Annotated in this window: 57 protein-coding genes, 1 other RNA gene and 1 pseudogene (2 of these 59 only partly in view); 32 read left to right on the top strand and 27 right to left on the bottom strand. The window is 55.8% G+C overall.

The window, feature by feature from the left end:
- On the bottom strand, positions 1-1,029 hold the 5' portion of the coding sequence (gene glpK, locus AAC621_RS05045) for a glycerol kinase GlpK (protein WP_340252793.1). Its footprint begins 468 nt before the window's first position; 1,029 of the gene's 1,497 nt are visible here — the first part of the coding sequence; the start codon lies at positions 1,027-1,029; its stop codon lies off the left edge, out of view.
- Positions 1,030-1,032: 3 nt separating this feature from the next.
- Complete coding sequence (locus tag AAC621_RS05040; RefSeq protein ID WP_340252791.1) at positions 1,033-1,812, bottom strand: DeoR/GlpR family DNA-binding transcription regulator; 780 nt, start codon at positions 1,810-1,812, stop codon at positions 1,033-1,035.
- A 184-nt stretch (positions 1,813-1,996) separates the two neighbouring features.
- Here AAC621_RS05040 and glpD point away from each other — a divergent pair, with 184 nt between their 5' ends.
- Positions 1,997-3,580, top strand: a complete 1,584-nt coding sequence (gene glpD, locus AAC621_RS05035; protein ID WP_445322489.1) for a glycerol-3-phosphate dehydrogenase — start codon at positions 1,997-1,999, stop codon at positions 3,578-3,580.
- Between the two features lies 1 nt (position 3,581).
- Here the strand turns inward: glpD and AAC621_RS05030 are convergent, their stop codons facing one another.
- Both AAC621_RS05030 and AAC621_RS05025 read right to left on the bottom strand, forming a co-directional pair.
- Positions 3,582-4,649, bottom strand: a complete 1,068-nt coding sequence (locus AAC621_RS05030; RefSeq protein ID WP_340256340.1) for an FAD-binding domain-containing protein — start codon at positions 4,647-4,649, stop codon at positions 3,582-3,584.
- 81 nt (positions 4,650-4,730) lie between these two features.
- Positions 4,731-5,102, bottom strand: a pseudogene (locus AAC621_RS05025) (deoxyribodipyrimidine photo-lyase); the annotation flags it as partial.
- 105 nt (positions 5,103-5,207) lie between these two features.
- On the opposite strand from AAC621_RS05025, the gene AAC621_RS05020 reads away from it, so the two are divergent.
- Complete coding sequence (locus tag AAC621_RS05020; RefSeq protein ID WP_340252789.1) at positions 5,208-6,140, top strand: DMT family transporter; 933 nt, start codon at positions 5,208-5,210, stop codon at positions 6,138-6,140.
- Here AAC621_RS05020 and arsJ read toward each other — a convergent pair.
- The 4 genes from arsJ to trhO form a co-directional block, all read right to left on the bottom strand.
- A complete protein-coding gene (gene arsJ / locus AAC621_RS05015; protein ID WP_340252787.1) occupies positions 6,120-7,373 on the bottom strand; it encodes an organoarsenical effux MFS transporter ArsJ in 1,254 nt (417 codons plus the stop codon). The two genes, AAC621_RS05020 and arsJ, sit on opposite strands and share 21 nt — an antisense overlap.
- Positions 7,370-8,368 (bottom strand): ArsJ-associated glyceraldehyde-3-phosphate dehydrogenase, encoded by a 999-nt coding sequence (locus tag AAC621_RS05010; RefSeq protein WP_340252785.1) that lies wholly within the window; start codon positions 8,366-8,368, stop codon positions 7,370-7,372. The genes arsJ and AAC621_RS05010 overlap by 4 nt, the downstream gene beginning before the upstream one ends.
- A 3-nt stretch (positions 8,369-8,371) precedes the next feature.
- Complete coding sequence (locus AAC621_RS05005; RefSeq protein WP_340252783.1) at positions 8,372-9,196, bottom strand: arsenate reductase/protein-tyrosine-phosphatase family protein; 825 nt, start codon at positions 9,194-9,196, stop codon at positions 8,372-8,374.
- A gap of 78 nt (positions 9,197-9,274) precedes the next feature.
- The gene (gene trhO, locus AAC621_RS05000) at positions 9,275-10,177 is read right to left on the bottom strand and encodes an oxygen-dependent tRNA uridine(34) hydroxylase TrhO (RefSeq protein ID WP_340252781.1); all 903 of its coding nucleotides are present in this window, start codon (positions 10,175-10,177) and stop codon (positions 9,275-9,277) included.
- A 79-nt stretch (positions 10,178-10,256) separates the two neighbouring features.
- On the opposite strand from trhO, the gene pncA reads away from it, so the two are divergent.
- Positions 10,257-10,865, top strand: a complete 609-nt coding sequence (gene pncA, locus AAC621_RS04995; RefSeq protein ID WP_340252779.1) for a bifunctional nicotinamidase/pyrazinamidase — start codon at positions 10,257-10,259, stop codon at positions 10,863-10,865.
- Here pncA and AAC621_RS04990 read toward each other — a convergent pair.
- On the bottom strand, positions 10,854-11,948 hold the full coding sequence (locus AAC621_RS04990; protein WP_340252777.1) for a THUMP domain-containing class I SAM-dependent RNA methyltransferase: 1,095 nt from the start codon (positions 11,946-11,948) through the stop codon (positions 10,854-10,856). The two genes, pncA and AAC621_RS04990, sit on opposite strands and share 12 nt — an antisense overlap.
- A gap of 67 nt (positions 11,949-12,015) precedes the next feature.
- Between AAC621_RS04990 and pncB the strand changes: the two genes are divergently transcribed.
- Entirely contained in the window at positions 12,016-13,308 is a 1,293-nt protein-coding gene (pncB, locus tag AAC621_RS04985; protein WP_340252775.1) for a nicotinate phosphoribosyltransferase, read from the top strand.
- On the opposite strand, the gene AAC621_RS04980 is transcribed toward pncB, so the two are convergent.
- Together AAC621_RS04980 and arfB are read right to left on the bottom strand one after the other, a co-directional pair.
- Positions 13,305-14,273 (bottom strand): MrcB family domain-containing protein, encoded by a 969-nt coding sequence (locus tag AAC621_RS04980; RefSeq protein ID WP_340252773.1) that lies wholly within the window; start codon positions 14,271-14,273, stop codon positions 13,305-13,307. The genes pncB and AAC621_RS04980 overlap by 4 nt on opposite strands.
- 80 nt (positions 14,274-14,353) lie before the next feature.
- Positions 14,354-14,770: an alternative ribosome rescue aminoacyl-tRNA hydrolase ArfB gene (arfB, locus tag AAC621_RS04975; RefSeq protein ID WP_340252771.1), complete on the bottom strand. Its 417-nt coding sequence runs from the start codon at positions 14,768-14,770 to the stop codon at positions 14,354-14,356.
- Positions 14,771-14,986: 216 nt separating this feature from the next.
- Between arfB and AAC621_RS04970 the strand changes: the two genes are divergently transcribed.
- The 7 genes from AAC621_RS04970 to AAC621_RS04940 all read left to right on the top strand — a co-directional run bounded on the left by AAC621_RS04970 (position 14,987) and on the right by AAC621_RS04940 (position 20,435).
- Positions 14,987-15,151 (top strand): hypothetical protein, encoded by a 165-nt coding sequence (locus tag AAC621_RS04970; RefSeq protein WP_340252769.1) that lies wholly within the window; start codon positions 14,987-14,989, stop codon positions 15,149-15,151.
- Entirely contained in the window at positions 15,148-16,092 is a 945-nt protein-coding gene (locus tag AAC621_RS04965) for a calcium/sodium antiporter (protein WP_340252767.1), read from the top strand. Before AAC621_RS04970 ends, AAC621_RS04965 begins: the two co-directional genes overlap by 4 nt.
- A 14-nt stretch (positions 16,093-16,106) precedes the next feature.
- On the top strand, positions 16,107-16,886 hold the full coding sequence (locus AAC621_RS04960; RefSeq protein WP_340252765.1) for an SDR family oxidoreductase: 780 nt from the start codon (positions 16,107-16,109) through the stop codon (positions 16,884-16,886).
- Between the two features lie 331 nt (positions 16,887-17,217).
- Positions 17,218-19,083 (top strand): excinuclease ABC subunit UvrC, encoded by a 1,866-nt coding sequence (uvrC, locus tag AAC621_RS04955; protein WP_445322512.1) that lies wholly within the window; start codon positions 17,218-17,220, stop codon positions 19,081-19,083.
- An 18-nt stretch (positions 19,084-19,101) separates the two neighbouring features.
- A complete protein-coding gene (gene pgsA / locus AAC621_RS04950; protein ID WP_340252761.1) occupies positions 19,102-19,716 on the top strand; it encodes a CDP-diacylglycerol--glycerol-3-phosphate 3-phosphatidyltransferase in 615 nt (204 codons plus the stop codon).
- Positions 19,717-19,720: 4 nt separating this feature from the next.
- Entirely contained in the window at positions 19,721-19,969 is a 249-nt protein-coding gene (gene moaD, locus AAC621_RS04945) for a molybdopterin converting factor subunit 1 (RefSeq protein ID WP_317656585.1), read from the top strand.
- A gap of 4 nt (positions 19,970-19,973) precedes the next feature.
- Positions 19,974-20,435, top strand: a complete 462-nt coding sequence (locus AAC621_RS04940; protein ID WP_340244895.1) for a molybdenum cofactor biosynthesis protein MoaE — start codon at positions 19,974-19,976, stop codon at positions 20,433-20,435.
- A gap of 1 nt (position 20,436) precedes the next feature.
- Here AAC621_RS04940 and AAC621_RS04935 read toward each other — a convergent pair whose 3' ends face one another.
- The 3 genes from AAC621_RS04935 to ubiA form a co-directional block, all read right to left on the bottom strand.
- A complete protein-coding gene (locus AAC621_RS04935; protein WP_340252759.1) occupies positions 20,437-20,754 on the bottom strand; it encodes a hypothetical protein in 318 nt (105 codons plus the stop codon).
- Positions 20,751-22,631 carry an OmpA family protein gene (locus AAC621_RS04930; RefSeq protein WP_340252757.1) on the bottom strand — a complete coding sequence of 627 codons (1,881 nt, stop codon included), beginning with the start codon at positions 22,629-22,631 and terminating at the stop codon, positions 20,751-20,753. The genes AAC621_RS04935 and AAC621_RS04930 overlap by 4 nt, the downstream gene beginning before the upstream one ends.
- A gap of 64 nt (positions 22,632-22,695) precedes the next feature.
- Positions 22,696-23,649, bottom strand: coding sequence for a 4-hydroxybenzoate octaprenyltransferase (ubiA, locus tag AAC621_RS04925; RefSeq protein ID WP_340252755.1), 954 nt, complete (start codon positions 23,647-23,649; stop codon positions 22,696-22,698).
- Between the two features lie 11 nt (positions 23,650-23,660).
- On the opposite strand from ubiA, the gene AAC621_RS04920 reads away from it, so the two are divergent.
- Genes AAC621_RS04920 through AAC621_RS04910 form a run of 3 tightly spaced genes read left to right on the top strand, consistent with a single transcriptional unit; the run spans position 23,661 to position 26,318 of the window.
- Positions 23,661-24,401 carry a 16S rRNA (uracil(1498)-N(3))-methyltransferase gene (locus tag AAC621_RS04920; protein ID WP_340252753.1) on the top strand — a complete coding sequence of 247 codons (741 nt, stop codon included), beginning with the start codon at positions 23,661-23,663 and terminating at the stop codon, positions 24,399-24,401.
- A complete protein-coding gene (locus AAC621_RS04915) occupies positions 24,388-24,927 on the top strand; it encodes a hypothetical protein (protein ID WP_340252751.1) in 540 nt (179 codons plus the stop codon). Before AAC621_RS04920 ends, AAC621_RS04915 begins: the two co-directional genes overlap by 14 nt.
- 20 nt (positions 24,928-24,947) lie before the next feature.
- Positions 24,948-26,318: a glutamate--cysteine ligase gene (locus AAC621_RS04910; protein ID WP_340252749.1), complete on the top strand. Its 1,371-nt coding sequence runs from the start codon at positions 24,948-24,950 to the stop codon at positions 26,316-26,318.
- Here the strand turns inward: AAC621_RS04910 and plsY are convergent, their stop codons facing one another.
- Genes plsY through AAC621_RS04895 form a run of 3 tightly spaced genes read right to left on the bottom strand, consistent with a single transcriptional unit; the run spans position 26,319 to position 29,154 of the window.
- Entirely contained in the window at positions 26,319-26,924 is a 606-nt protein-coding gene (plsY, locus tag AAC621_RS04905; protein ID WP_317656709.1) for a glycerol-3-phosphate 1-O-acyltransferase PlsY, read from the bottom strand.
- Entirely contained in the window at positions 26,918-28,201 is a 1,284-nt protein-coding gene (gene pyrC, locus AAC621_RS04900) for a dihydroorotase (RefSeq protein ID WP_340252747.1), read from the bottom strand. Before pyrC ends, plsY begins: the two co-directional genes overlap by 7 nt.
- Positions 28,198-29,154, bottom strand: coding sequence for an aspartate carbamoyltransferase catalytic subunit (locus tag AAC621_RS04895; RefSeq protein ID WP_340252745.1), 957 nt, complete (start codon positions 29,152-29,154; stop codon positions 28,198-28,200). Before AAC621_RS04895 ends, pyrC begins: the two co-directional genes overlap by 4 nt.
- A gap of 133 nt (positions 29,155-29,287) precedes the next feature.
- Here AAC621_RS04895 and AAC621_RS04890 point away from each other — a divergent pair, with 133 nt between their 5' ends.
- From AAC621_RS04890 to AAC621_RS04875, 4 genes are all read left to right on the top strand, one after another.
- Positions 29,288-30,112: a uracil-DNA glycosylase gene (locus tag AAC621_RS04890; protein WP_340252743.1), complete on the top strand. Its 825-nt coding sequence runs from the start codon at positions 29,288-29,290 to the stop codon at positions 30,110-30,112.
- Positions 30,109-30,651: a molybdenum cofactor biosynthesis protein B gene (moaB, locus tag AAC621_RS04885; RefSeq protein WP_340252741.1), complete on the top strand. Its 543-nt coding sequence runs from the start codon at positions 30,109-30,111 to the stop codon at positions 30,649-30,651. Before AAC621_RS04890 ends, moaB begins: the two co-directional genes overlap by 4 nt.
- Before the next feature lie 106 nt (positions 30,652-30,757).
- Positions 30,758-32,098: an efflux RND transporter periplasmic adaptor subunit gene (locus AAC621_RS04880; protein ID WP_340252739.1), complete on the top strand. Its 1,341-nt coding sequence runs from the start codon at positions 30,758-30,760 to the stop codon at positions 32,096-32,098.
- A gap of 2 nt (positions 32,099-32,100) precedes the next feature.
- Positions 32,101-35,472, top strand: coding sequence for an efflux RND transporter permease subunit (locus AAC621_RS04875; RefSeq protein WP_340252737.1), 3,372 nt, complete (start codon positions 32,101-32,103; stop codon positions 35,470-35,472).
- Here AAC621_RS04875 and AAC621_RS04870 read toward each other — a convergent pair.
- Positions 35,469-36,323, bottom strand: a complete 855-nt coding sequence (locus AAC621_RS04870; protein ID WP_340252735.1) for a protein-disulfide reductase DsbD domain-containing protein — start codon at positions 36,321-36,323, stop codon at positions 35,469-35,471. The two genes, AAC621_RS04875 and AAC621_RS04870, sit on opposite strands and share 4 nt — an antisense overlap.
- 116 nt (positions 36,324-36,439) lie before the next feature.
- Here AAC621_RS04870 and AAC621_RS04865 point away from each other — a divergent pair, with 116 nt between their 5' ends.
- Positions 36,440-37,042, top strand: a complete 603-nt coding sequence (locus tag AAC621_RS04865) for a YqgE/AlgH family protein (protein WP_340252733.1) — start codon at positions 36,440-36,442, stop codon at positions 37,040-37,042.
- Here AAC621_RS04865 and AAC621_RS04860 read toward each other — a convergent pair.
- Positions 37,039-38,019: an L-threonylcarbamoyladenylate synthase gene (locus tag AAC621_RS04860; protein ID WP_340252731.1), complete on the bottom strand. Its 981-nt coding sequence runs from the start codon at positions 38,017-38,019 to the stop codon at positions 37,039-37,041. The two genes, AAC621_RS04865 and AAC621_RS04860, sit on opposite strands and share 4 nt — an antisense overlap.
- A gap of 94 nt (positions 38,020-38,113) precedes the next feature.
- Between AAC621_RS04860 and AAC621_RS04855 the strand changes: the two genes are divergently transcribed.
- The 3 genes from AAC621_RS04855 (at position 38,114) to AAC621_RS04845 (ending at position 40,000) form a co-directional block, all read left to right on the top strand.
- A complete protein-coding gene (locus AAC621_RS04855; protein WP_340252729.1) occupies positions 38,114-39,139 on the top strand; it encodes an MBL fold metallo-hydrolase in 1,026 nt (341 codons plus the stop codon).
- A gap of 126 nt (positions 39,140-39,265) precedes the next feature.
- Positions 39,266-39,406 carry an aa3-type cytochrome c oxidase subunit IV gene (locus tag AAC621_RS04850; protein WP_340244868.1) on the top strand — a complete coding sequence of 47 codons (141 nt, stop codon included), beginning with the start codon at positions 39,266-39,268 and terminating at the stop codon, positions 39,404-39,406.
- Between the two features lie 18 nt (positions 39,407-39,424).
- Complete coding sequence (locus AAC621_RS04845; protein WP_340252727.1) at positions 39,425-40,000, top strand: hypothetical protein; 576 nt, start codon at positions 39,425-39,427, stop codon at positions 39,998-40,000.
- A 99-nt stretch (positions 40,001-40,099) separates the two neighbouring features.
- Here the strand turns inward: AAC621_RS04845 and rpsU are convergent, their stop codons facing one another.
- On the bottom strand, positions 40,100-40,306 hold the full coding sequence (gene rpsU / locus AAC621_RS04840) for a 30S ribosomal protein S21 (RefSeq protein WP_009806335.1): 207 nt from the start codon (positions 40,304-40,306) through the stop codon (positions 40,100-40,102).
- A 105-nt stretch (positions 40,307-40,411) separates the two neighbouring features.
- On the opposite strand from rpsU, the gene AAC621_RS04835 reads away from it, so the two are divergent.
- Positions 40,412-41,119 carry a COQ9 family protein gene (locus tag AAC621_RS04835; RefSeq protein ID WP_340252725.1) on the top strand — a complete coding sequence of 236 codons (708 nt, stop codon included), beginning with the start codon at positions 40,412-40,414 and terminating at the stop codon, positions 41,117-41,119.
- Between the two features lie 26 nt (positions 41,120-41,145).
- On the top strand, positions 41,146-42,132 hold the full coding sequence (locus AAC621_RS04830; RefSeq protein WP_340256337.1) for an NAD(P)H-quinone oxidoreductase: 987 nt from the start codon (positions 41,146-41,148) through the stop codon (positions 42,130-42,132).
- On the opposite strand, the gene AAC621_RS04825 is transcribed toward AAC621_RS04830, so the two are convergent.
- Complete coding sequence (locus AAC621_RS04825) at positions 42,129-42,836, bottom strand: HAD family hydrolase (RefSeq protein WP_340252723.1); 708 nt, start codon at positions 42,834-42,836, stop codon at positions 42,129-42,131. The genes AAC621_RS04830 and AAC621_RS04825 overlap by 4 nt on opposite strands.
- A gap of 158 nt (positions 42,837-42,994) precedes the next feature.
- Here AAC621_RS04825 and clpS point away from each other — a divergent pair, with 158 nt between their 5' ends.
- The 3 genes from clpS to AAC621_RS04810 are packed head-to-tail and all read left to right on the top strand — an operon-like array spanning position 42,995 to position 45,191.
- Positions 42,995-43,315 (top strand): ATP-dependent Clp protease adapter ClpS, encoded by a 321-nt coding sequence (gene clpS, locus AAC621_RS04820; protein WP_340256334.1) that lies wholly within the window; start codon positions 42,995-42,997, stop codon positions 43,313-43,315.
- A 21-nt stretch (positions 43,316-43,336) separates the two neighbouring features.
- Positions 43,337-44,359: a class I SAM-dependent methyltransferase gene (locus AAC621_RS04815; protein ID WP_340252721.1), complete on the top strand. Its 1,023-nt coding sequence runs from the start codon at positions 43,337-43,339 to the stop codon at positions 44,357-44,359.
- Between the two features lie 19 nt (positions 44,360-44,378).
- The gene (locus AAC621_RS04810; protein ID WP_340252719.1) at positions 44,379-45,191 is read left to right on the top strand and encodes an SDR family NAD(P)-dependent oxidoreductase; all 813 of its coding nucleotides are present in this window, start codon (positions 44,379-44,381) and stop codon (positions 45,189-45,191) included.
- Positions 45,192-45,249: 58 nt separating this feature from the next.
- Here the strand turns inward: AAC621_RS04810 and AAC621_RS04805 are convergent, their stop codons facing one another.
- Positions 45,250-46,005: a DUF1013 domain-containing protein gene (locus AAC621_RS04805; protein WP_340252717.1), complete on the bottom strand. Its 756-nt coding sequence runs from the start codon at positions 46,003-46,005 to the stop codon at positions 45,250-45,252.
- Between the two features lie 133 nt (positions 46,006-46,138).
- On the opposite strand from AAC621_RS04805, the gene AAC621_RS04800 reads away from it, so the two are divergent.
- From AAC621_RS04800 to AAC621_RS04790, 3 genes are all read left to right on the top strand, one after another.
- Complete coding sequence (locus tag AAC621_RS04800; protein WP_340252715.1) at positions 46,139-46,786, top strand: ribonuclease T2; 648 nt, start codon at positions 46,139-46,141, stop codon at positions 46,784-46,786.
- 69 nt (positions 46,787-46,855) lie between these two features.
- Positions 46,856-47,851 carry a type I glyceraldehyde-3-phosphate dehydrogenase gene (locus AAC621_RS04795; RefSeq protein ID WP_340252713.1) on the top strand — a complete coding sequence of 332 codons (996 nt, stop codon included), beginning with the start codon at positions 46,856-46,858 and terminating at the stop codon, positions 47,849-47,851.
- A gap of 20 nt (positions 47,852-47,871) precedes the next feature.
- Positions 47,872-49,320, top strand: a complete 1,449-nt coding sequence (locus AAC621_RS04790) for an NAD-dependent succinate-semialdehyde dehydrogenase (protein WP_340252711.1) — start codon at positions 47,872-47,874, stop codon at positions 49,318-49,320.
- Positions 49,321-49,442: 122 nt separating this feature from the next.
- Here AAC621_RS04790 and recR read toward each other — a convergent pair whose 3' ends face one another.
- The 3 genes from recR to AAC621_RS04775 are packed head-to-tail and all read right to left on the bottom strand — an operon-like array spanning position 49,443 to position 52,174.
- Entirely contained in the window at positions 49,443-50,054 is a 612-nt protein-coding gene (gene recR / locus AAC621_RS04785; RefSeq protein WP_340252709.1) for a recombination mediator RecR, read from the bottom strand.
- A 5-nt stretch (positions 50,055-50,059) separates the two neighbouring features.
- Entirely contained in the window at positions 50,060-50,404 is a 345-nt protein-coding gene (locus AAC621_RS04780) for a YbaB/EbfC family nucleoid-associated protein (RefSeq protein ID WP_317656544.1), read from the bottom strand.
- Between the two features lie 18 nt (positions 50,405-50,422).
- The gene (locus AAC621_RS04775; RefSeq protein WP_445322488.1) at positions 50,423-52,174 is read right to left on the bottom strand and encodes a DNA polymerase III subunit gamma/tau; all 1,752 of its coding nucleotides are present in this window, start codon (positions 52,172-52,174) and stop codon (positions 50,423-50,425) included.
- A 130-nt stretch (positions 52,175-52,304) separates the two neighbouring features.
- On the opposite strand from AAC621_RS04775, the gene AAC621_RS04770 reads away from it, so the two are divergent.
- Positions 52,305-52,622, top strand: a complete 318-nt coding sequence (locus AAC621_RS04770) for a hypothetical protein (protein WP_317656543.1) — start codon at positions 52,305-52,307, stop codon at positions 52,620-52,622.
- A 2-nt stretch (positions 52,623-52,624) separates the two neighbouring features.
- On the opposite strand, the gene AAC621_RS04765 is transcribed toward AAC621_RS04770, so the two are convergent.
- Positions 52,625-53,341: a CatB-related O-acetyltransferase gene (locus AAC621_RS04765; protein WP_340252706.1), complete on the bottom strand. Its 717-nt coding sequence runs from the start codon at positions 53,339-53,341 to the stop codon at positions 52,625-52,627.
- Between the two features lie 96 nt (positions 53,342-53,437).
- Positions 53,438-53,536, bottom strand: an RNA gene (gene ffs, locus AAC621_RS04760) — signal recognition particle sRNA small type.
- A 393-nt stretch (positions 53,537-53,929) separates the two neighbouring features.
- Between ffs and nudC the strand changes: the two genes are divergently transcribed.
- Positions 53,930-54,737, top strand: partial view of an NAD(+) diphosphatase gene (nudC, locus tag AAC621_RS04755; RefSeq protein ID WP_340252704.1) — the 5' portion only. The gene runs 176 nt beyond the window's last position; 808 of the gene's 984 nt are visible here — the first part of the coding sequence; it begins with the start codon at positions 53,930-53,932; the stop codon falls past the right edge of the window.

The raw sequence follows: 54,737 nt of genomic DNA, 5'->3' as shown, positions 1-54,737 counted from the left end.
GGGCACAAGCGTGATGGCTTGGCCTTGATCTGCGGCTTTGGCCATGTCTTGTGTCTCTGCCGCTGAGGCGATGATGCCCAACCCATCGCGCAACCACTGCACCACCGCGCCCGCAATATAGATGGAGCCCTCTAGCGCATAGGCCGTTTGCCCATCCATGCGATAAGCGATAGTGGTCAAAAGTTTATTCTTCGAGGGGACAGCAGTTGCGCCTGTGTTCATCAGCGCAAAGCACCCAGTGCCATAAGTGACTTTGGCCATGCCTTTGTCAAAACAGGCTTGGCCAATTGTTGCAGCCTGTTGGTCACCCGCAACGGCGCGGATCGGAATTTCTGCGCCGATTACATCCTTTGCGGTTGTCCCGAAATGCGCGTCACAATCGAGAACATTCGGCAGAACTGCGCGGGGGATATCAAAAAGCGAAAGGATATCTTCGCACCACTCAAGGCTGTGGATGTCGAACAGCATCGTGCGCGCGGCATTGGTCACATCGGTCACATGGGCCGCGCCCCCCGTCAGATGCCAAATCAGCCAAGTGTCCACTGTGCCAAAGGCCAATTCGCCCGACTCGGCGCGTCTGCGGGCATCTGGGATTTCATCTAACATCCATGCCAATTTGCTGGCTGAGAAATATGGATCAAGCACAAGCCCTGTCTTAGCGGTGATCATCTCTTCATGCCCTGCTGCACGCAAAGTTGCGCAGCGATCCGCTGTGCGGCGGTCTTGCCAAACGATGGCATTGTGTAAGGGCGCGCCCGTTTTGCGATCCCAAAGAAGCACGGTTTCACGTTGATTGGTGATGCCGATGGCCGCAATCGCTGTTGCGGGTGTCGCGGCATCGCGCAAGGCGGATGTGATGCAATTTTGCGTGGTCTGCCACAAATCCATCGGGTCATGCTCGACCCAGCCCGAGCGCGGGTAGTGTTGGGTGAACTCCTCTTGCGCCTGTGCAAGGGCATCAAACACTGCATCGTAAACAATCGCGCGGGTCGAGGTGGTGCCTTGGTCAATTGCAAGAATATGGGTCATGGTTTAGGCCCCTGTCGGACTGTGTGGGATTATATGTGTTGCAAGCCCCCAATCACGGCAACGTGCGGCCAATGGAGCGTCAAGCGGATGATCTGTAAACAGTGCATCAATTTGCGAAAGTGCAGCGATTTTTGCAGGCGCGCTGCGAGTAAATTTTGAGCGGTCGGCCACCAAAAACACGCGCCGCGATTGTGAGATGATTGTCTGGCTGACCCCCACCTCTTGGATGTCGAAATCCAACATATCTCCTTCCGCATCAATCGCTGAGCACCCTATGACCGCAAGGTCAAATTTGAACTGCGCCACCGCATCCGAGGTCAGCTTACCGATCAGCCCCCCATCGGCGCGGCGCAATTGCCCGCCTGCGAGGATGATCTCGCAATTGGGATTGGCGGCAAGGATGGTCGCGACATTGATGTTATTTGTGACCACCAATAGGTTCTTGTGATGCAGCAAATTTTGCGCAACGGCCTCTGTCGTGGTGCCGATATTGAGAAAGAGCGAAATGTCATCAGGTATTTGGGCCGCACAGGCTGCAGCTATGCGTGCCTTTTCGTCAGCGTGTAACCCGCGCCGCATTTCATAGCCGATATTTGATACGCTCGATGGCAGGATCGCGCCGCCATGGACGCGCTCTAATTTCCCCGCATCGGCAAGATCGCTGAGGTCGCGGCGGATCGTTTGGGTGGTCACACCAAAATGTGCGGCCAGCCCTTCGACACTCACTTTCCCCTCGCGCCGCGCGATGTCGAGAATTTCTGGCCAGCGAAAGCTTTGCGACATGCGCGTTCCTTTTCCTTTTCGCGCAATTGCGCGGTTAACAGACCTTAGATGGCTTAAAATCGGGGGTCAATTCTTCGAATGAGGCCAAAAATGAATAATTTTGAAGATTAACATTTTCGTTTGTGTTCGTTTGTGCCATAGCGGCGTTAGGTTTCGGTGGAATGAGTCCCGCAAGAGAGGCGCAATGGATATGACGAGCGAGATTGACGATCTTTTCATCATCGGCGGCGGCATCAATGGCTGCGGCATTGCCCGCGATGCGGCGGGACGCGGCTTGACGGTGCGTTTGGCGGAAATGAACGATCTGGCCTCGGCTACGTCTTCGGCATCGACTAAGTTGTTTCATGGTGGGTTGCGCTACCTAGAATATTTTGAGTTTCGCTTGGTGCGCGAGGCGCTGATTGAGCGTGAAATTTTGCTCAAAGCCATGCCTCATATTTCTTGGCCGATGCGGTTTGTGCTGCCCTATCACAAAGATATGCGCTTTGAGAGCCAAACCCCTACATCGCGACTGTTGGCGCGGCTTATGCCGTGGATGGCGGGGCGGCGTCCGCAATGGTTGATCCGATTGGGCCTGTTTCTTTATGACCACTTGGGCGGGCGGGACATATTGCCTAGAACCTCGGAGGTGGATTTGCGCAAAGGCCCTGAGGGGGCGGCGCTGCACCGTAAATTTTCCAAGGCCTATGAATATTCAGATTGTTGGGTGGAAGACAGCCGTCTTGTGGCGCTGAATGCCCGCGATGCGGCCGAGCGTGGCGCGGTGATCTTGCCGCGTCACAAGGTGGTGACCGCCAAGCGGGAGAATGGCATTTGGAAGATCAGCACCCAGACCCGCGATGGTCAAACCCATCACCATCAGGCACGGATTTTGATCAATGCCGCAGGGCCATGGGTCAGCGATGTGATCGGCCAGAAGATCGGCCAAAACAGCAAAGGCGGCGTGCGTCTCGTGCGGGGCAGCCATATTGTGACCAAGCGTCTTTATGACCATGAGAAATGCTACTTCTTTCAGGGTGAGGACGGGCGCATATGTTTTGCCATTCCTTATGAGCAGGATTTCACCTTAATCGGGACGACCGACAAAGATCACCGCGACCCCGATACCCGCCCCGAATGCAGCACCGAGGAGCGGGATTATATGCTGTCCTTCGTGAATAACTATTTCAACACGGCTGTTACTGCCGAAGATATCGTGTGGTATTATTCTGGTTTGCGGCCGCTCTATGATGATGGGGCGCAATCGGCATCTGCCGCCACGCGGGATTACACGCTGATCCTTGAAGGGGATGGGGAGGCGCCCTTGCTGAATATTTTTGGCGGCAAGATCACCACCTATCGCCGCTTGGCGGAATCCGCGCTTGAGAAAATCGCAGAGTTCACGAAATCCGCGCGCGGGCCGTGGACGGCGGGGGTGGCCTTGCCAGGTGGCGATTTCGAGGTGGGGGATGTGGATCGGTTGATTGCGAGCCTTGCGGCGGATTATCCGTTTCTTACGCCCAAATGGGCCACGCGCCTCATTCGCGCCTATGGGCGGGATGCTTGGGCGATAGTGGCGGGGGCTCAAACATCAGAGGATCTCGGGCGCGATTTCGGCGCAACTTTGACCGAGGCAGAGGTGCGTTGGCTTATAAAACACGAATTCGCGCAAACAGCCGAAGATGTGGTCTGGCGGCGCAGCAAGTTGGGGCTGCGGCTAGACCCATCACAAATAGCGGCTATTGATGCATGGATGCTAAGCGCTGCAACGCAGATGGCGGCAGAATAAGCTAATCAAACAGGGACAGTTGTGCCCTGGTATGTTTGGCGGCACGTTTTGTCTTACGGAGAGATTTGCGGCTTCCATGGCGGGTGAGAACCGCAACCGCGCCCGCCTCGTGATCTGGCGCGCGTCGCTTTGCCCAAATCTGATCTTTGGCCCATTTGGCGCGCGCCGCAGGATCAAAGATTGGGTTGGGGTACGTTCGTCCCAAAATGCCATGCGCGTCAGGATGCAACCACGGGCGGTGCAGGGCATCCCCCGAAAGCTGTGCAAGTTCAGGCACCCAACGGCGGATGAACACCCCCGAGGGGTCTTGATCCAACCCTTGCTTGATCGGGTTATACACTCGGATCGTGTTGATGCCCGTTGTGCCAGATTGCATCTGCACCTGTGACCAATGAATTCCGGGCTCATAATCGGTGAACATCCGTGCCAGATGCAGGCCAGTTTCGCGCCAATGGAACCACATGTGATAGCTTGCAACTGCCATCACCATCGCGCGCATCCGAAAATTCAGCCATCCCCTATGACGCAGGGATCGCATACAGGCGTCCAGAAAGGGCAGCCCCGTTTGCCCAGCTTTCCACGCTTCGAACCATGGATGCCCCTGTGGATCATCGCGCAGGCCATCATAGGCGGGGTGCATATTCTCCCATTCAATCCGTGGTTCGTCTTCTAGTTTTTGCATGAAATGGCAGTGCCAATACAGGCGAGATTGAAAGGCGCGCACGGATCCGCGCCATTCTTTGTGGCTCGATCCTTTGGGGAGGGTGCCTGCGCGGTGTGCGGCGGCTTGTGCGACCTCGCGGAGCGAGATCGTGCCGAATGTGAGATGCGGCGAAAGGCGCGAGCACGCATCAGCGCCAATAAGTGGGCTAGACATTGCCGATCGATAGGGCGCGCCACGTTTGATGAGAAAACTGTGCAGCAGCGCGCGTGCTGCTGTTGATCCGCCGTCTTGCAGATCATCCCCGCCATCAGGCGCAAGGCCCAAATCCGCAGGCGTAGGTAAATCCAAACTGGGCGTTTCGTAAATTGGCTCAAGATGTGGCACTGAATGGCAGGGATCCAACATCTGCCTGTCCCATTCCCCCGCCCATCCATTGCGCGATTTTAAGGTTCGGATCACACCGAATTGACGGGGTTCATGCCACGGGATGGATTTTGATTTGCACCAAGCTGCCACCCTTTTGTCGCGCGCATATGTCCATCCATTCCCAGTTTCTTGATGCGACCAAAGCGCGGCGATCGGTTGTTGGGCTGCTAGTTCGTCTAAGATGGAAACAGCATCCCCCCGTCGGATTAAAAGGGGCTGACCCAAACTTGCTAGTGTATCATGTAGTTCAGCTAACGATTGACGAAGAAACATCCAATGTCGTGCGCTTGCATCGGGTTCAGTCCAAAAATCAGGTTCAATAATATACACAGGCAAGACGGGCCCTCGGGCTGCAGCTGAGGCAAGGCATGCTTGGTCTGTGACACGTAAATCACGTTTGAACCAGACAAGGTGTACGGGCCGTTGTTTCATGTTGAGTTAAAATAGTCTTAGTTTCGGCCGTGTCAGTAATTTGCATGGTCGACAGTAACAAATTTACAGCCTAACAGTAACTGATAACGCAAAATTGGATTGACGATGCCAACTGTTCCAGACCTCCCGCAGAACATTGTAGTCGCTAAAAATTTGCCTAGAGCTCCCGATAATATTAAGGGCCTGGTGTTGATGGGCTTAGGCTTTTTTGTATTCGCTGCTGTTGACACAATGGCAAAGTTTTTGACAGACGGATTCCATCCAATCCAGATTGTTTGGACCCGCCAGCTAGGTCTTGTTTTTGGTGTAATTGTAATATTGCTCTGGCGCGGAACTAAAATCTTAAAAACTGCGAAGCCCAAATTACAATTTTTGCGGGGTGCACTGGCTGTAGGTTCGGCAACCTGCTTTATAACAGGAGTTAGCTTTGTCCCGTTGGCCGATGCAATCTCAGTGACCTTTATAGCTCCGCTGATTGTCACGGTACTTGGCGCATTGATTCTACGTGAAAAGGTGGGCCTACACCGATGGTCAGCTATTTTTGTTGGATTTTTAGGTACACTGATTGTAATTAGGCCAGGCTTAGGGATCGTCCATCCGGCAGTATTTTTGATAGTACTGGCTGCGAGTATGTTTGCGGTTCGCCAAGTCCTGTCCCGTATGATTGCACCCTATGACAATACATACACAACTGTTGCTTACACTGCTCTTGTTGGGGTGGCGGTTATCAGCATACCTCTTCCATTTTTCTGGGCATGGCCAAGCGATAAGAATTCCTTAATCATAATGTTCTTCATGGCAGCGTTTGCGGGCTTGGGCGAGCTTTTGGTGATCCGTGCGCTTGAGATTGCGGAAGCTGTAGTTTTGGCCCCCGTGCATTACTCAATGATATTATGGTCAGTGATGTATGGGTATTTGGTTTTCGCGCAATTACCAGATGGATGGACCCTAATTGGCACCACTTTGATCGTTGCAACTGGTCTTTATACTATGCATCGGGAGCGCCTTGCCGCGCGCTCACGCCTTGCTGCGGTTTAGGCGATTTGCGGCGACAGCCGATAAGGCCAAAAGTCCGCTTGCTACCATCAAGCAGGCCTCAACCCCGCCCCATTGATAGGCAAGGCCCGATAGGCCCGTGCCCAACAATCGGCCTGCCGCATTCGCCATGTAGTAGAAACCAACATCTTGGCTGACCCGCTCGGATTTTGAAAATGCGAGAATGAGGTAAGAGTGCAGGGCTGAGTTCACGGCAAATATCGCGCCAAAGACCAACAGACCCAAGACCAGCGTCACAGTCAGCCAAGGGGCGGGCGCGCCTGCGGTGGAGACAGTAATCGCCAAAAGCGCAGGGATTGGCACAAGCGCCAAGGCCCATTGGCGCGCGCTTGCGGACAGCCGCCCCAAATCATTGGCCCCTTTGCGCAGGATGCGCGGGGCCATGGCCTGAACAGCGCCATAAAGGATGATCCAGACCGCCATGAAGGTGCCAATCATGAAAAAGGCTGCGCGTCTGCTTTCATCGCTGCCATCGGAAAGAACGGCGTAGAAATAAACGGGGATGCCCACCACAAACCACACATCCCGCGCGCCGAATAAAAAGACGCGGGCCGCGGACAGACGATTGATATTTTTGTCTCGCGAGATGACGGTGGAAAACTTGGTCGCTTTGTTCCCTTTGGGCAGGCCGTCCGGCATGAAGAAAAGCAGCGCCACAAGGATCAGTGCCAAAATAGCTGCCATGCCCAACAAGGCGGTGTTGTAGCCATAAAGTGCCAAAAGGCCTGCGCCCAAAAGGAACCCCAATCCCTTTACCGCGTTTTTTGATCCTGTCAGCCAAGATACCCATTTCAGCAATCCAGCCCCTTCGGGTGCCAAAAGTTTGACAGCCGATTTTGAGGACATTTTCGCCAGATCCTTGGCCACGCCTGAGGCCCCTTGCACGGCCATCACATAGGCCACAGATGCGCCGATCGACCACGCAGGATCCAGTGCGGTGAGGGCCAAAAGGGCACCAACCTGTAGGATCAGCCCTGCATATAAGGTGCGGGTCAGGCCAAACCGCGCGGCCAGCCAGCCCGCAGAAAGATTGGTTATGACGCCTGCAAGCTCATAGAGCAAAAACAGATAGGCCAGTTGAACGGGACTAAAGCCGCGCTCGTGAAAGGCCAAGAGAACCAACATCCGAAGCGCGCCATCCGACAGCATAAACGCCCAATAAGCCGCTGTTACGGCGATATAGGCGGGCAGGGCGGATGGCTTTGGCGCGGTCATAGGCTTGCGCCAACCATGCGCGCGACATCAATCAGGCGATGGGCATAGCCCATTTCATTGTCATACCACGCATAAATCTTGGCCTGCGTGCCATTAATGACCATCGTGGATGGCCCATCCACAATCGAGGATCGCGTGTCATTGGTGTAATCCCCACTCACCAAAGGGCGCGCTTCAAAGCCGAGGATGCCGTTCAGCGCCCCTTCTGCCGCACGTGCAAAGGCCGCGTTGATTTCCGCCGCCGTGGCCTCGCGGTCTAGCTCAAAGACACAATCGGTCAGGGACGCGTTCAACAGAGGCACGCGCACAGCGTGCCCATTCAGCTTGCCCTTCAATTCGGGATAGATCAGCGTGATCGCCGTGGCACTGCCCGTTGTGGTCGGGATCAGCGAGTTCAGCGCAGACCGCGCGCGGCGTAAATCCTTGGCTGGCCGATCCACGATGGTTTGGGTGTTTGTCACATCATGGATTGTGGTGATTGAGCCGTGTTTGATGCCAAATTCTTCCATCATCACTTTGACCACCGGGGCAAGGCAATTTGTGGTGCAGCTTGCTGCTGTGACGATGTGATGCGTGGAAGGGTCATAAATCTCATGGTTCACGCCATAGACGATATTCGCTGTGGGGCCATCTTTGACAGGGGCGGAGACAATGACCTTTTTCACGCCTGCGGCGAAATAGGGCGCAAGGGCCGCAGCTGTTTTAAATTTCCCCGTGCAGTCAATGACCACATCCACCCCCTTAAGGGGCAGGTCATGGATGTCTTTGGTACCAATAAAACGAATGCGTTGGTCATTTATGATGACTGCATCCTCAGTTGCTGAGAAAGACGCGGGCCAGCGGCCATGCACTGTGTCAAACTCCAACAGATGGGCGTGCATGGCGGCATCACCGACCGCATCATTGAGCCACGCGATCTCTGCGCCCGCCTCAAGCAAGGGTCGCAGCGCAAGCTTGCCGATGCGGCCCAATCCGTTCAGCGCGTAGACAGTCATATTTCAATCCTCTTTAGAAATCTCTGCGATGTGATCCACCGCCTTTTGCAGCGCCGCGCGTTCTAGGCTTTCAAGGGGCAGGGCATTGAAGGCGGCAATACGATTGCGCAACGCGCCATAGGTTGCCTGAAAAGCCAGCCCCCGCTCAGCAACGCTGCCTTGGGCCTTTACAGGGTCAGGCAGGCCCCAGTGCCCGCTGACAGGCTGCCCCGCCCAAGCGGGGCAATCCTCATTGGCGGCCACATCACAGACTGTAAAAACAAAATCCATCTGCGGCGCTTCGGGCGCTTGGAAAACGCTAAGATGCTTAGAACTGAGAGCAGAGGTATCATGACCTTTCTGGCGCAGCACCTCGAGCGCGAGCGGGTTGAGCGTGCTTTGCGGTTGGACACCGGCGGAGTATACGCGAAACCGATCCCCGCCCATATCGCGTAGCAAAGTCTCAGCCATGATGGAGCGTGCCGAGTTTCCAACACAGAGGAACAGCACATTAAATGGCCTGCCGTCATTCAGCGGGTCGGGCGCACAGTCAAACTGAAGGTTTACCCGTCCACGGCAGCACTCTGAAAATAGAGTAGCCATCATGTCATGGGTGGTGTCCATCGCCACGCGATAGCGCAGCGAAGTGCCTTCGCGTTCTTGCACGATCAACCCCGCCTGATGGAGTGCGCCAAGATAGGCCGACAAAGTCGAGGGTTTAACACCCAAGGCAGCACCAATGTCCCCTGCCGCCACTGCATCAGGATACCGGCGCATCAGCAGGCGAAAAATATCAAGGCGTGGGCCATGGCCCAGAGTTGACAGCTGTGTGACGAGTATATTTTCCATATTTCGTGAATAATCGAAATAATGGGCTGCGCATAGGCCCAAACTGCGCTGTCATGAAAAATTCATGGACAGCGTAATCTAGCCTGCCAAATGGCTTTCACCGCGGGCTTTGGCCAAGGCAATCTGGTGCTGACGTTCGCGGAAACGCGCGCGATCTTCATCGCTGTGCTCGTCCATACATTGATGACAGGAGACGCCTTCTTCGAAATGAGGGTGCCTGCGATCTTCGTCAGAAATCGGGCGGCGACAGGCGCGGCACAGGCCATAAGGCCCCTGTTTAAGGCCGTGACCGACTGAGACGCGTTCGTCAAACACGAAACATTCGCCCTCCCAAAGACTGTTTTCTTGTGGCATTTCCTCAAGATATTTTAGGATGCCGCCTTTGAGGTGATACACATCCTCCACGCCTTGATCCTTGAGGAACGCGGTGGATTTCTCGCAACGGATACCACCGGTGCAGAACATTGCGATCCGCTTGTTGTGAAAGCGATGTTTGTTTTCCTCCCACCATTGTGGGAATTGGCGGAAACTTTCGGTCTGTGGATCAACCGCGCCTTTGAAAGTGCCAATGGCCACTTCGTAATCATTGCGCGTGTCGATCACCGCAACATCAGGGGCCGAGATCAATTCGTTCCATTCTTCAGGCGCAACATAAGTGCCCACGATTTTGAGCGGATCAGTGTCTGGCACACCCATCGTGACGATCTCGCGCTTCAGGCGCACCTTGAGGCGGCCAAAGGGCATTTCGGTGGCTGTGCTTTCTTTCCATTCAAATGCCGCACAACCAGGCAGGTTGCGGATATGGGATAGCACCGCGTCAATCCCCGTGCGGCTGCCTGCGATGGTGCCGTTGATCCCTTCGCGCGCCAAAAGAAGCGATCCCTTGATCCCCTGCGCCTCGCAAAGCCCAAGCAGGGGCGCGCGCAACTCTTCGGGCGCGTCAAATCGGGTAAAGTGATAGAGAGCGGCGACAATATACATGGCTGCGCATTTACGCCCTTGCATTGTGCAACTCAACCCTTAGGTGATGCGGCACGCTGCCCTATACGGAGACCCTGGTATGAAACCCGATACTCACGCGCTTTTGGTGATTGATGTGCAAAATGACTTTTGCGAAGGCGGTGCCTTGGCTGTGCCTGAGGGCAGCGCGATTGTGACGGGGATCAACGCCTTGATGGATGACTATGCCGCCGTGATCCTAACCCAAGATTGGCATCCCGTGGATCATTCCAGTTTTGCAAGTCAGCATGGGGGCGCGCCCCTAGAGATGATTGAGATGCCCTATGGCCCACAGGTTTTATGGCCTGATCATTGCGTGCAAGGCAGCGTAGGGGCGGAATTTCATCCAGAACTTCGCACAACCCGTGCGGATCTGATTATTCGCAAAGGGTTTCGCCCTGCCATCGACAGCTATTCTGCGTTTTTCGAAAATGATCACCAGACCCCCACGGGGCTTGAGGGATATTTGCGCAACCGTGGGATCACGCATTTGACCATGGTTGGTTTGGCGACAGATTTCTGCGTCAATTATTCCGCGCAAGATGCCGCAAAACTTGGGTTTGCGGTCGATCTGCGCCGCGATTTGTGTTGCGCGATTGATCTGGGCGGATCATTGGCGACAGCTTTGGATGACATGGCCGCTTTAGGTGTAATGATGTCAAAGGGCTGATTGATAGAGTTTGACTGTTAACCCACCGAAGGCCACGGGGCGGCTCACCTCTGACCATGTCAGACCTGTGGCCTTGGCCAACCCTTCGTCCGATGTGACCATGCCAAAGTGCCATCCCGTGAACCGTTCGCGCATGACCGCACCAATGGCGCCGTAAAGCCCAAACAACAATTTGCGATTGCCAATCCGCGCGCCATAGGGCGGGTTCAGAATGACCAACCCTTTTTGCTTTGTCGGTGGCTCAAGCGCGCTGAGGGGCTGACAGGCAAAGCTCGTCCATTCCGCAACACCTGCACGCTCGGCATTGGCGCGCGCGCCTGTAATGGCCCCTTGGTCGCGGTCCAACCCGTAAAATTGCACGGCCTCAGCCTCGCGTGAGGAAAAATTGCGGCGGATTGCAGACCAATCAGCAATCTCAAATCCGGCAAGATCTTCAAACGCAAAGCGGCGTGCACGCCCTGCGGGCAACCGCGCGGCAATCTCGGCGGCCTCAAGCAAAAACGTGCCAGAGCCACACATGGGATCAACCACAGGCATCTCGCCATGATAGCCGCAAGCCCGCAAGAACGCGGCTGCAAGGGTTTCTTTGATGGGCGCTTTGCCGATGAATTCCTTGGCGCCCCGTTTGTGCAAGCTCTCTCCAGATGTATCGAGGCTGAGTGTGCAAAGATCATCTTCGATGCGCAGTTTGACAACAATCTGCGCCTCAGGGTTCGGCGTGCTGCCAAGCGCCGCTCTGATTGCCCCCTCAATTCGTTCCGCAGCCGCGCGTTGGTGGTAAATCTTTGATTTGCGGCAGGTGGCCTCAACGCGCCAAGCTCGATCAGGTCGCAAAATGCTGGCCCAATCCAATTTACGCGTGCGCTTGTCCAATTGTGCCAGATGCATCGCGCGGAATTCCGCGATACGGATCAATACGCGTCCCGCGCTGCGCAGCCACAGATTGGCACGCATTGCTTCAGCGAAATCACCCTGACAGATCACACCCCCTGCCACAGATTGCACACCCAAGAAGGATAAGCTGCGCGCCTCCTCGGCGAGGATATCCTCCAATCCTGGGGTGCCTTGCAGGAAAATTTCCATCGCTCTTGCCTTTATGGCCTATGATTTGCTCTAAACGGCGCGAAACACGCCTGCTTGGAGCCTAGCCATGGTCGATATCGCCACCCGTGTCCATAACCATCGCTGGAGGATTGACCCGATCGTGCGCTCGCTGATCGACACGGATTTCTATAAATTGCTGATGTGTCAGTCTGTATTTCGCAATCGGCCCAAAACTCAAGTTGCGTTTTCGCTGATCAATCGTACAACGCGCATCCCGCTTTCGCATCTGATTGATGAGGGCGAATTACGTGAACAATTGGATCATATCCGCACCCTGCGCCTGACGCGGGGCGAAAGCACGTGGCTGCGCGGGAATACGTTTTACGGCAAGCGCCAGATGTTCCGCCCCGATTTCATGGAATGGTTCGAGGCGCTGCAACTGCCCCCCTACCATCTGAAACGGGTGGGCGATCAATATGAGCTGACCTTTGAAGGCGCATGGCCCGAGGTGATGCTTTGGGAAATCCCCGCGCTCGCAGTTTTGATGGAACTGCGCGGGCGCGCTGTCTTGAAAGACATGGGTAAGTTCGAGTTGCAGGTGCTCTATGCCCGCGCGATGACAAAGCTTTGGGAAAAAATCGAAAGAATGCGCGCGATTGAGGGCCTGCGCATTGCCGATTTCGGCACCCGCCGCCGCCATTCCTATCTGTGGCAGGATTGGTGTGTGCAGGCGATGATCGAAGGTTTGGGGGGTAAATTCGCGGGCACCTCAAATTGCCATATCGCGATGAAGCGCGACATTGAGGCCATTGGGACGAATGCGCATGAATTGCCGATGGTCTATGCCGCCTTGGCCCGCGATGATACGGAACTGGCGCGCGCGCCCTATGATGTTCTTGCGGACTGGCATGAGGAACATGATGGCAATCTGCGCATCATCCTGCCTGACACCTATGGCACGGCAGGGTTCCTCAGGAACGCGCCCGATTGGCTGGCGGGTTGGACGGGTATTCGTATCGACTCAGGCCAACCCGAGGCGGGGGCCGAGGCCGCGATTGACTGGTGGAAATCGCGCGGCGAAGACCCTACGCAGAAATTGGTGATCTTCTCGGACGGGTTGGATGTCGACCGCATCGCCGAGCTGCACGCCAAATTTTCAGGCCGCGTGCGCGTATCCTTTGGTTGGGGCACGCTGTTGACGAATGATTTCCGCGGGCTGGTCGCGGAGGATGCGCTTGCGCCCTTCTCACTGGTCTGCAAAGCTATCCGCGCCGACGGCCGCCCCACAGTCAAACTGTCTGACAACCCCGAGAAAGCGATGGGGCCAAAGGATGAAATCGCACGCTATAAGCGCGTGTTCGGGGTGGGAGAGCAGGAACGGGTCGAGGTTGTGGTTTAGGGGAGTATCAGTCTGAGATACTTAAATCTCATTTGTTCCTTAAGATGGTCAATATCGTTTGTGTCCATTTGCTTGAGGAGCATACGATGGCAGGTCGGACAAAGCACAAGGAAATCATCTGGAACTATATACCTTTTTGTCTGTCCTTCAGATAGGGTTTGTAAAGGGGCGCAGTGGTGAACATCCAATGGTATGTTGATAGCTGGCCCCCGATAATTCCAGTCGATGCGCGGATCCAAGCCACAACATTCACAGACCGCTTTTCGAACTGAGAGAACTTCGCGGCGTACCTTACCCGAGCGCTCAATTTTGCGAGACAATACGTAGCGCCTAGTTTCATCAATGTTGCTCGAGTTTGCTTCAGCATACATCATGTCACTTGCAGCCGATCCGCCTCTCTCGATAAGTGTTTGGTAGGCGGCAGGCATCTTTTCGAGATCGTCGCACACCACCTTTTCATTCAAATCCGAAAGGCTATATGTCCGACCAAAGGAATGTCCGGCAATATACCCCGATGGCAAGTCTTCGTCGAAACCCAAATCGATCGTTCCGGTATCAAATAGTCCTGCATACTCGGGCACTCTCTGCGCCATATCCAGAGCCCGGCGCTGCAGCACTTGTCGTCCGTTAAGCCTGCCAAATTCTTTGTACACTGCGGTAGTGCCTTGGTTCATTGACAGAGTAACAGTACGTGTTTGTGGGTTGATTAAGTAGACAACATAAAACCCCTTAGTCGCGGGTTCTGTTTCCAGAGGATCAAAAAAGGCTAACCATGGAACAGCGGCCCAATTACCTGCACCGACACTAGCCTTCAATTTAAGTTCATAAGGCTTTCCAAATAGTTGCTTCTTCGCTTCTGCTGCGACGTCATGGCGAACGAAATTCCCAAAGTCGCTATTTGAAAAGGGCTTCATGCGCTCATGGGCGTAGTCTCTTGCAATCTTGCCGAGCATTTCAGCGAGCATATGTCATACATTTTTATGTTTAATTTATCACATAATGTTGCTTAGGAATAATGCATTTTTAAAAATGGGGGGATCACCTCTCATCCCTCCACCTTCCCGCGTCCTGCTTTAACCTCGGCGCGCAGTTTTTTGCCCTTGATCCGCCGTTCCACCGATCCCTTTGTGGGGCGGGTGGGGCGGCGGGGTTTGGGCGCGACCAACGCCGCACGGATCATCTCGGCCAGTCTTTCGCGTGCGATCTCGCGGTTGCGGGCTTGGCTTCTGGTGTCTTGCACAAAGATCACCACAGCGCCGTCTTTTGTCCATTTCTGGCCCGCGATGCGTACCAAGCGGCGTTTGACGGATGTGGTCAGATGGGGGGAGCGGGCAGCCTCGAACCGCAATTCCACTGCCGTTGAGACCTTGTTCACATTCTGACCGCCTGGCCCTTGGGCGCGGGTGAAGCTTTCGGTCAATTCCCAATCGGCAATGGTGATCTGGTCGGTGATGGTCAGCATCTGGGTCTGCCTTGCGGGTTTGTGCGGGCATCATAGCGGGCAAAGGTGGATAATCCCAGTGGCGATCCTTTGCCCCAAGCCCGTAAGATTTCGCAGATGACGCCCCTTGTTTGAAGGGGGGGGCATCGTTACATGAGGGGCTATGATGAAAAGACCACTCCGCCCTCATCTTGCACAAGCCCCTTGGCCCCCTGTTTTTGGGCGGATTGATTTGTGATGCTGAAGATCATCAGCCTTTTTCTTATTTTTATGGCCGTGCTTGCCATGTTTGGAAAGCTGCGCCTGCCCAAGTTCAAATCGCGCAAGCCGCGCTTTCCCCCAGATCCCCTAAAGCGTGATCCGCTAAAACGTGATCCGAAAGACGAGGACAAACCTCAATGACCGCGCATATTGCCTTGGCTGTTTTGGGCTTGGTGATCCTTGTTCTTGCGGGGGATGCGTTGGTGCGGGGGGCTGTCAACCTTGCGTTGCGGTTGGGCGTTTCGGCCTTAGTCGTCAGCCTGACCGTGGTGGCCTTTGGGACATCTGCGCCAGAATTGTTGGTGTCGATCCAAGCAGTGCTTGGTGATGCACCAGGCTTGGCATTGGGCAATGTTGTGGGGTCGAACATCGCCAATGTTCTTTTGGTCTTGGGGCTGCCCGCAATTATTTCCTGCCTTGATCCCAGTGTCTCGGACACGCGCAAGAATTACGTTTTCATGCTCTGCGCCAGTTTGGTCTTTGTCGTGCTTGCGTTTCTGGGGCCCTTTATCTGGTGGCATGGTCTGATCCTTCTGGCGGTTTTTGCGCTAATATTGGGGGATCAAATTCGTCATGCCTTTGCAGGTGATGCGCCCGAGGAATTACCCGAAGAATTGGAAGAAGCTGATCCGTCCATGCCCTATTGGAAGACTAGCATGTATCTTGGGCTTGGCTTGATTGGTCTGCCTTTGGGGGCGGATCTTTTGATTGACAGCGCCACAGAAATCGCGCGCGCCTTTGGCGTGTCGGAGGTGGTCATTGGCTTGACCCTTGTGGCACTTGGCACCAGTTTGCCCGAATTGGCGACATCTGTGATGGCCGCATTGCGTAAACATGCAGATGTGGCCTTGGGCAATGTAATTGGCTCGAACATCTTTAATTTGGTTTTTATTTTCGGGGTCGCGCCATGGTTTGGCGCCATTCCCGTGGATGGCGAATTCCTGCGCTTTGATCTGTGGGTGATGTTGGGCACTTCGCTGATCTTGCTGCCTTTTGTGTTTTTCCGGTGGCGCATGGCGCGCGCGGTGGGACTTCTCTTTGTGGCGCTCTATATCGGCTATGTAAGTTTCTTATTGCACTAGTCGGAGGTTCACAGATGCCCGCAGCTTTGGTGACAGGCGCAGGTCAGCGCTTGGGTCAGGCAATGGCAATTGCATTGGCGCAGGCGGGTTACGATGTGGCGATCCATTATGCCTCATCCCGCGAAGGGGCTGAGGCGACCGCAGCAGCCGTTCGGGCCGCAGGGCGTCAGGCGGTTTTGGTGCAGGCCAATCTTTTGGACGAGGCGGCGACACAGGCCCTTTTGCCCGAGGCCCGCGCGTCAATCGGGGCGCCTTTTTCGGTTCTTGTCAACAACGCCTCCATATTCGAGCATGATACATTTGGGGGCCTCACCCGCGAAAGTTGGGATCGGCATATGAATTCCAACTTGCGCTCAAGCGTGGTCTTGTCCGAAGCTTTTGCCGCGCAGGCCCCCAAAGCCGTGCAAGATAGCGGCGGTGAGCCGCGCGCAACCTCAGTCATCATCAACATGATTGACCAAAGGGTGCATAAGCTGACCCCTGATTTTGTCAGCTACACATTGGCAAAATCCGCATTGTGGACATTTACCAAAACCGCCGCGCAGAATTTGGCGCCCAATATTCGCGTAAATGCCATTGGGCCCGGCCCAACATTGCGCGGGGGACGGCAGGATGCAGCGGCCTTTGCCCGCCAGAGACAAGCCACAATTTTGCATCGTGGCGCCGATTTGGACGATATCACCGATGCGCTCATCTATCTGGTGAAAGCTAAGGCTGTGACAGGCCAAATGATCGCCGTAGATGGGGGGCAGCATCTGGCTTGGGCGACCCCTGATGTTATAGAAGCAGAATAGGTCTAATTTTTGATTATGATTAGAGTTTTCCACCGCGGTTCCTTAGGTAACGTTTAGGTAAAGTTTAAGTAACGATTTGATCACAAAGCCTCGCTGGAAAAGAAAATAATTAACGAATTCAAATAGTTAAAAAGACGCCTAAAAATTGTGCAATTCACAGAACCCTCCGAAAAACAAAGAAAAATTTCGATGCTTCAAGGGTTTTCCGCAGGTTTATCCACAGGTTTAGTGGACATATTTTCCCTTGAACTTGGCTGCTCTTCGTTGCAGCGCGAATTGGAATCAGGGCAAGCTTTGCGTCATGGATGACATGTTAGGAAACAGCGTGGAAATTAGACCCTCAGGAGATGCGCCGCGGCAGGGGCATGAGGTCATCCGCGACTACCTTAATAGGCTAGATCAAAGCCCTGGCGTTTATCGCATGCTCGATGCGCAGAGCCGCGTTTTGTATGTTGGCAAGGCGCGTGCCCTCAAGCGGCGGGTGTCGAACTATGCGAAACCCTCGGGGCATAGTCCGCGTATCGCGCGGATGATTTCGGAAACTGCTTCGATGATGTTTCTGACCACGCGCACCGAAACCGAGGCGCTGCTGTTAGAGCAAAATCTCATTAAGCAGCTCAAGCCGCGATACAATGTTTTGCTTCGTGACGATAAAAGCTTCCCGAATATCGTAATCGGGGCTGCGCATGATTTTCCGCAAATCCGCAAACATCGAGGGGCGAAGACGGAGAAAGGGCAGTATTTTGGCCCGTTTGCTTCGGCGGGGGCGGTTAATCGCACGTTGAACCAATTGCAAAAAGTGTTCTTGTTGCGCAATTGCAGCGACACGACTTTTGACAGCCGCACGCGGCCCTGTTTGCTCTTCCAGATTAAGCGGTGCTCTGCGCCATGTGTTGGCTATATTAGCGCATCAGATTACGCCGCGAGCGTGGCTGATGCCGCGCGTTTTTTGCGCGGGAATTCCACCGAAATTCAAGAGCAGCTTGGCGTGCAAATGGCCGAGGCTGCCGAAGCGATGGAATATGAGCGCGCTGCAGCCCTGCGCGACCGCATTCGCGCGCTGACGCAAGTACAAGGCACCCAAGGGATCAACCCGCAAACTGTGCGTGAGGCCGATATCATCGCCTTACATATGGAGGGCGGTCAGGCTTGTGTTCAGGTCTTTTTTATCCGCGCCAACCAAAACTGGGGCAACCATGACTATTACCCGCGCTTGGGTGGTTCCGAATCCCCCGATGAGGTGATGGAGGCCTTTTTGGGCCAGTTCTATGATAACAAGGAACCCCCCCGCCAAGTGATCCTGTCGCATGGGCTGGAGGAGGCCGAGCTGATGGAGGCCGCCCTGGGCCAAAAGCGCGGTGGCAAGGTTGAGATCCTCGTGCCACAGCGCGGCGAAAAGGCGGAATTGGTTGAGGGGGCATTGCGCAATGCCCGCGAAAGCCTTGCACGGCGTATGGCCGAAAGCGCCACCCAAGCAAAATTGTTGCGCGGTTTGGCCGATGCGTTTGGCCTAGATGGCGCGCCTGCGCGCATAGAGGTTTATGACAACTCGCATATCCAAGGCGCGCATGCCGTTGGGGCCATGATTGTTGCGGGGCCAGAGGGCTTTCTCAAAAGCCAATATCGCAAATTCAACATCCGCGGGGACGACCTTACCCCCGGGGATGATTTTGGCATGATGAAAGAGGTTCTAACGCGCCGCTTTCAGCGCCTCCTTAAGGAAGACCCTGACCGCAAATCGGATGCTTGGCCTGATTTATTGCTTATCGATGGTGGGGCAGGGCAGATCAGTGCTGTTGCCGAGATCATGGGGGATCTAGGTGTTGACGATGTGCCCTTTATCGGTGTCGCCAAAGGTGTCGATCGTGATGCCGGCAAGGAAGAGTTCCACCGCTATGGGGCGCGTCCCTTTGCGCTTAAGCGCAATGACCCTGTGCTCTATTTTATCCAACGCCTGCGCGATGAGGCGCATCGCTTTGCAATTGGGGCCCATCGCGACAAGCGGTCAAAGGCGATTGGCGCGACCCCGTTGGATGAGGTTCCCGGGATTGGCGCCACCCGCAAGCGGGCGCTTTTGGCCCATTTTGGAAGTGCTAAGGCCGTGTCGCGCGCAGATTTGGCAGATCTAAAGGCGGTAGAAGGAATCTCAGATCGGATGGCAGAAACCATCTATGCCTTCTTCCATGACGGGGCGTGAGCGGATAAGATCAAACCTATGACATGGACACTTCCAAATATTCTGACGGTGCTGCGCCTGTTGGCCGCGATTGCGGTCGGTGTTGTATTTGCAATCTTTCCGCGTCCGATTGCCGATTGGGTGGCGTTGACCTTGTTTATCGGCGCGGCGACCACCGATTATCTGGATGGATATTTGGCCCGCAAATGGGCGCAAGTTTCCCGTTTCGGTGCCATGCTTGATCCGATTGCGGATAAGGCCATGGTGGTGATCGCCTTGGCAATCTTGGTCGGACTGTTTGATCTATCCGTGGCCCTGATCACACCTGTTGTTCTTATCCTGTTTCGCGAGGTCTTCGTCTCGGGCCTGCGCGAATTCTTGGGCGCAGATGCAGGGCGACTTAAGGTTACTAAACTCGCCAAATGGAAAACCATGGTGCAGATGGTTGCGATTGTCTTGATGTTCTTATGGGCGATTGCAGAGCATAACATGCACAATGACCATTCATTTGGCACCTTTGGCTTGCATGTGCTGCGCGATGCTTTGGCGTGGGGTGGCATGGGAATGTTGTGGCTTGCAGCCGTTTTGACCTTTGTCACAGGGTTTGATTACTTCCTCAAAGCCTTGCCATTCCTCAGTGACCAGAAAGGCTGACGGGATGATTGAACTAAGATATTTCGCATGGTTACGCGAACGCATTGGCGCGGATCGCGAGATGATCAACACCGATGCGGCAACAATCGCCGATTTGATTGCTGAGCTGCGTGGTAAATCTGACGCGCATGATTTGGTCTTTTCGGATCTATCCTCTGTCCGCGCGGCGGTTGATCAGGAATTGGTCGATTTGGATCATCCCGTTCAGGGTGCTCGCGAGATTGCCTTCTTCCCACCAATGACGGGGGGCTAGGGCCATGGCGGTAGATGTCCGCGTCCAGTCTGCGCCGTTTGATTTGGGCGCTGAGATTTCGGATTTCGCCGCAGCCGCAACGGGTGCGGGCGCTGTCGTCAGTTTCACAGGTCTGGTGCGCGATTTGCCCGATCAAAGCCTCGCTCACATGGAAATAGAGCATTATGCAGGCATGACTGAAAAAGCACTCGGTGCAATCGCCGCCGAGGCGCAAGCGCGCTGGCCATTGATCCGTGTCTTGATCATCCACCGCTATGGCAAACTTGTGCCGTCAGACCAGATCATGATGGTTGCGACCGCTTCGCCCCATCGCAAAGCAGCATTTGAAAGCGCTGATTTCCTCATGGATTATCTGAAGTCCCGTGCGCCATTCTGGAAAAAAGAAGCGCGCCACGATGGGCGCGCAGATTGGGTAGAGGCCAAAGATGAAGATGAGGCCGCGCTTGCCCAATGGGTAAAATCTTAGATTAAGATTTCTCCAACTTACTGCGCAGATGGTCGTTTTCGCTGCGGGCTTCACGCAACCCTTCCATCGCGGCGCGCAACTCGGCTTCGGTTTGGGAAAGCTGCGTGGTCAATTCGCTTTCGCGCTGTTCGATAAAAGTGATGGCTTGGTCGCGCAATTCTTCGGCTTCGTGCAGCGAAGCGGCGAGGCTTTCCAACTCATTCACATCTGCATCGGATACGCGCGTCAGGCGATGCACAAGCCAATTTGCGAACCACCCAAGGGCAAAAGCGATGATCAAAATGATCGTAATGGCGATAATGAATTCAGTGCGGTTCATTGTTGGGCCTCCTCGCCTGCAGGGGCTTCGGCATCTGCCGCCTCCTCGGGCGTGTCATTTTCGGCTACGGTTCGATCAATCAGTTTAAACTCGATACGGCGGTTTTGCTCGCGGCCCTGTTCGGTGTCATTATCCGCGATTGGGTTGGCCTCTCCATAGCCACGCGCCGATAGGTTCGACACTAGAACCCGCCGCGCCAGAAGGCCGTTTAAGACCGCATCAGCGCGGGCTTGGCTCAATGTGAGGTTCATTTCCTCGCGCCCTTGACTGTCGGTATGACCGCCGATTTCCATATCGACATGGCGGCAATCTGGCAGGATCTCAGCCAAGCGATCTAGGATTGCGCCTGTGCTTTCGTTGATTTCAATCGACCCAGGATCAAAGGTGATTTTCGTCTCTGCCAATAGATCATTGATCCGCGAAAGGCAGGTTTCAGGTGACAGCAATTCGGGTTCAGGCGCAAGGCTTGCATCCACAGTCACGTTGATCTCAAAATCTGCACCGTCAAGTTTATCGGAGAGGAGGAGCGAGGCCAGTTCGATATGATCTCGATCTGCAACACGGCCAGACAATGTCAGTTTTGCGGGGGTGATGAGCAAATCGCCGTCATGCAAAAAGGACAGCGCCTCTAAGCCTGCAAGACTGCGGACTGACCATCCTTCGGGCAAGGCTTCGTCTAAATTCGTGGCGAAATAGACATTTTCGCTGCCGAAAAGCGCCTGCGCGAAAGCTTGGTTCGCGGCTTGCAGGTTTTCATCGGGTAAGCGACCGCGCACCTGAACGGCCCCTGTCTCAGAAAGGCTTGCGGTGAATTCTGGCGATTCTAACGCGCCGCTATCTTGGGGCGGGGGCGGTAGGATGGCGTGCAATGAAAACAGATTGGGAAGGTTGCGGTCTAATTCACCCACCACCCGATCAAAAATACGCTGCGATGTGCCTTCTTTCGCCACAAGGCTGACATCGGCGTCTGAGAAGGTGAGCGTCCCCTCCCCGAGTTCTGCAAGAGCGGCGACCGCCACCTCTATGGCCCGCGCCCATTCTGTGGAAGGCACGCCAAGGCCCACATCACAGCTTTCACCTGTGGCAAGGCCTGCGGCCTCTGCCGCGGTGATAATCCGCGCCGCATTCGCCTCCGTATCTGCGGAGCAAACCTCAAGATTGGCCACATCGCCCTCGCGGATCATACGAAAGGCAAAGGGTGTAATAACGGGACGGGGGGCGGAGATGTCGATAACCACATCCAACCCTGCTTGAGGGTAACTGTTTAAGCGGGATATTGCGCTGTCACGCTCCGCCACGCTATCGGCAACCGCCGTGACATTCACCTTGCCCTGCATCACCGAGATTTTTGAACGTGGAAGCAAGCGCAAGGCGCGCAGCCCGTATTCAAGTGCGGCATCCCAACCTTGCGGAATAGGATAGTCAACGCTTTCCACCAGATTGGCGACTTCGACCCCATTGGTGATATCGGCGATGCGTGCGGCAATGGTTTCGCCATCGGCATCGGTTGGGATCAGTCCAATCATCGAAATGCCGTCACTGTTGCGCAACATCTCGAGCAGGAAATCTGGGGTTGAAATGCCCGCGGGGTCGGCAACGGTGATTTCATCAATCAGCCGGTCATCATCCACGACTGCCGCGGCAAGTGTCAGCGCGCGAAACCGTGCAGCCTCATTGGGGGCCTCGCCTGAAATGTGAACTTGCAGCCCGTCCCCGCGCAACTCGACCCAACTCACGCCAGATTGCTCCAGCCTTTCCTCAACCGCCACAACAGAACGGTTTTCGATGGAGATCGCCGCGGCGATTGCCACGAGGTAAGACAACAGGCCTGCGACCAAAAAAGTTAAAACTGCTGCAAGAGAGAGCGAAATTTTCATATTGGAAATGTGATCCGAATTTATCCCCTGCGGATGGCTTAGAGATTAATCGCCCGAGGATCAATCACAGCCATGCTGCAGCGGCAAGAAATAGCCCAAAGATCAGCCCAGCATCGCGATTGCTGCGAAACAGCGACAGGCAGCGGTCGACATTGTTGATGTCCAACTGCCGCATCTGCCAGATCATATGGGCGGCAAAACCCACAACGCCGCAAAGACCCAATATTAGCGCCGCCCCTGATAGGACAACCATCACAGCCGCCGCCGCGAGGCCCGCGCTGATGATCAAGAAGCCCCAAAGCCACTGCGCCGAATTCTCCCCAAAAAGGCGTGCGGTCGATTTCACGCCCATCAGCGCGTCATCTTCTTTGTCTTGATGGGCATAAATCGTGTCATAAAACAGGGTCCATGCAATTCCTGCGAGATAAAGAAGGATAGGGGCAAGCGATAGATTGCCTTGATGCGCCGCCCAAGCCAAAAGCGCGCCCCAGTTAAAGGCAATGCCCAAAAACACCTGCGGCCACCATGTGAAACGCTTGGCAAAAGGATAAATCGCCACAGGCAAGAGAGCCAGAATGCCCAACCAAATTGCGGCTGCTTGAAAGGTGAGCAGAATACCAAAAGAGATGAGTGCCTGCACAACCGCCCAAATCAGTGCGCCGCGCACTGTCACCTGACCTGATGGCAAAGGGCGCGATTGGGTGCGGGCAACGCCCGCATCAATATGGCGGTCGGTGATGTCATTCCATGTGCAGCCTGCACCGCGCATGAGAAACGCGCCAATAGCGCAGCCAAGTGCAATCCAGAGATCATAGACTGTTCCGCCCGCAGGGTCAGCCGCAACAGAAAGCGCCAAGCCCCACCAGCACGGCAAAAGCAATAACCATGTGCCAATTGGGCGATCGGCCCGAGATAATCGCAGATAGGGCCGTGTTGCGGCAGGGGCGAGATGATCGACCCAATTGCCCTGATAGGCATCGCGCACGCGACCCTCTGGCATTTGGTTATCTGCGCTCATATGATCCCCTTATGTCTCAAGCCGCCAAGATACGCCTTTACCTAGACCAGCCGCTTGCCAAAGCGCAAACACTCTCTCTCGAGCGTGATCAGGCCAATTATCTTTTTGCTGTGATGCGGCTTTCCGTTGGGGCCGAGATTTTGGTGTTTAATGGCCGTGACGGTGAGTTTCTTGCCGAAGTTGTCGAAGCAAATAAGCGCGCAGGACGGCTTTTGTGCCGCGAGCAAACCCGCGTGGTTCAGCTGCCGCCTGATCTATGGCTGATTTTCGCGCCAATCAAAAAAGCGCGCACAGATTTTATCGTGGAAAAAGCGACCGAGATGGGGGCCGCGCGGATCATCCCCGTTCAGACCGAGTTCACCAATTCCGAGCGGATCAGGCAGGATCGCTTGCAAGCCCACGCCATAGAGGCGGCAGAGCAATGTGGCGGCACATTCGTGCCTGAGGTCAGTGATCTGATGCGCCTTGATCGCCTTTTGGCGCAATGGCCTGAGGATCGTCAGATTATTTGGGCGGATGAGGCGCGGGTTGGTGTCGCGGCGGCTTTTGCGGGGCCGCAGCCTAGTCAGAAATGGGCGCTTTTGATTGGCCCTGAGGGCGGGTTTTCCCCGCAAGAGCGCGCAAGCCTGTCGCGCCTGCCTTTTGTGACCCCAGTCAGCCTTGGCCCACGCATTTTGCGTGCGGATACCGCCGCCGTGGCCCTGCTGACGCTGTTTCAATCTCATTTGGGGGATTGGCATGATCCGACCTGAATTGCGCCACGCCTTTGTGCGATACGCAGAGGTGATCGCAGCCTTCTGCGCGGTTAGCTTTGGCCTGTGGTTGATCACGCGCCCGAGCCCAATTTTAGGCATGGTTGGGTGGATGGTGGTTGCCGTGGCAGCAACAACGGGCTTTGTCGCATGGCGCCGCGCGCGGTTTGCATCGTCTGGGCAAGGCGTGGGGGTGGTCAGCCTTGTTGAAGGGCGCATCGCCTATATGGGCCTAATTTGGGGAGGTGCCGTGGATTTGGATGATCTAGAAAGCCTTGGCTTACGGGTGGATAAGGACAATGATCCTGCATGGGTTTTGAAAACCCGCGACAGTGTTTTGACCATCCCCCTTGAGGCAAGCGGCGCAGAGGTTTTGTTTGATGGGTTTTCTGCTCTGCCCAAAATTTCAATGGCAGCGCTGATTGCCGCGCGCGATAGGAAACGCCTTGGTACGCAAATTCTGTGGACGCGTGGCCTTGACACGGATGGTCAGGCGGGCCAGTTCCGCATTGGTGTGCAATCATAATTCAGGCGGGAGCAGCGCCCATGTCGATACCTCAGCAAGGCGGTGGCCCTATTGAACGCGAAAGCCAGTTGGCAGAGTATTTGGCCGCAGGGTGCAAGCGGCGGGATCAATGGCGCATTGGCACAGAGCATGAAAAATTCGGCTATTGCCGCGACACGCTAAACCCGCTGCCCTATGATGGCCCTCGCTCAATCGAAGCGGTGCTTGAGGGGTTGCGCGATAAATTCGGATGGGCGCCCGTGATGGAGGGCGCGCACATCATCGGCCTGACCAAGGATGGCGCGAATGTCAGCCTTGAGCCGGGCGGGCAGCTTGAACTTTCAGGCGCGCCTCTCGAGACAATCCACCAGACCTGTGACGAGGTGAACCAACACCTCCGCGAGGTGCGTGATGTCGCCGATAAGATCGGGGTTGAATTCATCGGCCTAGGTGCGGCCCCGATTTGGCGGCATGAGGATATGCCGATGATGCCAAAAGGGCGGTATCGCCTGATGACAGGCTATATGGATCGCGTGGGCAGCATGGGCAAAACCATGATGTATCGCACCAGCACGGTTCAGGTGAACCTCGATTTCTCCTCTGAGGCGGATATGGTGCAAAAGCTGCGCGTGGCTTTGGCGTTGCAACCTGTCGCGACTGCGCTGTTTGCAAATTCGCCCTTTATTGATGGCAAACCCAATGGGCATAAATCATGGCGCTCCCGTGTTTGGCGTGACCTCGATGCCACGCGAACGGGGATGCTGCCCTTCGTCTTTGAGCAGGGTTTTGGCTTTGAGGCATGGGTGCAATATGCGCTCGATGTGCCGATGTATTTTGTATATCGCGATGGGGTTTACATTGACGCGCTCGGTCAATCCTTCCGCGATTTTCTCAAAGGTCAATTGCCCGCCCTTCCAGGTGAGGTGCCGACCCTGTCTGATTGGGCGGATCATTTGACCACAATTTTCCCAGAGGCACGGGTCAAGAAATTCATCGAAATGCGCGGTGCCGATGGCGGCCCATGGCGCAGGCTATGTGCCTTGCCCGCGTTTTGGGTGGGTTTGATGTATGATCAGACCGCATTGGACGCCGCATGGGATTTGGTGAAGGGATGGGACGCTGAGACCCGCGATGCGCTGCGCGTTGCGGCATCTGTTGAAGGGCTTCAGGCCGACACTCACGGGATAAAGATGCATGAGCTGGCGCGTGAAGTTGTGGCGCTCTCTGAGGCGGGGTTGAAAACCCGCGCGCGCGCGGGCGCGGGTGGGCTTGTGCCTGATGAGACACATTTTCTGAATGCGTTGAAAGAAAGCCTAGACAGCGGCAAAACCCCCGCCGATGAATTGTTGGAACGCTATCACGGCGAATGGGGCGGTGATTTAACGCGGATCTACGAAGAGTATAAATACTGATTAGGATTTCTGGCCAATTTTCGGCTCGGTGCCAGAGAGCAGTCTTTTGATATTCGCGTGGTGTCTGTTGAAAATCAGCGCAGCCAAGATGACCGTGACGACTGCGGTTTGCGGATAACCCAAGATTGCCACGAATACGGGTGATAATACTGCCGCGATCAGCGCGGATAGGGACGAAATGCGAAACAGCGCGGCCACAATCGCCCATGTGGCGCAAGCCGCAATACCTGCAGGCCAAGCAAGTGCGAGGAGCGTGCCGAGAAAGGTTGCCACCCCCTTGCCGCCCTTGAAACCGATAAACACAGGGTAGCAATGCCCGAGAAATGCCGCGCCCCCCGCAACTTGTGCAGCTAAATCGCCAAACAAAGCGCGTGCCACCAAAACGGCAATCGCACCTTTTCCTGCATCAAGAACCAAGGTCAGGAAAGCCGCCAGTTTATGGCCTGTGCGCAGGACATTGGTTGCGCCAATATTGCCCGACCCAATGCTGCGCAAATCGCCCAAATTGAACAGGCGCGCCATGACCAGTCCAAAGGGAACCGAGCCCAAGAGATAGGCCCCGATCCCAACGAGGCCCAATTGGATCAAGTTAAATTCGATCACGATGCGTTCCGTTCATAAATGCATTGGCCGTTGACGAAACTTGCCAAAACCATCCCTTGCAGCCGTGCGCCATCAAAGGGCGTGTTCTTGGATTTTGAGTGCAAAGCGAAGCGATCCAGAACAAAGGGTCGATTTGGATCAAACAGAATGAGATCAGCCGCAGCACCTTCGGCTAAGCTGCCACCTGGGACATTAAAGCGGCGGGCGGGGTTCAAAGACAACGCTTTGAAGAGATCAGGCAGGCTCAGACCCGCCCCTTGATGCAGCCGCAACGCGGCGGGCAAAAGGGTTTCAAGCCCTACTGCGCCACTGGCCGCCGCTTCATAAGGCAGCCGTTTGCTTTCTTCATCCTGGGGTGTGTGCATGGAGCAAATAATATCAATAAGCCCTTCCCGCAGCGCCTCAACCATCGCAACGCGGTCTTCCTCGGCGCGCAAGGGTGGCTTGACCTTAAAGAAGGTGCGGTAATCGCCCACGTCAAATTCGTTCAGCGTCAAATGGTGGATTGAAATACCGGCCGTAACATTCAGCCCTGCCTCTTTCGCGCGGCGCAGCGCGGGTAACGATTTCGCGGTGGAGATCTGATCTGCGTGATAGGCCACGCCGGTCATTTCAACCAATGCAAGATCGCGCTCCAACCCCATACGTTCTGCCATAGGCGACACTGCGGGCAAGCCTTTAAGAGAGGCGAATTTGCCAGAGGTTACAGCCGCCCCTTCTGACAAAATAGGGTCTTGTGGATGGCCCACAATGAGCGCGCCAAGACTGCGGGCGTACACCATGCAGCGGCTGAGAACCTTGCTGTCGCGCAGAACGAGGTCGCCATCGCTGAAGGCCACAGCCCCTGCATCCAAGAGAAAGCCCAATTCCGTCATCTCGCGCCCCTCACGGCCCTTGGTCAGGGCAGCCATTGGGAGGATACGCACGGGGCTTGCATCCTGCGCGCGGCGGCGCACGAATTCCAATGTTTCAGGCGTATCAATCGGGGGGGTGGTGTCAGCACGCGTGACGATGGTGGTCACGCCTCCTGCGGCGGCAGCCGCGCCTGCGCTGCGGAAACTTTCCTTATGACGTTCACCAGGCTCGCCGATTTTGACGCCAATATCGACCAGACCGGGGGCAAGGCAGGATTCGGCGCAGTCAATGACGCGCTCTGCGTTTCGGGTTGTGCCACCCGTTCCGCGCGCCGCAATCATACCATCTTTGACGAGAAGCCAGCCCAAATCCTCGGTGCCTGCCTCTGGGTCTATGAGGCGCGCATTTTTGAATAGTATATTCATGCCTGCGCCCCCTTTTCGGCTCGTCTGGCACGCAAATTCTGCGCCAGCAAATCCATTGCTGCCATACGCACAGCAACGCCCATTTCAACCTGCTCTTGAATTACTGATCGGTTGATGTCATCGGCAATGGTTCCGTCAATCTCGACCCCGCGATTCATTGGGCCGGGGTGCATGACAATCGCATCATCCTTGGCGGCGCTCAGCTTTTCTGCGTCCAGCCCGAAGCGGTGATAATATTCCCGTTCCGATGGGATGAAGGCGCCGTCCATGCGTTCTTTTTGAAGGCGCAGCATCATCACCACATCACAGCCTGCAAGCCCTGCTTGCATATCGTCATACATTTCCACGCCCCATTCGCTGACCCCTGCGGGCATCAAGGTGGGGGGGCCAATTAGACGAATTCGGTTCTCCATTTTGCCAAGCAGCAGAATGTTTGAGCGCGCCACGCGGCTATGTGCAATGTCGCCGCATATCGCAATGTTCAGGCGGTGCAAGCGCCCTTTTGCGCGGCGAATGGTCAGCGCATCCAACAGGGCTTGGGTTGGGTGTTCATGCTTGCCATCGCCCGCATTCAGAACCGCGCAATTTACCTTTTCCGCCAAGAGGTTCACGGCGCCCGAATGGGGGTGCCGCACAACCAAAAGATCAGGATGCATCGCGTTGAGCGTCAGCGCCGTATCAATGAGCGTTTCACCCTTTTTCAGGCTAGACGCCGCCATCGCCATGTTCATCACATCCGCGCCAAGACGTTTGCCTGCCAATTCAAAACTGGCTTGGGTGCGGGTGGAGGCCTCGAAAAACATATTGATCTGGGTCAGCCCCTTTAAGGCGTCACCGTGTTTATTATCACCGCGCTCAAGTTCGGCGTAGCGATCGGCAAGATCAAGAATTGTAACGATTTCATCGGGGGCAAGTGTTTCGATACCTAAGAGGTGGTTTTGGCGAAACGACATCGGGCTCCCCCTGATCTGTCTTCCTATTTGACTGCGCCGCTTATAGGCCGTCTTTGGGGGCGGACACAACCCATCCGATAGAGGCTGTTATGGCCCATTTACCTCGCGGCGCACTGGCAGTAGCATTGTGACCATGCGCCATGACCTTGATCAGAAGACCTATACCGATGCGCTTGCCGCGCTCAGTTGGCAGGTGGATTTGGGTGTGAGCGATGTGATTGAAGAAGCGCCGATCAACCGATTTGACCTTGAGCCCGAGGTGAAGCCTGCGCCCGTTTCACCAAAGGTCGCGCAGTCCAAGCCTGCACCAACACCCGCACCGAAAGCGGCCACTGTTTCAGATTTGGCCAAAGCCGCCGATGCCCTAGCACAGGCGGCACCTTCCTTAGATGCATTGCGGGCTGCAATGGCGGATTTCCATGGGCTTGATCTGCGCAAAGGCGCGCGGAATATGGTTTTCTCACAGGGCAACCCTCAGGCCGATGTGATGGTCATTGCCGAAGCCCCAAGCCGTGCCGATGATGAGGCGGGGCAGGGTTTTAGCGATGAGGCGGGCAAACTCTTTGATGCGATGTTTGGCGCGATCGGTCTTTCGCGGTCGGCAGAGGGTCAGAGTGAGGCGCTCTATTTCACGTACGTTTCCCCGTGGCGGATGCCGCAAGATCGCCCAATCACAGAGGCCGAGCATCAGGTGCTGCGTCCTTTCTTGCTGCGCCATATCGCATTATGTGCGCCGAAGGCGGTGGTGCTGCTTGGAAATGCATCTTGCGTTTCAGCCCTGTCACAAACGGGTATCCAGCGTCTGCGTGAATCGGATCATATGCTTGTCGCAGGCGCGCATCGCTGCCCTGCTTTCCCAATTTATTCGCCCGCTCGATTATTGAACGTGCCTTTGCTCAAGCGCGAGGCTTGGGCGGATTTGTTGAAACTGAAAGCGAGCCTTGGGGGCGCGAGATGAGCCGCATTGATGAGACGCGCGACTTTATCCCAATCCGCATTGCGGTTCTGGCCGTTTCTGACACGCGGGATTTGACGCAAGATAAATCTGGCGACCTTTTGGAAGGGCGGATCAAAGCGGCGGGCCATCATTTGATCCACCGCGAGATTTTACGCGATGAGCGCACTGAGATCGCAGAAAAACTGCGCACGTGGTGCGCGGATCCTGCGGTGGACGTGATCCTGACCACGGGTGGCACGGGTCTTACAGGGCGCGATGTCACGGTGGAGGCGCATCGCGATGTTTACGAAAAAGAAATCGAGGCCTTTGGCACCGTTTTCACCATGGTATCGATGCACAAAATTGGCACATCAGCAGTTCAATCTCGGGCAACGGGCGGGGTCTGCCAAGGCACATACCTTTTTGCCTTACCGGGTAGTTCGGGGGCCTGTGCCGATGCGTGGGATGAAATTCTAAAATGGCAGCTCGATTATCGCCATCGCCCCTGCAATTTTGTTGAAATCTTGCCCCGCCTTGAGGAACATCGGCGGCGGAAATAGCCATGCCGAACATATCCCCCATGTGGGGTCACTATGCCGCGCTATTTCCATCGTGCTTTCTTGGTCTATTCTTAGGGTAATCCTTCCCTGCTGAGGCGATACATTTATGAGATTTTTCAACCGTGCATTGACGGGGTTATTCCTAAGCGCTGTGACCTTCGGACTGTTGTCCTTGGCGGTCGGGCTGATCTGGTCATCTTTGCAGGAACGCATGGGCGATCAGGGCAGTCGCCCGCCTGCCCGAGAGCGGGTTTTTGCAGCCGAAGTTCTGACGCTGACCCCGCAAAGCTTGCGTCCTGAACTGACCGCGTTTGGCGAGATTTTGCCGCGGCGCAGTCTAGAATTGCGGGCGGCCATCGGGGGACGTGTGGTTGAGCTTGCGCCCAATTTCCGCGAGGGGGGGCGTGTTGAGGAACGCGCGCTTTTGGTGCGGATTGATCCTGCCGAGGCAGAATGGGCGCGCGACACCGCCGCGGCAGATCTACAGGATGCTGAAGCGCAGGAAGATTTGCGCCGCCGCGCGCTAGAGCGGGCGCGTGATCTTGCGGATCGCGGTGTCGGCAGTTTGGCCGCGGTTGAGGCGGCGGAATTGGCCGTGGCTTCCGCCAGCCAAGCCACATTGGCCCGCAGGCAGGCGCTTGCGGATGCAGAGCGGCGTTTGGCTGATACTGAAATTCGCGCTGGATTTTCGGGGGTTTTGTCAGAGGTTGATTTGGCCGAAGGGCGGCTGTTGAGCGCGAATGAGCAATTTGGCCGCCTGCTTGATCCTGATCAGCTTGAAGTCGCCTTTCGTCTATCGACCGCGCAATATGCGCGCCTGGTGGGCGAAGATGGCCGCCTGCCGCAAGTTGATGTGGAGTTGCGCATTGATCTGGGTGAGCAAGTTCTGACCCTACCTGCACGCCTGACGCGGGAGAGCGGGGCGGTGGGTGAGGGGCAAACGGGGAGGTTGCTCTTTGCCGATGTGCTGCGCCCTGCGGGCTTGCAAGCGGGGGATTTTGTCACTGTCCATGTGACCGAGCCCGCGCTTGAGGGCGTCATGATTGCGCCTGCCACGGCCTTGGCCGATGGCGCGCATGTGCTTGTTTTGGGGGATGAAGATCGCCTTGAGGACGCCGAAGTTACGCTCCTGCGCCGGCAAGGGGATGATGTGATTTTCCGCGCGGATCACTTGGCAGGCCGTGAGATTGTGGCCGCCCGAACCCCCGTCTTGGGGGCGGGGATCAAGGTTGACCCTCTGCGCCCTACAGCCGATGGCAGCCTACCTGAGGTGGTGCAAGACGAGGAGCTAGAGCTTGACCCTGAACGCCGTGCGCGGCTGATCGCCTATGTTGAAGGCAACAGTTTTATCCCTGATGATGTGAAATCGCGGCTTTTGGATCAATTAAACCAACCCCGTGTGCCAAGCGGGGTGGTGGCGCGGCTTGAAGAACGAATGGGGGGCTAACCATGCGTAGCCTTCCGCCACAGGCCTCGGGCATATTGTCTTATTTCACGCGTCACCGCACGGCGGCCAATTTGGTTTTGGTTGCATTGATCGTGGCAGGCTTGTTTGCCCTGCCCAATATGCGTGCGCAGTTTTTTCCCGATGTTGTGGTGGATGATATCGACATCTCGACCCGATGGGATGGGGCAGGGGCTGAGGATGTAGATGCCGCCATTGTGGGCGTCTTGGAACCTGTTCTTTTGGCGGTTGATGGTGTTGTCGCATCCGAGGCCACCGCGCGTGAAGGGGTGGCCAATATTCGTTTGGAATTTGAGCCCAGCTGGGACATGGCCCGCGCAGCAGATGATGTGCAGCAGGCAGTCGATAGTGTCACCGACCTGCCCCAAGATGCCGATATGCCAGAGGTGCGGCGCGGCACATGGCGTGATCGCGTGACTGATGTGGTGATTACGGGGCCCGTGGCACCCGCCCAACTGGGTCGGTTCGCAGATGAATTCGTGGCGCGCCTCTTTGATCAGGGGGTGACACGCACAACCATTCGCGGGGTCGCTGCCCCGCAGATTTTGATCGAAGTGCCAACGGTGCGGTTGATTCAATATGATCTCACGATGGCTGATATTGCAGGTGCCATTGCGGCCGAAGTCGATACCGCGCCCGCAGGGGCGGTTGATGGGGCCAATGCACGGGTGCGGGCAGGATCAGCCAAGCGTAGCGCGGAGGAGATCGCGGCAATTGCCCTTATTCGTGACCCTAACGGGCGCACAGTCTCGATTGGAGATGTGGCGCGGGTGATGGAATTGGCGGTTGACCGTGAAAGTGCGTACTTCGTGGGTGGCAACCCAGCAATGACGGTGCGGGTGGATCGCTCGGATAAGGGTGATGCGATTTCCATACAGTCAACAGTCGAAGACATCGCCACGCAAATGGAGGCGACCCTGCCGCAAGATGTGCAGATTGATCTGATCCGCACGCGCGCAGAGTTTATTTCGGGGCGTTTAGAAATTCTGTTGTCCAATGGCGCGACAGGTTTGGCGTTGGTTCTTGGCTTGTTGTTTTTGTTTCTCAATGCCCGCACCGCTTTTTGGGTGGCAGCGGGCATCCCCGTGGCGATGTTGGCCGCAATTGCGCTGATGTATGCCGTTGGTATCACCCTGAATATGATTTCGCTTTTTGCTTTGATCATCACTTTGGGGATTGTTGTGGATGATGCGATTGTGGTGGGCGAACATGCCGACTACCGCCATCGCGCCCTTGGGGAAGACCCTATCACTGCCGCCGAAACTGCCGCGCGGCGCATGGCAGCGCCTGTTTTTGCCGCGACCCTCACCACTGTTCTGGCATTTGCGGGACTTGCGGCCATTGGCGGCAGGTTTGGGGATTTGATCGCTGATATTCCCTTTACTGTCATCGTGGTGCTGACGGCCAGTTTGGTGGAATGTTTCCTAATCCTTCCCAACCATATGGCGCATGCTTTGGCGGCGAATGCGAAGGATGCTTGGTATGATCGCCCCTCACGTTTTGTGAACCGCTGGTTCGAGAGGCTGCGCGGGCGCTATTTCCGCCCCTTCATCGATTTTGCCGTTAAAGCGCGCTATCCTGTTGTGGCCGTGATGTTGCTGCTTTTGGCCACCCAAGCCGCCAGTTTCTTGCGCGGTGATGTCACGTGGCGCTTTTTCAACGCGCCTGAGCTGAGCTCCGTTTCGGGGAATTTTGCCATGCTTGACGGGGCAGGGCGTGACGATAGCCTTGCCATGTTGGCTGAAATGCAACGCGCGGTTGAGGCCGTTGCAAGCCGGTATGAGGCTGAGCATGGCCGCAACCCAACCTCGTATGTCTTAGCTGAAATTGGCGGGAATACGGGCGGCAGTCTTGCATCTGCCGATGGGAAAGACAGCGATCTTTTAGGGTCAATTTCTATCGAGTTGATTGACCCTGACCTGCGCACTTATTCCTCCTTTGCTTTTGTCGCGGATTTACAAAATGAAGTGCAGCAAAATCCGATGGTGGAAGAGATCAGCTTTCGCGGATGGCGCGGCGGGCCAGGTGGCGATGCGATTGATGTTCAAATCACAGGCGCGGAAACCGAGATTCTCAAGGCTGCAGCAGAGGCCGTCAAAACCGTGCTTTTGCCCGTTGGCGAGGTGTCAGGTTTGGCCGATGATCTGCCCTATGATCGGCAAGAGTTAAGTCTATCTCTAACCCCGCGCGGAGAGGCCTTGGGATTTGAAATTGAGGCTTTGGGGCGGATATTGCGCAATCGCTTGGGTGGGGTTGAAGCGGCAAGCTTTCCCGATGGGTTGCGCACGGCCACGGTGCGGGTGGAATTGCCGCAAGGCGAGTTAACCGCCGATTTTCTGGATCGCATGTTGTTGCGGGCGGATGGCGGCAGCTATGTGCCCTTGGCCGATATTGTTTCGGTTGAGACGCGAACGGGCTTTTCCACAATCCGCCGCGAAAACGGACAGCGCGTGGTGTCAGTGACGGGGGACTTATCCGAAGATGACCCTGCCCGCGCTGAGGAAATCATGGCGCAATTGCGTGATCAAATCTTGCCAAATATTGAGGCGCAATTTGGGGTGACCACGACCCTTTCGGGCTTGGCCGAGCAGGAACGCGCTTTCTTGGACGATGCCCTTGCGGGGTTCTTGGCCTGTATGGTTGGCATTTACATCGTTTTGGCCTGGATTTTTGCAAGCTGGCTGCGCCCGCTTGTCGTGCTGTGCGTGATCCCGTTTGGCCTGACGGGGGCGATATTTGGCCATTGGCATTGGGATGTGCCTCTGTCGATGTTTACGGTTGTGGGTCTGATCGGGATGACGGGTATCATCATCAATGACTCGATTGTTTTGGTTTCAACTGTGGATGAATATGCAAAAGATCGTGGGCTGATCCCTGCCGTGGTTGATGCTGCCTGTGATCGTTTGCGACCCATTCTTTTGACCACCCTGACCACGGTTCTGGGTCTTGCGCCCTTGTTGTTTGAAACATCGTCACAGGCGCAGTTCCTCAAACCCACTGTGATTACGTTGGTTTATGGTTTGGGCTTTGGGATGTTTGTCGTCTTGCTCTTGGTGCCAGCGGTTTTGGCAATACAAGCTGATATTGGAAAGCATGTGCGCAGCTTGCGCCGCGGCTTGGGCCATCGCGAGCGGATTGGTCAAGCAGGCGCCACGCTTTGGCTTGCCTCTTTGGGGGTGGTTCTCTGGTGGGGTTTGGTCATGGGCGGCCCAATCTTGACGGGCGGGGCTTGGGGATGGGGGGCCGCACTCCTACCCGCGAGTGCCCTGACTGCGTTCCTTGTCTTTAGCCTTGGCGTGCTGATCTTTGTTTTGGGGCTTGCCGCAGGGGTCGCCTATCAAAATCGCAAGACCTAACGCGCCACGCAGCCCTCAATCTCGATCGCGCGATGAGAGCCGACAAGTGTGATGCGCAGGTCTGAGCGCTCCATCGAAAAGGGCAGGCCTTGCGGGGGCACCAAATCCGCCGTTGCGGTGATCTGCCCCCCATTGCGCTGAAAGGTGGGCGGCGACATCCAGACATCTGGGAGGGGCAGTTCTAACATCATCGTTTCAGGCGACCCTAAATCGGGGGCGGTGACCTCTACCGACACTTGCAACCCATCTGAAATTGGCCTGATTGCACATCGGGCAGAGCCAACGCCAGCTTCTGCGGCGGGGGTGGGTTGATCTGCCAACGCCTGCAGGATCATCGGATCACGGGCCCCGCTATCTGGTAAAATACCCTCAAGCTCAAGGCTGATTGGCATGCAAATTTCGTCACAAACGCCAATGCTCAACTCTGCCGATAGGGGCATGGGGCCAAGGCCGTGGGGCATTGCAAGCTCAATCGGAAAGACCACGTGATCATGATACCCAATATTGGGCGTGCCCGCTGTGAAGATAACTTCGGGGCGGGGGAAATGCATCCAAGCCGCTGCAATCTGAGCGTTTCTTTCGATCCGCAATTCAGGTGCGAGGCCCCCATCCCCAGGGCTGCGCCAATAGGTTTTCCACCCTTGGGCTAGGCTGATTTCTACGGCGGCCATGTGATGGCCATTTTCCATACGCCATCCAGACAGAAACCGTGCCGTGACGACATCATCACCGTTCAAGGCAACAGTTTGGCCTGACGCGGCGCCCGTGATCCCGCAGGCCATGCAAAACGCAAAAGCGCCCAAAGTGAGGGCGCGCGCGGCGGCATTGCATGGGATGGTTTCATTCATCATAGCCTAAGTGGTTAGCGGCAGACGCCAGGAATGAAAAGTCACGTTTCGGCGAAGATGCGGCAAATTCCGCGCGGTCGCCCCTTGCCCTTGCGACAGGCTCCGCGCATTTTGGACATATGAATGAAATTGAAAATATCGACAGCGCGATCGAGACTTTAACAGGCAAACTCTTGGTCGCTATGCCTGGAATGGGGGATCCGCGTTTTGCGCATGCGGTGGTGTTCCTCTGCGCGCATGATGACGAGCAGGCCATGGGGTTGATCATTAACAAACCTTTGACCGAATTAACCTTGTCTGAGATGTTTGAGCAATTGGGCATTGCTAATGGCTCAGGATCTTTGCCTGATTTACCAATCTGCTTTGGTGGCCCCGTTGAACAGGGGCGTGGATTTGTTCTGCATGAAACCTCTTATGCGCAAGGTGACGCAGGTCATGCGGGACGCCTAGAGGTGGATGACACATTTGCCATGACCGCCACCCTTGATATCCTAGACGATATTGCGCAAGGCGAAGGCCCAGATCAGGCCATTGTCGCCTTGGGCTATGCGGGCTGGGGTCGGGGCCAGTTGGAAAGTGAGATTGCGCAGAATGCGTGGCTGATTTGCGAGGCCGCGCCTGATCTGGTTTTCAACGTGGATATGCCGCGCAAATGGGAAGCTGCGCTTGCAAAATTGGGCATTGATCCGATTTTGTTGTCTGCGCATGCAGGGCGCGCTTAATCGCGCGGGGCGGCAGCCCGCATCAGCCGATCATTGATTGCAAGGCCCAATCCCTTTTGTGGGACAGGCGCGACATCAATCCCAGTTTTGCCGCGCAAAGCCAGTTCCGCATCGGCGTGGTGCAGGATTGAAAACAGTGCCGCAGCCGCCTCCCGCAAGTCGCCCTTTTCCGAGAGGGTGAAATCTGCATCCCCCATCGGGCCAAAGGCAATGCGTAATCGTGTTGGGTCGCTGAGATCCTGATTGATGCGCAGCGGTGCATTGGGGGCGTAATGGCTGCTCATCTGACCAGGTGCAGCTACGCGTCCAGGTGTGAGGTCAGACACAAGCGCCCCAGTCAGCGCGCTGATCTCTTCGCGCGCAATGCCACCCTCGCGCAGGAGTTTTGCGGGTTTCTGACTTGCGTCCACGATGCTTGACTCAAGGCCTACGGGGCAGGGCCCACCATCTACGATCGCCGCGATGCGATTGCCCAACGATCGCGCCACATGTTCGGCCGATGTGGGGGACAAACGCCCTGATCTATTGGCAGAGGGTGCAGCAATTGGGCCACCAAAGCGGCGCAAGATATTTTGGGCCACAGGGTGGTTTGGAATGCGAATTGCCACAGTCGGCAGACCTGCACTGACCAAGGGGGATAGCCCGTGATCGGGGCGCAGGCGCAAGACCAAGGTCAAAGGGCCGGGCCAAAACCGATCTGCCAAGATACGTGCGGTATCGGTCACGTCTGCAATTTGCGCGACCTGTGCGAGGTCAGCCACATGCACGATCAGCGGGTTGAATGTAGGCCGCCCTTTTGCCTCAAAGATTTTGGCACAGGCTTGGTCATTGCGTGCATCTGCGCCAAGCCCGTAGACAGTTTCCGTGGGCAGCGCGACCAATTCCCCTTGTTCTAGCAAGCCACAAGCACGCGCGATCCCCTGCTCATCAGTGGACAAACATGCGGGGCGGTCTTGGGTGGGTGGCACTTGTGACATTGGGGTTCATCGCCTAGGACGGCTGTGGTGTTTGCGCGGCCCGATATAGCTTGGGCGTGCTGTGAAGCCAAGCCGCGCTGCAAAAAGGTGTAACATGATCCACTATCCACACGAGACCCCACCTGCAAAAGGCACTGCGCGGGAAATAGCGGATGGCATCCTGTGGATTCGGTTATCCATGCCCTTGGGCTTGGATCATGTGAATGTCTATGCCTTGCGCGAACCAAATGGCTGGACGGTGATCGACACAGGGCTTGATACAAAACTCAATCGCCGTGAATGGGCCGCGATTATAAAAGATGATCTGCGCGGTGATCCTATCTTGCGGGTGGTTGTCACCCATCACCACCCCGATCATGTCGGGCTTGCTGGTTGGTTTATAGCACAAGGCGCGGAATTATTGATGACCCGCACCGCATGGCTGACGGCAAGGATGCTGACCTTGGACGAGGAGCCAACACCGAGCCCAGAAGCGGTGTCTTTTTGGCGTGGGGCGGGCATGGATGAGGCGCTTTTGAGCAAGCGCCTTGATAACCGCCCCTTTAATTTCTGTGACACAGTTTATCCTTTACCCTTGGGCTTTACGCGTTTGGAGGAAGGGGCGGTGCATCGTCTTGGCGGGCGTGACTGGGTCGTGCATTTGGGCCAAGGTCACGCGCCAGATCATGCCACCTTATGGTGCCAAGATGCGCCGCTTGTTTTGGCGGGGGATCAGCTTTTGCCATCGATATCGCCCAATCTTGGGGTTTATCCTACAGAACCGATGGCAGATCCTGTGGCCGAATGGCTAGAAAGCTGCGCAAGGTTTGAAACCATGGCGCGCGAAGATCATCTTGTTTTGCCAGGTCACAAGCTGCCCTATCACGGATTGCCTGCACGATTGGCGCAATTATCGGACAATCATCACGGTGCGCTTGCCCGGCTGCGTGAACATTTGCGCGCGGAACCCCGCACAGCGGTTGACTGCTTTGCCCCCTTGTTCAAACGCCAGATTGATGAGGCGACTTATGGGCTAGCGATGGTCGAGGCCGTGGCCCATCTCAACCATCTCTATCATCTAGGCGAAGTTGTCCGTGAATTGGACACGCGCGGTGCATGGGTTTGGCAGTTGAGCAGTTGAGGGTGCCGCCCATCTCCCTTGTCACCTTGTGAGATTTTTACAAAGATCGTGTCACAGTGTCGCGTGACAGGGCGCATGAAATTCGGTATGCGCATCGTTAAAGCGACCAGATCAATGGAGACGACCATGGCAAAGAACGAACATAAGCACGGCTCGATGGATATCAGCGAACAGGAGAAAACCTTTGATGGTTTCATGACGTGGAGCATGCGCGTTGGTGCTGTTTCGATCGCTGTTGTGATCTTCTTGGCCCTTTTCGCCCGCTAAGTTTGAAGTCGAACACCGATGGGGTGGCGTTCGCCTCTTACAGTTTTGTGTCTCGCGCTGGCCCTTACGGGCTGCGCGAATCCATCGATTTGGGCCAGTGATGAAGACATTGCGACAGCAAGCTATCGCGAGCCAGGGCCAACGCGCATCACGCTTTTGACAATGCTGCGCAGTGAAACAGGCACGGGTGCGCATAGTGCCCTTGTTGTTGATGATGGAACGCAGCGATTGTTGTTTGATCCTGCCGGCGATTGGTTCCACCCTGCCGCACCCGAACGCAATGATGTGCTCTTTGGAATGAATCCCACGCTCTATGGGTTTTATTTGCAGTGGCATGCGCGCGAGACTCATCATGTCGTGGCGCAAGAGGTTCTTTTGCCGCCAGAACAGGCGCGATTCGTGGCGCAGCGCATTCAGGAAATTGGCCCTGTCCCTAAGGCAAATTGTTCGCGCTCAATCTCGGAATTGCTTGGCGAATTGCCGCAATTTTTCGATTTGCCAGTTACGTGGTTTCCCGAAAAGACCATCGAAAATTTGGCCCGCTATGATGGCATCCGAACCTATGAAATCTGGGATGATGATGACGAAGGGTGACCCCTTCACGCTTTGAGCATAGCGCAAAAGAAAACCCCCGTGCCAAAAGGACGGGGGATATCTTTTTTGAAGAAAACTTCGCATCTGCGAAGGTTCTGCTTAGAGCAGACCCTCACGCTGCGCTTTTTTCCGCGCCAGTTTGCGCGCGCGGCGGATTGCTTCCGCTTTCTCGCGTGCTTTCTTGACGGAAGGCTTTTCGAAATGCTGCTTAAGCTTCATTTCACGGAAAACGCCCTCGCGCTGAAGTTTCTTCTTCAGAGCGCGCAATGCTTGATCAACATTGTTGTCGCGAACACTCACCTGCATGTGGTGTCACCACCTTTCTAAGTTAGAGTTTCAAAGTTGCAGGAAGTGGCCATCTAGCAAGAATCTGCTAAGTTGTAAAGCAACGCAGAAAAATGGAGTGATGCGATGGAAAGCCAAGCCACGACCGAGCTGAAAGCGCACATTGTCACCGCAGCATTGGATCATGTGCCGTTTGATGGGTGGTCTGATGCGGCCCTTTGCGCTGCGTTGAGCGATTGCGATGTAGACACCGAAACGGGTCGCGCGCTTTTCCCTCGGGGAGCGGTTGATTTGGCCTTGGCCTTTCATCGGCAGGGGGATGCAGATTTGCTGCGCGCCTTGCGCAATGCTGACTTGTCTGAAATGCGCTATCGTGATCGCGTGGCTTATGGGGTGCGCCTGCGCCTTGAGGCGGTCGCCGCCCACAAAGAGGCCGTGCGCCGCGGCACCACCTTGTTTGCCCTGCCCATCCATGCCGCAGATGGCGCAAAAGCCATCTGGGAAACCGCTGACAGCATTTGGGAGGGGCTTGGGGACCGCGCCAATGATTTCAATTGGTATTCCAAGCGTGCGACATTGGCGGGGGTGTATTCGGCTACTGTGCTTTACTGGTTGGGGGATCAATCGCCAGATCACGCTGCGACATGGGCGTTTTTGGATCGCCGCATCGATGATGTGATGCAAATCGAAAAGCTAAAGAAATCTGTCAATGAGAACCCTGCGCTTAAGCCCATTATGGCGGGGCCAAATTGGCTACTTGGAAAGATTCGCCCCCCTGCGCGGGTCGCACGAATTGACCTTCCAGGATATATTCGTCCAAAAGACCAACAGTGAAATCTGTTCTGGAGAGCTACATGACCCTGCCTGAAACCATGCGCGCGGTTGAAATCAGCGAGGCGGGCGGGCCAGACGTATTGACGCTGTGCAGTCGCCCTTGCCCCCGTCCCGAGGCTGAACAGATTTTGATCAAAATTGCCTATGCAGGGGTAAACAGACCTGATGCGCTGCAACGGGCGGGGCTCTATGATCCGCCCAAAGGGGCCTCTGACCTCCCCGGTCTTGAGGCCTCTGGCACAGTTGTGGCGGTGGGCGAGGCTGTGTCCGAGTGGAAAATCGGGGATCAGGTTTGCGCGCTTCTGCCGGGCGGGGGGTATGCAGATTATGCGCTGACCCATCAATCCCACGCTTTGCCCGTGCCAACGGGTATGGATCTGCGCGCTGCTGCTGCGCTTTGTGAGACGTTTTTCACCGTGTGGTCAAATCTGTTTCAACGCGCCGCCTTGCGCGCGGGTGAGCGGTTGTTGGTGCATGGCGGCGCATCTGGAATTGGCACAACGGCCATTCAATTGGCGCGTGCTTTTGGGGTGCGGGTTTTTGTGACCGCAGGCCAAGATGAAAAATGCAGAGCCTGCGAAGCCTTGGGGGCGGAGCGGGCGATCAATTACCGCACGGAAGATTTCGTTGAGATCATGCGCGCCGAAGGTGGCGCGAATATCATCCTCGATATGGTGGGCGGGCCATATCTGCCGCGCAATATTCGGGCTTTGGCGGATGATGGGCGACTTGTGCAAATCGCCTTTTTGCAGGGCGCGAAGGTTGAGCTGAACTTTACACAGATGATGACGCGGCGCTTGACGTTGACAGGGTCGACCTTACGGCCCCAATCAGATGCCGTCAAAGCCGCGATTGCGTCTGAGTTGCGCACCCATGTTTGGCCCCTGCTCGAAACTGGCCAAATTGCGCCCGTGATGGATAGCAGCTTTGATCTGACCGAGGCCTCCGCTGCCCATACCCATATGGAGGCGTCTGCCCATATCGGAAAAATCGTTCTCGAAGTTGCGCCTTAAGCCTGTTCCAAGATTTTGACCAACGCAGGCAGACCACCCAAATCGGGTAGGCTGTGATAGCGTGCATGGGATTGAGGCGCGTCTGCCTCCTCCAACGCCCAGATATAGGTTGACGGCACATAGACCCCAAAGGCCCCTGCCTCAAGGGCGGGGATGACGTCTGATTTCATGGAATTACCCGCCATCAATGCCACATCGGCACTTGCGCCATGCCGCGCGAAAGCGCGGGTGTAAATTTCAGGTTTCTTGTCGCTGACAATTTCAACGCCGTGAAAATATTCGCCCAAACCCGATTGCGCCAACTTGCGTTCTTGGTCGAGAAGATCACCCTTGGTGATTAGCACCAATTTGTGGCTTTGCGACAGATCGCGCACCACCCTGTCGGCATGGGGCAGCAGGGTGATGGGATGTTGGAGCATGTCCTGACCTGCGGCCAAAATCTCCCCGATTACTGCACCGCTGACTTTTCCTTCGGTGACTTCAATCGCGGTTTCAATCATGGAGAGCATGAACCCTTTAATGCCAAATCCGTAATGGCCGATATTGCGCCGTTCTGCCGCCAAGAGGCGGTTGTGCAAATCGTCTTCGGCGCAGCAATCCGCCAAAAGTTCTGCAAAGCGCGCTTGGGTTACGCGGTAAAATTCCTCGTTCTGCCAAAGCGTATCATCCGCGTCCAAACCGATTATTTGCAGCTTTTTTGTCATTGGGTTATGCACGACCTCAGGCAGTTGCCTTGTGGCCCCTTTTCTGAATCACCTTGCGGCTTATATAAAGGCACATGGACAATGGCACCATGAGCACGCCAGTTTTAGACCAGATGGCCAGTTTTGGAGTAGATATGCGGCGCGATGGCTTGACGATGATGGCGAAACCTCCTGTGGAGGAAAACGACACCACCGTAATATCCAAAACAAAACCAAAAACGCAGCGGCCCCCGATGTATAAGGTGCTGCTTTTGAATGACGACTATACCCCAATGGAGTTTGTCGTTCACGTTCTTGAGCGCTTCTTCGGTATCTCTCATGCGCAGGCGGTCGAGATTATGCTGACTGTGCATAAAAAAGGGGTGGCCGTTGTGGGTGTCTTCTCTTATGAGATTGCCGAAACGAAAGTGGCGCAGGTGATGGAATTCGCGCGCCGCAATCAGCATCCGTTGCAATGCACCATGGAGAAAGAGGACTGATCCCCAGTCCCGCCGCCGCTTATGACCCCAGACAGATGGATTTCCGCGCTTGAGCAAAACGCGCTCAGCTTGCCGCCTCTTTCGGCGGTTTTGATTTATGGTGCCAGTGGCGAAATGCAACTTGATGTGTTCGGACAGGCCCGTCTGTTGGCTGTGCAAGGGTTTTACCCCGATCACGCCCGCGTTGTGGCCCGTGGAATTGATGTGCATCCTGATCTGCCAGCCGATGCGGTGGATGCGTTTGATCTGGCTTTGGTTGCGGCCCATAAATCAAAAAAATTGACCCTGTCGCGGATTGCAAAATCCCTGATGGCATTGCGCAAGGGTGGCATTTTGATGGTGGATGGGGCGAAAACCATCGGGATTGAATCGATCCTCAAGGCCCTAAAATCAACCTTTGACGGCGTAGAAGTTTTTTCAAAATCGCATGGCAAATTGATTTGGTTCGTGCGCCCAGATGTCCTGCCCCAAACCTGCGCGGAATGGGTTGGCAGCGCCACGAAAACTGAAGATGGCCATATCGTGCCAATTGGCAGCTTCTCTGCGGACGGGCCAGATCAAGGATCGGAAATCTTGATTGCACTGGCCCCTAAACTTAAGGGACGCGTTGCTGATCTTGGGGCGGGTTGGGGATATATCGCCGCGCATATTCTGGATGAACAGGATAGCATTGAAACCCTCGATTTGATTGAGGCCGATCACGCGGCGCTTGAGGCCGCGCGCCAGAATGTCGGTGATCCGCGCGCGCGTTTTTTCTGGGCTGATGCGACAGCATTCAAGCCCGACGCGCTTTATGATGCGATTTTGTGCAATCCGCCTTTTCATACATCACGCGCGGCTGATCCTGCCTTGGGGCAGGCCTTTATTTCGGCGGCAAGTCGCCTGCTTAAGCCTTCAGGACAATTTTTGATGGTCGCAAATCGCCACCTGCCCTATGAATCGGCGCTGAAGGCGAATTTTTCAACGGGTCGCATGTTGGCCGAGATGCAGGGCTACAAGCTCTATCAAGCTGGGAAACCGAAAGCTGCGCGATCTGCGCGATGATCGGCAAAGGGGTTTTGGAATGTCTTTATCCATCCAAGGAAAAACTGCGATTGTGACGGGGGCCGCCAATGGGATTGGCCTTGCGATCGCGCGTCATTTTTCTGACCTTGGCGCGAATGTCGTGTTCACAGATCGCGATGAAGAGCGGCTTTTTGATGAATGTGGCGCCTCAGATGATGAGCGCGCGCCAAATATTCGCGCCTTTGCAGGAGATTTGAGCGAAAAGCTGACAGTGGCCAATTTGATCTCGGCCACGATTGATGCCTTCGATCGGGTCGATATTTTGGTCAATGCGTGCCGCCAGATCATACCAACGGACCCGTTTGATCCTGCCGATACCAGCATTGAGCGAATGTTGCAGCAAAACCTGTTTACATCGCTTCGCCTGAGCCAAGCCGTTGCAAAAAAGATGATTGCCCAAGCCGAAGGGGATGACCGCGATGATGAGACGCGCGGCGCGATTGTGAATATCTCGAACATCGCTGCGATGCGCAGCCATCCTGATTTGATGGGCTATTCGGTGTCGTTAGCGGCGCTTGAGCAATCTACGCGGTCTTTGGCATTGTCCCTCGCCCCAAATCGTATTCGTGTGAATGCTGTATCTTTTGGGTCTGTGATGTCAGCGAGCCTTCAAGCGGGTTTGGCAGAAGATGAATTGAAGCGCAAAGACATCCAAAGCCACACACCGCTTGGCCGCATTGCTTCAGCGCGCGAAGTGGCGGGTGCGGCCCAATTCTTTGCCTCGGATGGGGCGGGATTTGTTACAGGGCAAGTTCTCTGCGTGGATGGTGGGCGCAGCTTGCTTGATCCTGTTGGCGTGCCTTTGCATTAAAAAACCGCGCAACCTTTGGGGCGCGCGGTTTTCAGATGGCAGGCGTTATACCGCCTGATTATTTGTTGTCTTCGTCTTTATCATCTGGCAGGTTAAAGAAGCTGTCCGCATCATAGGTCTTTTCGGTTTCGTCCTCGTCCTCATCGGCGGCAGACGAATTGCCTGAGAGGCTGAATGTTTCAAGACCCGAAATCGCGCTTGGCATTTTTGGCTCTGGATCACCTGCAAGGCTTTGTTCGGTCGAGACCAATTTACGGCGCTCATCATCGGTCATAACCAGACCTTCTTTGGCGCGTTTCGCGTTGGCTGATTGCACGGCAGCATCCAATTCAGACTGCTTGCACAGACCAAGCGCAACAGGGTCGATTGGTTGAATGTTGGAAATGTTCCAATGGGTGCGTTCGCGGATAGCTTGGATGGTTGGTTTGGTGGTGCCAACCAATTTGCCAATCTGGCCATCGGACAGCTCTGGGTGGAATTTGACCAACCAAAGGATTGAAGCAGGACGATCCTGACGCTTGGACAGGGGCGTGTAGCGTGGGCCCCGGCGCTTTTCCTCGCCCAGTGCGGCGGGGTTATGCTTCAGCTTTAGATTATGCGCAGGGTCTTTCTCGCCACGATCAATCTCGTCTTGGTCGAGTTGGTTATTGGCAATCGGGTCAAAACCCTTGACGCCTGTGGCCACGTCACCATCTGCAATCCCTTGCACTTCCAATTCATGCAGCCCGCAGAAATCGCCGATCTGCTTAAAGCTGAGCGTGGTGTTATCCACCAACCAAACGGCGGTGGCCTTTGCCATGATGGGTTTTGTCATTTTTAGCTCCTTTTCGGATGCAATCGGGCGGGCGCTGAAACAACGCTGCGGCGGGGGCCGCAATTCCTCGATTTCGGGGAAGTTGCCCGTTATATAAGGCAGCGATTGGCGCAAGGAAAGAGGGAAACGCGAGATGGGGTGCAGATTGATACGTGCGGGGCTTTTGGCCTTTGCGCTATGTGGCGCGGCACTTTCTGCGCGGGCCGATCAGGCGGGGGTGCTTGACCTTTATGTCTTAGCCCTCAGTTGGAATTCAACATGGTGCGCGATTGAGGGGGATGAGCGTGGGGCGGCGCAATGCGAGACAGGCGCACGCCATGGGTTCACCTTGCACGGGCTTTGGCCACAATATGAGGAGGGGTGGCCCAGTTATTGCTCAACACCCGCGCGCGGCCCAAGTGATGCGTTGACGGCAGGCATGGTTGATATCATGGGAAGCTCAGGCCTTGCCTGGCACCAATGGCTTAAGCATGGGGTCTGTTCTGGCCTGCCTGCTGAGGATTACTTCGCCCTATCGCGCCGCGCTTATGCGGCGGTGACTGTGCCAGCGGTTTTGACCCAACTTAATCGACCTGTGCGCCTGCCAGCCGAAGTGGTGGAGGACGCGCTCCGCGAAGCCAACCCTGATCTCAGTGACAGTGGTGTTGTCACCACCTGCCGCGAAGGTCGCATCGCAGAGCTGCGCATTTGTCTGACCCGCGATTTAGAGCCCCGTGATTGCCCTGCCGATATGGGGCGCGATTGTTCTTTGCGTGAGGCGCTGTTTGATCCAATCCGCTGATGCGTGCTTGCACCTTCGCGGTGGGCATGCATCACTCGCCCGCTCACAGCAATCAGGAGATTCGGCATCATGACCGCCCCCATTTGTGTGGCAATAAACGGCTTTGGTCGCATTGGGCGCACCGTGCTGCGCGCGTGGCTTAAGGGCGGTTGGCCCGAGGTTGAGATTGTCGCCATCAACGACATAGCCCCCCTAAAGACCTGCGCTTACCTGTTCGAATATGACAGCGTCTTTGGCCCTTACGCGGGCGAGGTGAGCTGCGGTGATGGCGCATTGGTGATTGATGGGCGCCCGATTGCCTTTACCTGTGAGCCTGATCTAGCGGCGCTGCCCCTTGCGGGGGTGGACATTCTGATGGAATGCACGGGGCGCGCCATGGATCGGCGGATTGCTGAGGCAGGTTTGCGCGCAGGTGCCGCACGGGTGCTGATTTCTGGCCCCTCCCTTGATGCTGATGTGACGCTGGTCTTGGGGGCGAATGATGCGGCCCTATTGCCCGATGCGCGCATTGTGTCGAACGCATCTTGCACCACCAATGCCACAGCCCCCCTGATGCGGGTTCTCGATGAGGCCTTTGGGGTTGAGACGGCTTTGATGACGACAGTGCATTGTTACACGGGCAGCCAACCCACCGTGGATATGCCGATGGGGGATTTGGTGCGGTCCCGCGCAGCTGCCTTGTCGATGGTGCCCACAACAACCAGTGCAGAAAAGTTGATTGATCTTGTGCTGCCCCATCTTGCGGGGCGGATCACAGGCTCGGCAATTCGGGTCCCAACGGCAAGTGTCTCTTGTATCGATTTGGCGGTCATCACCGAGCAGCGGCCATCGGTTGAGGCGGCGCGCGATGTCCTGCGCGCAGCCGAAGGGCCAATCTTAGGCTATACTGAGGCGCCTGTTGTCTCGACTGATCTTCGGGCGCGCCCCGAGTCGTTGATCGTGCAAGGGGATCAGATCAAACGCTCCAAAGGCGGGATGCTGCGCGTCTTTGGGTGGTATGACAATGAATGGGGATTTTCTGCGCGCATGTTGGATGTGGCGCGCAAGATGGGGGCGCAAGCCTAAATAAGAAAGGAGCGAGGAGCATGGCAGATTGGAAAAACTGGATGCGCGAGGCGAATTATATCGCAGGCGCATGGGTGGGCGCGGATGATGGTGCGACCTTGGATGTTACAAACCCCGCTACAGGCGAGGTGATTGGGCAAATTCCGAAATCTGGCCACTCAGAAACCATGCGCGCGATTGATGCAGCCCATGCAGCTTTTCCCGCTTTTGCGGCGATGGACTTGATGGGGCGCTTGGCGCTTTTGTGGAAATTGCACGATGCGCTGATGGATAACCAAGACAGTTTGGCCGAATTGTTGACCCGCGAGATGGGTAAACCTTTGGCAGAAGCGAAGGGCGAAATTGCCATCGGTGCGCAATATCTGCGGTGGTATGCAGAGGAGGCCCGCCGTGTGAAAGGCGAGATCGTTCCTGCAGGCGTCAATGGTCGCCGTATTTTGGTAACAAAGCACCCTGTGGGTGTTGTGGGCATGATTACGCCTTGGAATTTCCCCTCCTCGATGCTGGCCCGCAAACTTGCGCCTGCTTTGGCGGTTGGCTGCACGGTTGTTGCGAAGCCTTCGGAAGAAACCCCCTATTCAGGCTTGGCTTGGGCAGCTTTGGCCGAGGACGTGGGCTATCCCAAAGGGGTGATTAACATCGTCACGGGGGATGCGCCCGCCATTGGTGGTGCGATGATGGCGCGCCCTGAATTGCGCAAAGTGACCTTCACGGGCTCGACCAATGTGGGCAAATTATTGATCCGCCAGTCAGCTGATACAGTCAAGAAAGTCTCAATGGAATTGGGGGGGAATGCCCCATTCATCGTTTTTGACGATGCTGATCTGGATCGTGCGATTGACGGGGTTATGGCCTCTAAGTTTCGCAATTCTGGTCAGACCTGCGTTTGCGCCAATCGTGTTTTTGTGCAGGCAGGCGTGCATGATGAATTCGTGGCGAAACTGGTTGAGAAAACCCGCGCGCTGAAACTTGGAAATGGCATGGATGCGGGCGTGACCCAAGGGCCGTTGATCAATCAAGCGGCGTTGAAAAAGGTCGAGGGTTTTGTGGAAGACGCCAAAGCCAAAGGTGCCACTGTGGCCACGGGCGGCATGCGGGATCAATTGGGCGGCACATTCTTTCAGCCAACGGTTTTGACAGGGGCCAAAGCCGACATGGAATTTGCTCAGGAAGAAATCTTTGGCCCTGTTGCGCCCGTGTTCAAATTTGAGACAGATCAAGACGGGATTGATATGGCCAATAACACCCGCTTTGGCCTTGCGGCTTATGCCTACACCTCTGACCTAGCGCGCGCGATGCGCCTTGATCGGGATTTGCAATATGGCATGGTCGGGATCAACTCTGGCATGATCACCACGGTTGAGGCGCCCTTCGGCGGCGTCAAGGAATCGGGTCTTGGCAAAGAGGGCGGCAGCCAAGGTGTCGAAGATTATCTTGATACCAAATATGTCTGCATTGACGGGCTCTGATCCCACTTCCCTCGACCTGATGCGTGTGGGGGATTGCGCATAGGGTCGAGGGGCGCGTGGATGCGCATTAGGCATGCATATGCCCTGACCTGTAAAACGACAGTTTAGATTTGAGATTTAGGTTAAAATGATTTCCGCGCGCTCAAGGCCGCGGAAATCGTGCCATCGTCAAGATAGTCCAATTCGCCCCCGATGGGCACACCTTGCGCCAGGGATGTGATTTTCACGTGTCCTTCGCGCGCCATTGGGGCGAGTTCGCCCGCAATGTAATGGGCGGTGGTTTGACCATCAACGGTGGCATTCAGCGCAAGGATCACTTCTTCAATTCCATCTCTTGCGACCCGCTCAATAAGGCGTGGGATACGCAGATCGTCAGGGCCAATATCGTCTAGTGCCGATAGCGTGCCACCCAAGACATGATAACGCCCGCCAAAGGCGCGGCCGCGTTCCATCGCCCAAAGATCGGCGACGTCCTCGACCACGCAGATTTGGCCATTGCCCCGCTTGGGGTCGGTGCAAATCGCGCAGACCTCATCGGTGCCGATATTGCCACAAGAGAGGCATTCACGCGCATCACGGGCCACTTCGGCCAACGATTGCGCCAAGGGCGTCATCAGGCCTGCGCGTTTTTTGATCAGGTGCAAAACCGCACGCCGTGCCGAGCGTGGCCCAAGACCAGGCAAGCGCGCCATCAGCGCGATCAATTCCTCTATTTGGCGCGCGCCTTCGCTCATCGAAATCAGAAGGGCAGCTTCATGCCTGCTGGCAGGCCAAGCTCAGCAGTGATTTTTTGCAATTCTTCCTGACTGCGATCAGAGGCTTTTGCTTGCGCATCTTTGATGGCGGCCAAGATCAAATCTTCGACCACTTCCTTGTCATCCCCATTAAAGATGGAGGGGTCGATATCCAAACCCACCAATTCGCCCTTGGCGCTGGCTGTGGCCTTCACGAGGCCTGCACCTGCTTCCCCTGTGACGCGGATTGTGTGCAGGTTTTCTTGCATTTCCGCCATGCGGGTCTGCATTTCTTGTGCCTGTTTCATCATCTTGGTCATATCGCCAAGACCGCCAAGGCCTTTGAGCATATCCATCATCCTTTATGGTTAATCGTCTTCGAACGGATCCCATTCATCTTCGATCTCGGGCAAGGCCTCGACCGCAGCATGGGCCTGAATATCTGTGTGACTGCGAATATCTGTAATTTTGGCGTGTGGAAAGGCCAAGAGGACGGCCTGCATCAGCGGATGGTCTTTGGTCTCTTTTTCAAGCTCGGCACGCTCCGCATTCGCCTGTTCTTCGATGGTGGGTGCGCCGCCCGAGGAGACGACCGAGACCACCCATCTTATCCCTGTCCATTGCGTCAAGCGTTGGCCAAGGCGTGGCCCCAAATCTTCGGGCGCGCGGTCAGTAGGTTCAAATTCAATGCGCCCCGCGCGATAGGAGGCCAAGCGCAAAGTGGTCTTAACCTCAACCAACAATTTGATGTCGCGCATCTCTTCGATCAATGCGACCACATGCTCAAAAGTCGGGTATCGTGCCAGTAGGGCCTCTGGGGCCTCGGAAAGGGCCGCTTGCGGCGCGCCATTTGTGCCGCCTGTGCTGCTTGGAAAGCTTGAGCCTCGCGCGGGTGCGCCATGCGATCCGCCTTGTGTGGGGGCTGGCCCGCGCGGTGGTGCGGCAGGGGGCGGTGTTGTGGATTGCAGCTTACGGATCAAATCATCGGGGCTTGGCAATTCGGCCACATGGGTCAGGCGGATCACGGCCATTTCGGCGGCCATCATCGCATTGGGGGCAAAGGCCACTTCCTCAAGCGACTTCAGCAGCATCTGCCACATCCGCGACAAGGCGCGCATTTGCAAATCCCTCGATAGCGCCACCCCGCGGCTGCGCTCATCAGGCGAAATAGAGGGGTCTTCAGCGGTTTCGGGCGAGATTTTCACAACCGACAGCCAATGGGTGATATCGGCCAAATCCCGCAAAACTGCCATTGGGTCAGCGCCATCGGCGTATTGCGTGGCCAATTCATCCAATGCACCCTTGGCATCGCCGCGCATGATCATCTCAAACAGATCCATGACACGCCCGCGATCTGCAAGGCCGAGCATCGCGCGCACTTGTTCCGCGCTGGTTTCGCCTGCGCCATGGGAAATTGCCTGATCCAAAAGGCTGAGAGCATCGCGCACAGACCCTTCCGCCGCGCGCGTGATCAGGGCCAAGGCTTCGTCCGTGATTTCGGCTTTTTCCAGATCCGAGATTTTGCGCAAATGCGTGATCATCACCTCAGGCTCGATGCGGCGCAGATCAAACCGCTGGCAGCGCGACAATACGGTGACAGGCACTTTGCGAATCTCTGTGGTCGCGAAGATGAATTTCACATGGGCGGGCGGTTCTTCCAATGTCTTAAGCAGCGCGTTAAACGCGCTGGTCGACAGCATGTGAACCTCGTCAATTATGTAAATCTTATAGCGCGCGCTGGCAGAGCGATAATTGACGCTTTCAATAATCTCGCGGATGTCATTCACGCCGGTGCGTGATGCCGCGTCCATTTCCATGACATCGACATGGCGCCCTTCGGCGATAGAGGTGCAATGTTCGCATTGCCCGCAGGGTTCAGTCGTGTGCTTGCCCGCACCATCAGGGCCAATGCAGTTTAGGCCTTTGGCAATAATTCGTGCGGTGGTCGTTTTCCCTGTGCCGCGAATGCCCGTCATAATGAAGGCTTGCGCGATGCGATCGGCGGCAAATGCGTTTTTCAGTGTCCGCACCATGGCCTCTTGCCCGATCAAATCGGCGAAACTTGCGGGGCGATATTTGCGCGCAAGCACCTGATAGGCTTGATCGGTGGTTTGGGTCATAGGGTTTTCCAACGGCTCTTGACGGTTTTTGCTTGGCAGAACGGCGCCCTGCCTGCAGGGTTATTAGCAAACTAGGCGCAGATGAGCGGCGCGGCAACCGCTTCCTGCGCGCAAAGCAAGCGGGGACGCGATGAGCGATAGATCACGGCTTTTGATATTCCTGTTTTTGATCCTGGCCAGCGTCTTTGTCGCGCTGGTTCATCTATGGGCCGCTCTTGTTGAGGGCGGGTTTCGGGCCATCCCGTTATCGGTGGTGTCGATCTTTGTGTTGATCCATTTGCCCGCAACCGCCGCAGGCATTTGGTTATGGCGCCAAGGGGCCTTGGGGCGGATGCGCTATTTGGTGCATGGGCTGACCCTCTATTTTTGCGTGGCCCTGTTCTTCGCGATGGCGGGGAATTTTATTTGGGCTTCACTTGTGAATGGCCTTTATGGTGGGGGCAGCTAAGGTCATGACGCCTCAGGCGGTGTGATCCCAGACCAGTCCCATATGGTGCGCCGCTCATCGGGCATTTTAGGTGAGGAGGGTTTTGCCTCAAACCCATCCAAAAACGCCAAAGGATCGTCAAAAGTCAGGTCAGATAATGTTTCGGGGGTGATCTCCCACCACGCGCTGCGTTGAAGCCGCGTTGCAATCTCAGGCGCAAAACGGGGGCGGATGACGCGGGCGGGGTTGCCGCCAACAATCATGTAATCTGCCACATCGCGCGTCACCACAGAACCCGCTGCAATCACCGCGCCATTGCCGATGGATATACCATCACGCAGCAGCACATCTTGGCCAATCCAAACGTCATGACCGATACGCACAGGCCGCACCGCGCCATCATACCGGGCAGAGTCAGGCAAGGGGGGCAGGTCAAACATCCGCCGCCTGCGGGGTTGATATTGCACAGGCGAGGTTGTCACCCAATGATGCGGATGGCTGGCCCCCATTACGCGGACATTTTCGCTGATCGAGCAATATCGCCCAATCCAACCCGCAATAAAAACGGAATGGCTGTAGGAATAGGCGCCAAGCGGCATCAGACCTCTTGGATTATGCTGACTGTGACGTTCAAACTTGGCGCTTGCATTGTTCAAAACATGGCCCGCGCGCAGCTTAGGGTAAAAACGAATGGGCAGCGCCTCGACCAATGCCAGATCGGTGCAGCGAAAGCGATTCATTGCAGCCTATTCCCCGAAATTCCGTAACCCAAGCCACAGCTTGGTTGCTTTTACGCACCGCCGCAAGGGTTCAGGTGGCACTTATTTTCAAGGGAAAGGTGAGAGGCTGGACAACGACCCAAGCGGGACTCGTTACGGCTGCTTCCTTCCGGATCTGACCGGGTTGGCGAGGAGCCTGTCCGCGCCAACCTCTCAACGCCCAAATAGTCAATCTTGGCTCTTGGTGCAAGGGCTGCACAAAAAATGCGGGCTAAAGCGTCATTTCAAATTGCTCGAACCCTTGGGCCTAGACGCCAGAATAGGCCAGACCATTCAAATCGCGCTCTTTCCCGACCTCCCGCGCAGTAGGGGGTGTCGTGAAAATAGTCATATTCGGTCAGATGAGCGTGTAAATCGGTGGTCGCAAAAAGCGTGGCCTTCAGACGCGCGGACCGCGCCGTCCCTATGATGATCTGTCCCGCAGCCAAATCTCATCCCCTTATGATGGGGGCATCATACAACCATAAGGGTAGTTCTGCGCAATCCTATTCTTGTTGCACCCCGTTCACGTCTCTGTAAGGTTTGGGCGCGAAGCAAGGATCACATCACATGCCCCTTTTACAAACTGCCTCTCCGGTCACCTTTGGTGGATCGAATTTAGATCGTGCGGCGCATTTGCGGGATGATCCTGTGCAATTGGGGCAAATTGCAAAGGCGCATATCTTGGTTCTGTGGCGTGGCAAGGTGCTATGTCAGCGCGATTCAGAAACGGGTCTGGCGTCCTTGTGCTTTTTGCCAAAAGACGCACCGCTTTTTCGAGATCTCGCAGAGGAGGCGCGGTTGTTTTTGGGGCTGTCCGAGGATGGGGCGGCCTATTTTGCGCAAGACCTGAGCGATTGGAATCCTGAATTGCCAGAAGGGGTCAGCTTGAACTCCTTTGTTGATCTGTCCGAGCAGGCCCATCCAGATGCGCCCGAGGGCGCTGTGTTTTTGGAATTGCGCAGCATTATGATCACCCTGCCTCCACGCGCAGCAGAATTGGCGGCAACAGCCCGTGCTTTGTTGAATTGGCACAGCTCGCATCTCTATTGCGCCAAATGTGGAAGCCCTTCGCAGATGGTGCAAGCGGGGTGGCAGCGCAAATGCCCCGCCTGTGGCGCCTCGCATTTCCCGCGCACGGATCCCGTGGTGATCATGCTTGTGACCTATGGCGATCAAATTTTGTTGGGGCGTTCGCATGGTTGGCCCGAAGGGATGTATTCCGCACTCGCAGGGTTTGTCGAACCTGGTGAGACAATCGAGGCCGCCGTGCGCCGCGAAGTGTTGGAAGAAGCGGGGATCACCACATCCGAAGTGCGCTATGTTGCCAATCAACCTTGGCCTTACCCCAACTCTTTGATGTTTGGCTGCCTAGCCA

The sequence above is a fragment of the Roseobacter sp. HKCC-CH-9208 genome, assembly GCF_037805125.1.
GTDB lineage: Bacteria > Pseudomonadota > Alphaproteobacteria > Rhodobacterales > Rhodobacteraceae > M30B80.
Note: the sequence above shows the minus strand (reverse complement) of the source record. Positions and strands in the feature narration are given on the sequence as shown.

Bases quoted from the DNA above. Each gene is read 5' to 3' on its own strand.
- AAC621_RS05040 (WP_340252791.1), bottom strand. From the start codon at position 1,812: ATGTCGCAAAGCTTTCGCTGGCCAGAAATTCTCGACATCGCGCGGCGC.
- glpD (WP_445322489.1), top strand. From the start codon at position 1,997: ATGGATATGACGAGCGAGATTGACGATCTTTTCATCATCGGCGGCGGC.
- AAC621_RS05030 (WP_340256340.1), bottom strand. From the start codon at position 4,649: ATGTTGGATCCCTGCCATTCAGTGCCACATCTTGAGCCAATTTACGAA.
- AAC621_RS05020 (WP_340252789.1), top strand. From the start codon at position 5,208: ATGCCAACTGTTCCAGACCTCCCGCAGAACATTGTAGTCGCTAAAAAT.
- arsJ (WP_340252787.1), bottom strand. From the start codon at position 7,373: ATGACCGCGCCAAAGCCATCCGCCCTGCCCGCCTATATCGCCGTAACA.
- AAC621_RS05010 (WP_340252785.1), bottom strand. From the start codon at position 8,368: ATGACTGTCTACGCGCTGAACGGATTGGGCCGCATCGGCAAGCTTGCG.
- AAC621_RS05005 (WP_340252783.1), bottom strand. From the start codon at position 9,196: ATGGAAAATATACTCGTCACACAGCTGTCAACTCTGGGCCATGGCCCA.
- trhO (WP_340252781.1), bottom strand. From the start codon at position 10,177: ATGTATATTGTCGCCGCTCTCTATCACTTTACCCGATTTGACGCGCCC.
- pncA (WP_340252779.1), top strand. From the start codon at position 10,257: ATGAAACCCGATACTCACGCGCTTTTGGTGATTGATGTGCAAAATGAC.
- AAC621_RS04990 (WP_340252777.1), bottom strand. From the start codon at position 11,948: ATGGAAATTTTCCTGCAAGGCACCCCAGGATTGGAGGATATCCTCGCC.
- pncB (WP_340252775.1), top strand. From the start codon at position 12,016: ATGGTCGATATCGCCACCCGTGTCCATAACCATCGCTGGAGGATTGAC.
- AAC621_RS04980 (WP_340252773.1), bottom strand. From the start codon at position 14,273: ATGCTCGCTGAAATGCTCGGCAAGATTGCAAGAGACTACGCCCATGAG.
- arfB (WP_340252771.1), bottom strand. From the start codon at position 14,770: ATGCTGACCATCACCGACCAGATCACCATTGCCGATTGGGAATTGACC.
- AAC621_RS04970 (WP_340252769.1), top strand. From the start codon at position 14,987: ATGCTGAAGATCATCAGCCTTTTTCTTATTTTTATGGCCGTGCTTGCC.
- AAC621_RS04965 (WP_340252767.1), top strand. From the start codon at position 15,148: ATGACCGCGCATATTGCCTTGGCTGTTTTGGGCTTGGTGATCCTTGTT.
- AAC621_RS04960 (WP_340252765.1), top strand. From the start codon at position 16,107: ATGCCCGCAGCTTTGGTGACAGGCGCAGGTCAGCGCTTGGGTCAGGCA.
- pgsA (WP_340252761.1), top strand. From the start codon at position 19,102: ATGACATGGACACTTCCAAATATTCTGACGGTGCTGCGCCTGTTGGCC.
- moaD (WP_317656585.1), top strand. From the start codon at position 19,721: ATGATTGAACTAAGATATTTCGCATGGTTACGCGAACGCATTGGCGCG.
- AAC621_RS04940 (WP_340244895.1), top strand. From the start codon at position 19,974: ATGGCGGTAGATGTCCGCGTCCAGTCTGCGCCGTTTGATTTGGGCGCT.
- AAC621_RS04935 (WP_340252759.1), bottom strand. From the start codon at position 20,754: ATGAACCGCACTGAATTCATTATCGCCATTACGATCATTTTGATCATC.
- AAC621_RS04930 (WP_340252757.1), bottom strand. From the start codon at position 22,631: ATGAAAATTTCGCTCTCTCTTGCAGCAGTTTTAACTTTTTTGGTCGCA.
- ubiA (WP_340252755.1), bottom strand. From the start codon at position 23,649: ATGAGCGCAGATAACCAAATGCCAGAGGGTCGCGTGCGCGATGCCTAT.
- AAC621_RS04920 (WP_340252753.1), top strand. From the start codon at position 23,661: ATGTCTCAAGCCGCCAAGATACGCCTTTACCTAGACCAGCCGCTTGCC.
- AAC621_RS04915 (WP_340252751.1), top strand. From the start codon at position 24,388: ATGATCCGACCTGAATTGCGCCACGCCTTTGTGCGATACGCAGAGGTG.
- AAC621_RS04910 (WP_340252749.1), top strand. From the start codon at position 24,948: ATGTCGATACCTCAGCAAGGCGGTGGCCCTATTGAACGCGAAAGCCAG.
- pyrC (WP_340252747.1), bottom strand. From the start codon at position 28,201: ATGAATATACTATTCAAAAATGCGCGCCTCATAGACCCAGAGGCAGGC.
- AAC621_RS04895 (WP_340252745.1), bottom strand. From the start codon at position 29,154: ATGTCGTTTCGCCAAAACCACCTCTTAGGTATCGAAACACTTGCCCCC.
- AAC621_RS04890 (WP_340252743.1), top strand. From the start codon at position 29,288: ATGCGCCATGACCTTGATCAGAAGACCTATACCGATGCGCTTGCCGCG.
- moaB (WP_340252741.1), top strand. From the start codon at position 30,109: ATGAGCCGCATTGATGAGACGCGCGACTTTATCCCAATCCGCATTGCG.
- AAC621_RS04880 (WP_340252739.1), top strand. From the start codon at position 30,758: ATGAGATTTTTCAACCGTGCATTGACGGGGTTATTCCTAAGCGCTGTG.
- AAC621_RS04875 (WP_340252737.1), top strand. From the start codon at position 32,101: ATGCGTAGCCTTCCGCCACAGGCCTCGGGCATATTGTCTTATTTCACG.
- AAC621_RS04870 (WP_340252735.1), bottom strand. From the start codon at position 36,323: ATGATGAATGAAACCATCCCATGCAATGCCGCCGCGCGCGCCCTCACT.
- AAC621_RS04865 (WP_340252733.1), top strand. From the start codon at position 36,440: ATGAATGAAATTGAAAATATCGACAGCGCGATCGAGACTTTAACAGGC.
- AAC621_RS04860 (WP_340252731.1), bottom strand. From the start codon at position 38,019: ATGTCACAAGTGCCACCCACCCAAGACCGCCCCGCATGTTTGTCCACT.
- AAC621_RS04855 (WP_340252729.1), top strand. From the start codon at position 38,114: ATGATCCACTATCCACACGAGACCCCACCTGCAAAAGGCACTGCGCGG.
- AAC621_RS04850 (WP_340244868.1), top strand. From the start codon at position 39,266: ATGGCAAAGAACGAACATAAGCACGGCTCGATGGATATCAGCGAACAG.
- AAC621_RS04845 (WP_340252727.1), top strand. From the start codon at position 39,425: ATGGGGTGGCGTTCGCCTCTTACAGTTTTGTGTCTCGCGCTGGCCCTT.
- rpsU (WP_009806335.1), bottom strand. From the start codon at position 40,306: ATGCAGGTGAGTGTTCGCGACAACAATGTTGATCAAGCATTGCGCGCT.
- AAC621_RS04835 (WP_340252725.1), top strand. From the start codon at position 40,412: ATGGAAAGCCAAGCCACGACCGAGCTGAAAGCGCACATTGTCACCGCA.
- AAC621_RS04825 (WP_340252723.1), bottom strand. From the start codon at position 42,836: ATGACAAAAAAGCTGCAAATAATCGGTTTGGACGCGGATGATACGCTT.
- clpS (WP_340256334.1), top strand. From the start codon at position 42,995: ATGGCGAAACCTCCTGTGGAGGAAAACGACACCACCGTAATATCCAAA.
- AAC621_RS04815 (WP_340252721.1), top strand. From the start codon at position 43,337: ATGACCCCAGACAGATGGATTTCCGCGCTTGAGCAAAACGCGCTCAGC.
- AAC621_RS04810 (WP_340252719.1), top strand. From the start codon at position 44,379: ATGTCTTTATCCATCCAAGGAAAAACTGCGATTGTGACGGGGGCCGCC.
- AAC621_RS04805 (WP_340252717.1), bottom strand. From the start codon at position 46,005: ATGACAAAACCCATCATGGCAAAGGCCACCGCCGTTTGGTTGGTGGAT.
- AAC621_RS04800 (WP_340252715.1), top strand. From the start codon at position 46,139: ATGGGGTGCAGATTGATACGTGCGGGGCTTTTGGCCTTTGCGCTATGT.
- AAC621_RS04795 (WP_340252713.1), top strand. From the start codon at position 46,856: ATGACCGCCCCCATTTGTGTGGCAATAAACGGCTTTGGTCGCATTGGG.
- AAC621_RS04790 (WP_340252711.1), top strand. From the start codon at position 47,872: ATGGCAGATTGGAAAAACTGGATGCGCGAGGCGAATTATATCGCAGGC.
- recR (WP_340252709.1), bottom strand. From the start codon at position 50,054: ATGAGCGAAGGCGCGCGCCAAATAGAGGAATTGATCGCGCTGATGGCG.
- AAC621_RS04780 (WP_317656544.1), bottom strand. From the start codon at position 50,404: ATGCTCAAAGGCCTTGGCGGTCTTGGCGATATGACCAAGATGATGAAA.
- AAC621_RS04775 (WP_445322488.1), bottom strand. From the start codon at position 52,174: ATGACCCAAACCACCGATCAAGCCTATCAGGTGCTTGCGCGCAAATAT.
- AAC621_RS04770 (WP_317656543.1), top strand. From the start codon at position 52,305: ATGAGCGATAGATCACGGCTTTTGATATTCCTGTTTTTGATCCTGGCC.
- AAC621_RS04765 (WP_340252706.1), bottom strand. From the start codon at position 53,341: ATGAATCGCTTTCGCTGCACCGATCTGGCATTGGTCGAGGCGCTGCCC.